Consider the following 55,790-nt stretch of genomic DNA (forward strand, 5'->3'; position numbering starts at 1 on the left):
CTGCCCAGTTACATCAAGGCATATCTGTCGATTTCATGCTGCGAAAGTTGAGTTACTTATACTATTTTTTATTTTCTCGACTTGCATATCATCATTTACTCTGCCTGAGATTGAGATGACCATTTCTTCGGTAGAAAAATGATCATCATAGTGGACTACTGGGAAGTACTTGCCGCCGAATCATTTCAATCCACGCATCCGCGTAGGATGCGACGATATCCTGTTCAACCACGGCCCGTCCGTTGTTATATTTCAATCCACGCATCCGCGTAGGATGCGACTTTCTATCAACTTTTTTTGTCCACTAGCATACTAATTTCAATCCACGCATCCGCGTAGGATGCGACTATTCTGCCGTTACTTTCTTTCCGACTAGACTGATTTCAATCCACGCATCCGCGTAGGATGCGACCGGAAATATTGCGATCAGGCTCCCGGAGAAAGGCATTTCAATCCACGCATCCGCGTAGGATGCGACATGTTCCGTCTTAAATTGGATGAAATATTAAAGCAATTTCAATCCACGCATCCGCGTAGGATGCGACAGCGAAATTTGATAGTAACTCTCAATTTACGCTATATAATCGAGCAAAATAATCAATTAAACGATTGAAAAAATCAAATCTAAAATTAATTACAAATACAGCAAGAAGAAACACCTATATTTTGGAAAAATGACGGTGCGAATCCCCCCGTAAATTCATGTGCACTATACATTCGCACTAGAGAATGAACCAATACTGCATCTATATCATCTATTTTTACATCCTACTATCTACAAATTACAAGTTACCACATTTTATAGGTTCATAATAGTACCCTTTATACGTGCGGACACGCCTTCTTTTTTCGTACCTGAGTTGTAAAATGGTGAGAGATCGATGTCCAGAGGAACATATTCCTGTTCTCCGGCTAAGTCCAGCATGGGTCGTTAAAAGTAATTCTTTGGATTTTACAAGTTGAATTATCATAAAAGCACCCCTCAGTTGAGAATAGAAACGAAACTTTTTCTTAAGATTTCTCCGCCCATGAGAAGATTTTTACATTTTACTATGGTAAAATGAGTAAAATGATTTTAAAATAATTGAGCGAACATATATGAAGATGGGAGGAATGGAAAAATTGAACGGTTGCATAACCTAACATTAGTAAAAAACAGATACGGAAAGACAAATCTGTCAGGACAATGGAAAGCGCTTACATAAAGGAGAGAGGTTATGAAACAATTAGCTTTATCAGCTTGGCGCAGCCTGTGGGCACAGCATAAGCGAACGAAAGACGTATTATATGTTTTCTCTTATCGGAAGCAAGCAAAAACCGGATTTATAAAAGCATCAGACAAGGGAGCCGTTCATCACAACGAAAAGCCTATAAAACCGTATTCAAACGCTCAGCTAGTTGGACTTATACTGGGACCTGTATTGTTTATCTTAACGATGCTATTTTTCCAACCAGACGGACTTTCTACAGAAGGGAAAGCTGTGCTCGCCGTTACGTTATGGATTGCCACATGGTGGATTACAGAGGCGATTCCTATACCGGCTACATCACTGCTGCCACTCATACTGCTTCCTATCACAGGAGCGATGCAAGGCAATGTGGTCGCATCATCATACGGCAACGATATTATTTTTCTATTCCTGGGCGGTTTTTTCATCGCCACAGCGATGGAAAAGTGGAATTTGCATAAGAGAATGGCTCTTTTTATTATCTCCATGATCGGTACTAGCACACAGCGCATCTTGCTTGGTTTTATGGCCGCAACTGGATTTTTGTCGATGTGGGTGTCCAATACAGCAGCTGTGATGATGATGGTCCCGATGGGACTGGCGATTACGGCTCAGATTGCCAGTGCCTTGAAAGGAAAGCCGGAAGAAGAGGATCTGCCGAAATTTGAGAAGTCCCTTATTTTTGGTATCGGCTATGCAGGTACGATCGGTGGACTCGGAACATTAATAGGTACTCCGCCCAATATTATTCTTGTGGCCCAAATGAATGAATTATTTGGCATTACCATTTCATTTGCCCAGTGGATGCTGTTTGCCGTCCCCGTCGTCATTTTAATGCTTTTCTTCACCTGGTTTTATTTGGGGAGACTGAAGTTCAATACATCGATCAAACAACTTCCAGGTGGACGAGATTTGATTCAAGGCGAGCGCAGAAAGCTTGGCAAGATATCTTTTGAAGAAGGTATGGTTGGTGGGGTCTTTGTATTCGCTGCTTTTATGTGGATCACTCGTGAGTTTTTATGGGTAGAAAACGGGTTGATCATACAAATACCAGGTATCTCAGATGGGATGATTGCTATTATGGCAACAGCCCTTTTGTTTATGATTCCAGCTAAAGCAAAAACAAGCTCTCGTATTTTAAATTGGAGTGATTCAAAGGAAATTCCGTGGGGAGTGCTCCTGCTTTTTGGAGGAGGCCTGGCGATTGCGGCCGGTTTCCGTTCCAGCGGCCTTTCTGCCTGGATGGGAGAACAGTTGACCATGCTCGATGGCTTTCATCTCATTGTCATTATTTCATGCGCTACACTTCTCATTATGATGTTGACAGAAATTACGTCGAATACAGCAACGGCAACGATGATATTGCCTGTTGTGGCAGCATTGGCGATGGCCCTCGGCATTCATCCGTTCGCTCTTATGATACCTTGTGCCATGGCGGCAAACTGTGCCTTCATGCTGCCTGTCGGCACACCGCCCAATGCAATCATATTCGGTACGGGGAAAATAAAGATTATTGACATGGTCCGAGCAGGTTTTTCCGTGAACGTGTTTGCCACCATCATTATTATCCTTTCCGTTTATTATTTGCTTCCCATCGTCTTTGGAATTGATCTCAACGTTGTTCCTGAAAGTTTATTGAATAAGGGACAAGGCTAAGTTTCTACCACCTTCAAATCGTTTTTCTGAACGATGTTTATGCAACGATTTGAAGGTGATTTTAGTTTCTGTAAACCCACGGGCTCTTGACCATTATTTTCAAATTCATTCTATAATTCTTCTAAATCATCCAATAGTCGTCCTATTAAGCTTGATGAAGAATGCTTTACCTCACAAGATTGTAAGAAATCTTCATTTGACGGCGACCCGCTTCAAGCTGTTGCGCATCCTCCCGGACATGTTACGGAAGAGAAAATCCTGATTCACTGGCGACCATATTACTCCTTCACATGGTCTTCATTGAATTGCGTATGGCGGTTTGCGGGCAAGGCAAGACCGAGATGGCCACGAAGCGTGCTGCTCTCGTATTCCGTGCGGAACAATCCCCGCTCCTGCAGAATCGGGATGGCCTGCTCTACGAAATCAGCCAGTCCGTTCGGTACAGTCTCGAACAGCAGGAACCCGTCTGTCGCTTCCCGCTTCACCCATTCCTCCATGCGATCGGCAATTTGCATCGCTGTTCCTGTAAACGGATCGCGAGGCGTCGCTACCTGCACAGCAACCTGCCGCAATGTCCAGCCGTTGTCTCTGGCATCCTGCTTGATTTTGAGCGCGTTGCTCTTGAAGCTGTCATTACCCATATCGCCAATTTCCGGAAACGGTTCGTCCAGCGCATATTGTGTAAAATCATGATGCTCGAAATACAGCCCCAAGTATTCCAGCGCCTTGTCAATGTCCAGCAATTCGGCCAACTGCTCGTATTTGCGCTCTGCCTCTCCTCCGTCCGTCCGATGATTGGCCCAATTCCATTAAATATGAGGATATGATCGCCAGAACGGTTATGAGCAACTGCACGCTCCTTAATTTCCTTCTTAAAGGCAATTCCATCCTCCATTGTTCTTTGGGTAGTGAATATGGCGTCAGCGTTTTTGGCAGAGAAGTTCTTGCCTGCCTCGGACGAACCCGCCTGGAAAATAACCGGCTGTCCTTGTGCCGAGCGGGACAGATTCAAGGGCCCTTCTACTAAAAAATACTCTCCTACATGATTGAGCGCATGCAGCTTATCCTTGCGAAAATACTCGCCTGTTTCCTTATTTCTGATGAATGCGCCATCTTCCCAGGAATCCCACAGTCCTTTCACCACTGCTAAATGCTCATCAGCCATCTTATAACGCAAGCTATGCTCCGGATGCGTCTGACCCGCTTTGCCATGATTGAGCGCGCTGCCTTCATAGGCAGAGGTAACAATGTTCCAGCCAGCCCGTCCACCGCTTATTTTGTCCAGTGTGCCGAGCTGCCGGGCAACGGTGTAAGGTTCACTGTACGTGGTGGAAACGGTCCCGATCAGACCGATATGCTCCGTAATCGCAGCAAGCGCGCTTAACAGCGACAATGGCTCCAACTGGTCCAAATACTGCGGAGCGTCTTGTCGGTAATATACAGCACATCTGCAATAAAGACTAAATCCAGCTTGCCAGCTTCCGCTTGCCGCGCCCATTCCTTGAATCTTCCAAACTCGGCACCGCCCTTTGTACCTGCATCTGGATGTCTCCAGCCACTGGCACTGCCGCCTTCTGCCAGAAGCAGCGCCCCCAGTTTCATTTGCTTTTGTTCAGCCATCTCCAGTCCTCCCGCGATATATTTAAAATAAGCTCGTTGACAATAAAGCCATCCGATCGGCAGATAGAGCCGCGCCCTGCAGCGGATAATGGCAGGCAGCCCCATGCCTTAATCGACCCGATTCTTAGAGATTCTGCGGAGCGCTTGTCTTTTCCAAAAGTATACTGCGGACACCAACAGGGCTCCATACCCGATTCGTCGTTTCATGTACCCAAAAAGAATTATTTTTAGCATCTAATATTGTGAATCAACTGGGGCGTCCTTTTCGCGTTCGACAGCGAAGCGACTCTGTCTAAATGATGATTGAACATCCATCCTGTGAGGCTTATACTGGGCTTAACATAAAATAGGAAATACATGGGATGATCAGAACGAAAATAGATACCCCGAGGAGGAAATGTCATGCTTGCTACCCAGCACCGTTTGCCCCGCAGCAATCCGGAAGAGCAAGGTATATCATCGAAGGCCATCCATTCTTTCATTGAACATATAGAACAACAGCAATTGGAACTGCATAGCTTCATGTTCCTGCGCCATGGTCATGTCGTCGCGGAAGGATGGTGGGCGCCTTACGCCGCGAATCACCCGCACGCCTTGTTCTCGTTAAGTAAAAGCTTCACTTCAACGGCAATTGGCTTCGCGGTGGAGGAGAGGCGGTTCTCCCTGGAGGATCCGGTTATTTCGTTTTTTCCGGAAGAAGCTACTCCTGAAGTGGAGGAGCATTTCGAAAAGCTCCAGGTGCGGCATTTGTTGACTATGTCTACGGGGCATGACGCAAATAATGCGCCCAATATAAGGGGTTCGAAAGACGGCAACTGGGTCAAAGCATATTTTGGCAGCACGTTACCTCATACGCCGGGCACTCAGTTCCTATATAGCAGCGATGCTACCTACATGTTATCCGCCATCGTGCAGAAGCGCACGGGCCAGACGTTGATCGACTATTTGCAGCCCCGCTTATTCGAACCGCTCGGGATTGCCGGCGTTGCGTGGGAGACTTGTCCGCTCGGCATCAACACAGGCGGTTGGGGCTTGAGCTTGACCACGGAGGACGTTGCCAAGTTCGGTCAATTGTATTTGCGGCAAGGGCAATGGAACGGGCGTCCGATCATTCCGGCAGCTTGGATTCAACAAGCCACTTCCCGCCACATTTCGAACGGTCAGAGCGCAGACAGTGACTGGACGCAAGGATACGGGTATCAATTCTGGCGCTGCCGGCATGATGCATATCGCGGGGATGGCGCATTCGGACAGTTCGTCATCGTCATGCCCGAGCAAGATGCCGTAATTGCCATTACAAGCGGTCTAAGTGATATGCAGGCCGTCTTGAATCAAGTCTGGGACCTCCTGCTTCCCGCATGCAGAGAAGGAGCGATGCAGGCTGACGTTAAGGAACAGCAGGCTTTGACTGCCAAGCTATCGACGCTCGCTATTCCTCCGCACACGTCGATCTGTAGGTCCGAACTGTCAACAACAGTGTCTGGTGCTCTCTACATCTTCAATGATAACGAGATGCAGTGGGATTCGATTCAGTTCGAATTTGAAGAGGATGCGGCAGAGATCACATGGCATGAACAGGGAGCAAAGAAGCAGTTGACATGCGGAATCGGCGCTTGGTTGGCAGGTGAAATAACGGATCAAGAAATCCGGCAACCTATCGCCGCCAGCGGCACATGGCAAGATGACGCTACCTTTGTAATAACCTGCAGATTGCTAGCGACTCCGTTCTGTCAAAAAATTGTCTGTCATTTTCATAAGGATACGTTAACGATAGACTTGTCACGAGGTATAGGTACCGACCTGAAGCCATTCCTGCAATTGAAAGCAACTAAGAACAAGGGATAAGGTGTAAGTTCCAATACACTTTGGGTAGTTGCAGCCTAGAATCCAACGCGGCCGATAATATGATCAGGAGTTGAGGAAGTGGCTAGAAAGAGCAAATCCAAACAGGAAGAAGAATTTTTAAAAGCAATGTTTGGATTAGTTGGCATTGGATCTTTTGTAGGAACCTATTATTATACGAAGTCTATAAATATCTCCACTGTCGTGGGTATCATTGCAATTGGCATGTTGGTCGCCATTCTCATTGAACGGCATGTGAACAAAACAGAACGATTAAAAAAGTCCGGAATTGCTGAGATTGATCAAATGGATGGACGGCAATTTGAACACTATCTCGGACTTCTATTTAAATCACAGGGATATTCGGTTAAGGTGACAAGAGCAGCTGGTGACTATGGAGCAGACCTTGTCATTGCGAGAGACGGCCGGAAAATTGTTGTTCAAGCAAAGCGATACAGCAAAAATGTAGGTATAGACGCTGTTCAACAAATACATAGTTCAATGAATTATTATGGCGCATCCGAGGCGTGGGTACTGTCTAATCGCAATTATACGGAAGCTGCCGTTAATTTAGCCAAAGCAAACGGAGTACGATTAATAAATCGCGAAGAGCTAGTAGCAATGATTCTTAAAATGAATCCCGGGGCTGTTCCTGAACCCAAACAGATCCTGCAAGAAATACCTCAGGCAACGAGAACATGTGATAGATGCGGCCACCCTATGGTCATTAGAAAGGGACCAAAAGGCGAGTTTTTTGGCTGCAGCACGTTTCCTAAATGCAGGAACATTAAACCGTTCCAATAAACATTTGAATGATTGAGGAGGCAGATAATGATTCACGTCTGATCTCCTCTTCGAGTATCAACATGGTATGACTGAATCTTACCCAAGTTACCCATTGTTAAAATAGAAGGAATTTCCACATCAGATGTTGAATAGGATATGCTGACCCTAACGTATTCATTTGGAAGAAGATCATTGTTTTTTTGAAAAAGGAGTGATGGAGCCTGCGATGAGCAAGGAACCGAAGCCTTCGATATGGCAATGGTTGAACACACTTGCACCTTATCTGTACGGAATCGGAATCACGCTAATATTAGGATGGGCATTCGTTTCGTTCGTCCAGCTCGGATTCCATGGTCCTCACCAAGATAGCAAACCGTTTTCCGCCCCCGAACCGTCCCAATCTGACAAAACATCTGCCGGGAGGTCTCCTTCCAAGCAGCCGATGGTAGCAACGGATAATGAGACATGGCTGAACATCGTCGTTACACCAATCGTGTCATCCGACATTAATCAGATCATATTTCGAACACTATTTTATTTAATGGTATGGATGATGCTATTTCTCATCATTCCGGTAGCCTTTTTAAGATTGAAGAAATTTAAGCTGTTCCAATTGGAATTCGAAGTCGAAAGGAAGGAAAACGCAGCTGTCGATTTGGCTGTCATCAACGCGACCAAAGCTAATCTGATGTCCTATCTTTGCAGTGATGACGCGAAAGCGAAAACATGGGGTTTCCTGCACAACAACACGATCAACTACTACGAGGTGCTCACTTATTTTCTTGAGGAAATTCAAGCGGGATATCTGAAAGTGTTCAACACCGGGTTTTCGTTCCAACTATATGTGCAGGACCTTCCTCATGAAATGAAAGAATTGGCGGAGCAATCCGCAGAGGAGAGGCAGGCCGCTATCCGCAACAAAACAGACAATGACAATTTACTCCGGAAAAACTACTTGGTATACTCCTATCCGTACAGGCAAGATCGCCTCGTCACCGTTATCAGCAGTCATTCCACCCAGTTTGATATTTTCGATCGGCATCTGCTCCAGCTTTTGCACAGCACGATCGATACATACGTGGAAAGCATCGAATTCATGGTGTTGGTAACGACACCCGCATCCCAGCCTCCGCAAGCGCATTGACCAGATTTTGTCATCTGATTATAATGGAGGTAAGGAGTGATGGATGATGATTCAACGAACAGCTTCTCCTATTAATAGACAGGATGTCTACAAGCGAGCATTAGAGAACTTGAATAAGGCCAAAGCGAACGCTGGAAACCATTCCGTAAGCGGCAATATCGTCCGAATGGTCGAAGTCCCGAAGGATGATCCGAGCGTGACTCGTATTTTAAAAGCCATTAGATAAGCAACCCGCCATTATTGGCGGGTTTTGTTTGCTTCTTTGCTGCCGGTCGTTTGAATTCGGTTCCACTGTTTGGCGATCACTTGCTGCATGACCGGGGAATTTGCAGCCAATTCAACAGGATTTTTAATGTTCAGACGAGCGAAGTCTAGATCCGATATCGTTTTAAATGTTTCTCCGCGCCGTATTTTTTTGTACACTTCCGCCATGCTCAACCCCAACACATCCCATATCTGTCGTGAATGTCAAATATACAAGTTGTTCTTTTCTATTGTATTCCCCTAATTATCCAAAATCTACACGGTACACTCCCTCGACCAGCCCGTTCTGCTCTCATCTGATGAATTTGCCCTCCAATTTATTTGTGTCATTTTGCGAAAAACAGGAACTTTCATTCGACGATATCCGTAAATCCGTTATACTGGTATCATACTGCATTCCATTTTGCACGATATAACCGGATAACTGGAGGGTTGATTGTGAAACATGCGCAACGCCTATTCCTGCTTATGATTGTGATGTGTCTCGCCTTTCCAAGCATCATCGCGGCAGCCAACATCCCCGCCAAAAAGGGGCTCATACAGGATACAGCCAAAATGCTTTCCAAAGAAGCGATACCCCAAATCGAAAAGGCGGCTCAAGGCAAGCTGTACACCTTCTATGTGCTGACAATTGCCAATCTGAGCGGAGCGGATCCCGCTTCATATGCGACAGACGTCTACACGAAATGGGACCTTGGCACGGACGACATCCTGCTTCTCTTGTCCAAGGAAGACCGCCGCATAGAAATGAACTTCAACAACGCCATGCTGCAAGAAAAGATCGATGCGCTTCCGAATGACTTGAATGGCGACGGAAAGACGGATCAGAAGCTGACAGAATTTGTCGATGCGAACTTCATCCCTCATGCCAAAGAAGGCAATTTCGCAAAAGCATCAATTCAGCTGATGAAGGCAACCCACGCGTTGAAGCCGGTGGAACCCGTTGCGAGCGAAACAGGAACAGAGGCCAAGCCAAGCGCGAACGAGCAGGCGCCGGCGGTACAGGACGAATCTTCGGTGCAGCAGCCTTCAACGGAGCATGCTTCGCCTTCATCAGATAAACAAGTGAAGCCCGAACTTACCGTTAGCGCCAAAATCAATTGGAGTTTGGTCATTGCAGTTGCCGTCACCCTGCTTCTGCTAGCGGCTCTCGCTGAAATCGGATTTCAGGCCCTGCGCCTGCGCGGGATACGCAAGAAGCTTCCGAAGCTAATGGTTCAAGCCAATCATGGAATGGAAGGCATTCAGCCTTTTGTCGGCCTGTCTCAAGGTGAAACGCTGCAAACAGCCAAGTCCATCGATCATCAACTGTCGAATATGCTGGTTCGGCTCAATGGATTGGAGCAATCGTTCCTGCGCATCCAAATGAGGGAATGGTTGCTGCCGCGCCTGCGCAAGCGGCTCAAGTCCGCTCTGACCGAGATTGCCGAAATGACAGGGCAGGCAACGGAGCTCGCCCAGCAGATCGCTCACATCGAAGAGGTGGATCGCACGTTGAAGCAGACGATTGCCGATGCGGACAGCCGCTTGGACACGCTAAAGACGGCGCTGGCCGCAGAACAAGCGAACCGCGGCTGGCCGCTCGGGGGGCTTGGAATCCGTCAGGATGCGATCGAAGCTGAGCTTGGAAAGAGCAAGCAGCTGGAAATCTTCGATCCGCTCGGCGCGGAGCATCGGGTCAACCATGCCAATGAAACGCTGCTGCGGCTGGAACAGGATGTCACCTCCATTTCTTCGTTTGCCGATTTATACCGGAGCTTTCCGAACGAAATGGGAGCATGCAGGCAGCACTTCGAACAAATTATACAGGAACATCGCCTCAAGCTCGTTCGAATCGATCCGTACGGCCATGTCGAGCAGGCGCGCCAAGCAAATGAACAAATGCTCGCCTGCCTGCAGCAGGGGGAAATGTCTGGAGCCGCGCAGCAGGTGGAACTCATGCGCCAGCTCTTGAGCGAAGCCGTGCAAATGACGCAACGGCAGGCGGATTTGAAAATCAAAAATGCGAGCGATATCGCTTTAATCGTATCGAAGCTTGCCGGCTATCCCCAGCAGGACGAACAGCTTCAAGGTCTGACCGAACGGGTCCGGCGGATGTACCGGACGAAGCATTGGGAACAGGCATGGCACGATTATCGGGATAAGGTGCCGTACACAGCAGATATCGCAGAGTCGCTGCGTCAAGTGCAGCACTGGTGCGATGAGGAAGTTCAAGAATATGAGATGGCACGGAAAGAGCTTGACCAGATGCTTCATACGCTAGTGGAACTGGATGAGCGGGCCGAGCATTACTCTCAGCTGGTACGCAAGCTCGATAGCATGCTGGAGGAAGCAAGACGGAAGCAGGCTGCGGCTGAAACCGCATATGCCAAAGGGCGGCAGGCGATATCCCGGCACAGACTTGTGCATGTCTGGAGCCGTCAGGAAAACAGCTTGGCGAAATTGCAATCCGGCTTGCAGCAGCTGTTCGCCGACGAGCCATACGATCTTGTTCTCTTGGCCGAAGTCAGCAATCAGTTCGTGGCCGAGGCGGAGCAATATTTAGGGGAAATCGAACGGGCAGTCGTTCAAAAGCGGAACGCCGAGCGCGAAATCGATAAATTGGAAAGCCGCTACCATTCCGTCCATTCGCGGGTCAGACGCAAAATAAACGTGTCTCCGTATCAGTCGCAATATTCCAGCGTGAACAACGAAATCAGTCATCTCATGCGGTTAGGCGCCTACGATCAAGCTGCCCGGAGCGCCGCTACATTGGCTGGCATCATCACGGCGATGGACCGGGCATACGATGAGGTCATCCGGGAGGAACGCCGACAGGAAGAGAGGCGCCGTGAAGCCGAACGACGGGAACGAGAACGGGAACGTCAAGCGCAACAACGCAACAACCAGTCTTCAAGCGGCTCCAGTTGGATCGGTGGCAGCAATTCTTCCGGCGGCTCCAGCTGGGGCGATAGCAGCAACTCATCCAGCGGCTCCAATTGGAGCAACAAGAACAACAATTCATCCGGCGGTTCGAACTGGTAGCATTGCTCCAAAACGGAATAATACCCACCAACATCCACTCAAGCATTGAGCTTAAGTGGATGTTGTCGCTTTTCGGCCGATCAGCACATAGAATTACAATATGCCTGCCACAATTCGCCCTCGGAACAGCACCGCCTTCCGAACCGCTCTTCTTGCCACCGCCTCGGCCGAGCAGCTTGCGTCTACCAATACGAGGTTTGCTTCATCTCCTGCTGCGGGCCAGACTCGCTTCCCTTCCTTATCAAGCGGGGTTATCCCTCCCGTAATAAAGCCTAGCGTCTCCGCAAGCTTCTGCTCCGTCACTCTGCCGAATCGTTCCGCCAGCCGCCCGGCACGCTCCAGAATGTCCCCGGTGCCGAATGGCGACCACGAATCATATATATTGTCGCAACCGACTGCGAGCGATACACCCTTCTCATGCAAGAAATTCACCGGTGGCATCGTGCGGGCGAGCGGAACACTTGTCACAATGGTAACCCCATACTCGGACAGCATCTGTGCGATGTCATCCGCTTCTTGACCAGCCGCATCCCCTAACGCAAAGGCGTGGCTAACCGCCACGCGGCCCTGCCAGCCTGCTTCCCCGGCAAGTTCGCACAGCCTCTTTATCGTCTGCAGGCCGACTGCTCCGCCATCATGCAGATGCAGATCAATGTCCGCATCACCCTGCACTGCAATGTCCATCATCGTCTGCAAGGACGTCTCCATGTCGCCATCAACCGTCGCTGGATCGACGCCGCCGACGAGACCCGCTCCGCGCCGCAGCGCCTCACGCAGCAATTCGCCGCAGTCCGTGCGCAGCAGTCCGTGCTGCGGGAACGCGACAATCTCGCAGGTCAACCTGTCATCGTACTCCGCCAACACTTCTTGCACCTCTTCCAGATGACGCAGGCCGACTTCCGGGTAAATGTCCACATGCGTGCGGATATGAGTGGATCCTGCATTGAGCAGCCTCTCAACAAGTATTCGCGCTCTATCCTTCATCGTGGTAGACAAGTGTGGCAGCACGTTCTTCTCAATCTCGAACCGTTCCAAAATGTTCGCTGCCGGTCGTACGGCTCTCCATTCATCACCCAATATCGTCTTATCTAAATGGCAGTGCTTCTCGACAAATGCAGGAAGCGCCAGCAGACCGCGGGCGCTCCGTCGCGGCAAGTCATCATCTAAGCGCATGCTGGCTGGAACAATTCTAGAGATGCGTCCTTGCTCAATAAGCAAATGGCTCGGTTCGATCATCGTACCCGCAATCACTCCAGCTTCATATCGAAAGCTGTGCTCTAACGATACATCAGTCAGCCAATATTTCGCTTCCATCCTCATTCATCCTCTCACTATTTATCATCAACTATTGCTTTGCTTGATTACATGCTACCACGCCCAAAAGTATATAAAAAATATTTATAATATCTATTTTGCATATGTATTGTATATACTTCATCAATGTAAAAACCCCTATCAAGGTCTTTCAAAGATGAAACAAACGTTCCGTATGTGCGGTGGCGCGTTCAGACTGACGGGGATTCGCTTCATCCAACCCTTTGCTTCAATCTCCCCGTCCTTCAGTAGGCTGCATGCCTACGGACGACTCTGGTTAACCGCCAACACAATCGGCCGCTTCATAGAATGATATACGAAACGGCAATGTGACTTATCCTCGTCGTTATCTCTTCTGACTGTATGGGAGAATGGAGATAAGGGCCATTGTACGGCAGCCCGACTTTTTATCATTTTTATAATGAAAGAAAAACCTGGCCAAGTGGCCAGGTTTGGCGGTATTCCTATTCAAGTTGAGCGATGACATGACATAATGAATCAAGCTACCTCACCGGAATATAGATCCAGATTACGGACTCCTCGTTCTCTGTTCCGCGGAAATCGTCCCCATACATCTCAAAATCATCACGATTATCCAGTTCGTATGACGTACTGTACAACCATGTTCCCCAAATGTATTCGTAACTGTCCCTTAGCAAGGCAGTCGGCCCTCGGTGCCGGAACACCGCGTATTTTCCACATTGAATCGTATATACCAACATGCCGGAAGGGATATCGCCGCATTCAGCGCATTCAAAGCCGACGAATTGCGTAAACTCCGTATCTTCCGTCAAATCGTGCACCGGCATCGCGTCCATCGCCTGACATATGCCGTAGGCGGTACCGCCTGCGCCTGCATTCGTCAACTCCTGCCGCCGCCGAACGAGCTCGGACCACATCAGCGGAATGCGGTTGTCGCGTAAATTCGTGCGTCCCTGCAGGCCGACAAGGGAAATCGCGGTTGTCAGCTCAGTAAGTTCCGGTTCAATGCTGATGTTATCGAAACGGTGCTGCAGCCGCCGACCGACAAGCGCCCCCTTCTCATTGACGACAGGACGAGCGCTTTTGCGGCGAAATCCGTTCGGGGTGAAACCGAACACTTTCTTGAATGCCCTGCCGAACGCCTCCTGCGATTCGAATTGATAATCAAGCGCGATGTCCAGAATCGGCCGCTGTCCAGCCAATAGTTCCAGTGCCGCTTCCGTCAGCCGCCGCCTGCGAATATAGTCCCCGATCGTCTCTCCGGTCATCGCATGAAAGATACGGTGAAAATGATAGTAAGAGACATGTACGGATCGCGACACATCTTCTGCAAGAAGCGGCTGCTTCAGATTAGTCTCAATGTACTGAACAGCACTTTCTATCAAGGACAGATCCATGCCGGCGCCTCCTTTTTTTCGTTATACTAGCTTCCAGAAGTCGGGACCTGCCTCCCGATGCTCCACCTGTACATTCACCTTCGTAAAAGGAAGCTGTTCCCCCATCCGTAAAGTATACCACGGGTTCATGAGCGGCGAACCGAAGCAAACGTCCAGCGAACGTTCCTCAAGATCAAAGAGGACGGAATGCAGCGTGCCGAACCATTGGCGGTAATTGTGCACGGTCAGGCCGTGCGGATACTCAGTCTCTACCATCGCTTTCAAGTCTTGCTTGCCAACCGAATCCTGCTTCTCGAGCATGTCATTCAACAGTCTGTGACGGATGACGGAATGGTTCAACTTGCGCGGTTCGAGCCGTTCCACTTCCGCAAACAGAGGATGGTTCGTCGCAGTAACATACGGCTGACTGGAGCTCCCGTCCGTGTCATGCACCGCCAGCTTGCCATCGAACGTCTCGATGAGCGCAGCCGCCCCTGACGGATCTGCTATAATCAGGTTCATGTTCGAGGCGATTGGCATGTCCCGAATCGCATCCACCGCTTCTGCCGTGCTCCGGCACTGCTCCAGCACCGTGCGCACGACTGCCCAGAACTGCAATCCGCGCACCTTCGCAGGCCGCATGCCCTGCACTTCACCTACTGGCTGCCCGCAAGCCGAGAACGTGACGCATAGACCATGCTCGTTCATGCCTTCGGTGCGCCCGAACAACGATGCGGAGAATCCTGTATGCCGATATAGACCTTGAATGTCCGTATAGCAAAGCCGCATATCCGTAAGCTCCGGCGATAAATCATAATTGCGCAGCACGTAAGTCCGGCCGTCCGCCGATTTGCCCGGCAGCACGGCGCAATGACTGCAGCCCGCTTGTATGTCTGTGCCCGCATAGTAGGCCATCCGCCCGGGTTCCACGCCAATCGCTTCAGCTGCACCGTGAATTTCGTCATTAATGCCTGGGCAATACTGGTCCAGTAGCTTAATCGTCTCACGCAGCCGCGGCTCCGGCAGGCGCTCCGGCAATACCGCCATGCGCATGAAGGCCGATTGTTCCACAGCGAACACTCCTTGCTGCCTGCCTGCTTCCTCACTTGTGCCTTTCAGCTGCGTAAAATAACCGGTTATCTCTTTCATCCTATCTCCTCCTATTTCCTACTCAACAAGATATCTTCATTGTATAAAAACAGGCTGAGACTGTTTGGACAGTTTTTGCTATTTTGCCGATGCGAGTTGTTATATAGGAAAAACATATATTATATTAAAAATACGAATGAAGAGGATATGAAAATACATGAAATAGGTCAGTATGGCGCGGTTCATGCGCCAAAGGGAGGCATCAGCACAATGGACATTAGACAATTGCGCTATTTTATTGCGATTGCCGAGGAGCGGCAGATTACGGCTGCGGCGAACCGGCTTCATATAGCCCAGCCCCCGCTCAGCCAGCAGTTGAAGCAAATGGAGACCGAGCTCGGCGTAACGCTCGTGCTGCGAAACGGAAGGGCTCTGGAGTTGACGGAAGCGGGGCGGTCACTGTATCGTCATGCGCTGCACATTACGAAACGGATGGATGAATCAGCGGCAGAAGTGAAGGAAATCGGCAACGGTCTGCGCGGTCAGCTGACGATCGGCGTAAACACGCTATCGAATGTCCGGCTGCCGGCGCTCCTGCGCGCCTTCAGGGCGACCTGCCCGAACATCACGTACTCGATCCGGCAGAACGAATCGGCCCAGTTGTGCAGCATGGTCAAGGATCGGACGCTCGAGCTCGCCATCGTCTGGCTCCCGCTTGAGCTGAGCGATTTCACCGTCCTGCACTTGCCGGCCGAGCCGTTCTATTACCTTACTTCGACACCGCCCGCATCCGGCTCTGCATCCGTGACGTTCGAGGATATCGCGTGCCAGCCGCTTATTCTGCCGAGCACGCAGGGACTTGGGGTATATTACACGATAATGGAACAGTTTGCACGCCGACAGCTGACGCCAGACATCGTCTGCGAATGCTCTGATATTGCGATGTTAATGACGTTGGTGTCATCCGGCTTCGGAGCAGCCGTCGTACCCGCATCCGTGTTGCGCCTGCAGCCATTCTCCGGCATTCATTCGCTGGAGATCGAAGGATCACAGCCTGCATCCTCCGCGCTCATCTGGCTTAAGGATCATTATGTCTCGAAGAGCGCGCGCAGCTTCATCGAACTGTTGAAGAACACGCAGGAATAAGGAGTAACAGCTTTCTTTCGGAACTCGCCATAGACGGTTGATGCAGCGCCATATCCTTCACTTGTCCGTCTGTATCTGCCGCTCTAACTGCAGGCTGGAAACCAAGCGGCAGCAGTTGGCTTAGCATAAGCAGCACCGCCAACCTTGCTCCAATTCTTCGTGGAACCCTCCCTCGCCTTTCATGCCACTCACCTTTCCCATGTGGAGTAGTAAAGCGCATTGTAAGCGCTCGCGGTTAAAGATAAAATGGTATTGCCGAAAGGTAAATTTGTTATTTTCAGATGGGTTGTGTTTATTTGTGATTTGGGACAAAATCGGAAACGACGAGCACATCCATATGGCGGGCTGAACGAAGAATCGCACCCACTACGGATCGGCGCAGCAGCGTATGCAGCAATCCGCGTTGCGACTGGCCGATAATGATTTGCGTGCTCTTTTTTTCGTTGGCCTTATTCAGCAGCAGCAGCGGAATGTTCCGCGGAGAATGGGTCACATGCGCTTCGAATGTTCCGCCCAGACGCTCAGTCAATGCTCTCAAGCTGTCCAGGCGCGCATGCAGCGATTCGGGAATGCTCATCTCGTCATGGACATATGTGACGATCCATTCCGCCTTCAAGCGATAGGCAATGCGGAACCCTCTCCGGATAAGCCGTTCCGCATTCGGGCTGGCTGTCACGCCGACGAAGATGACCTCTCGTCTTCGCCATGGACCGCGCAAGGAGTCGTTGCGATCCCAAGACTCCAGCTTCTCATCGACGTCGTCCGCGATTTCCCGCAGCGCCAGCTCGCGCAGTGCGATGAGATTGCCGGTCTTGAAAAAGTGGTTCAACGCTTGATCCACCTTGTTCAGCGCATAAATCTTCCCTTCCCTCATGCGCTGCTGCAGTGATTTCGGCGCTACGTCAATCAGCTCCACCTCGTCTGCCATATTCAAAATATTATCCGGCACCGTTTCCCGAACCCGGACCCCGGTAATTTGTTCGATCGCGTCGTTCAAGCTTTCCAAATGCTGCACATTGACCGTAGAGATGACCGAAATGCCTGCGTCCAGGATGGCTGATACGTCTTCGTACCGTTTTTTGCGCTTGCTTCCCGGCACATTCGTATGGGCCAGCTCATCGACCAGCACAACTTCGGGATTGCGCCGGATTATCGCTTCTGTATCCATCTCTTCGAGCTCAAATTCGCGATAACGCACCTGTTGACGCGGAATCGCGCACAGATCTCCCACCTGCTCCATCGTCTCTTGACGTTCATGCGTTTCCAGAAGACCGATGACGACATCGATCCCTTTGCGCAGCAAATCGTTCCCTTCGCGCAGCATTGTGTACGTCTTTCCAACACCTGGGGCCGCGCCAATATATACTTTAAACGTCCCTCGCTTCATCTGTTTAATTTTTTGCTCCATTTCTTTATTGCTCAGCCTGCGGTACCAATCGCGTTCCGACTCCTGATCATTGCGCTTCGTGGGAAGAATCCGCTCACCTTCCTTATTCGAGCGGTCAGCTACGAAAAAAACGTCGATGTTGTGGATTCGTGTCAATACATTGTTGACGATCGAACCCCGCCAGAACTCTTGCCAAGGCGTCTGCTTCGAATGGCCGATAACGATACGCGTGGCGTTATGCTCCATCGCGTACCGGACCAGCACCTTCGGAATGGCTCTGCGTGAAGGCACATGCAGTTCTTCGAATGAGGCCCCGATTTTGTCGGTCAGCTTCAATATAGAGCGCTTGAATGCTGCCGCGTCCTTCGTGAGCGGCCGCTGCGGATTCACAAGGGATACAACCCATAGGTCGCCATTCAATCGCTTGGCAATCTGTTGTCCGCGGCGGACATGAATGGAGCCGTTCCAATAGTACTGGGCAGATACCAAAATTCGTTCAGCCGTGCCGGAAGGCCCTGCCAAGCCTAACTGTTCCCTGTGCTTCTGCAGAGACTCATTCACATCTTCAGCTACAAGTCTGAGTGCCAATTCCCGCAATTTACCCAAGTTCCCGCGCTGGAACAGCGAGGCATCGGAATGATATCCTAGATTGCCTTCAGACACCCTCGTCAAAATCGTCTCCGGCGTGACGTCAATCAATCTCACTTCGTCCGCGAGATTGAGCACATCCGCCGACACCGTCTCCTCCACCGCAATGCCGGTCAAGCGGCGGGCGATCTCTGTCGCCCCTTCCAATTCATACACGTTAACTGTAGTGATGACGCTGATTCCGTGCTGCAACAAATAGCGAATGTCTTCTTCACGTGTCGCAAACGGGGCACCTTTGCGGTTGCGGTGAGCCAGGCCATCGGTCAGCACGACTTCCGGATTCCGTTCGATGAGCGCATCCACGTTCAAATCTTTGCGTTCCACGCCGCCTTTGTGCCAGTGCATGCTCGGTATCCGTTCCAAGTCGCCGATTTGCTCGATCGTTTCCGGTCTTTGATTCGTAGATACAGCGCAAATGACGATATCAATACCTTGCTTCTTCAACATCTGTCCTTCGCGCAGCATATGATACGTCTTCCCCGAGCCGCTGACTGGACCGATATATACTTTTAATTTCCCGCGCCGGATGTCAGAGATGGATGCAAGAATTTCCTCTGGAGTTCTACGGCGAAAGCTGTCCATTGAAGTTTCCCCTTTCCAGCAATTGTCCAAGTCGCAACTTTACAAATATTAATAAAAAAATCGACTGCGGTGCCCGCTCTTTATGCAGCGCCCTGCTCCACAGATGTGAAGCAGGGCGCTCAACCAAGTAATGGAAGCGGCTTTATTTTTTCATCATCTCATCTACAGCCAAGTTCAGCTTCAGCACATTGACCCGCGGTTCGCCAAAGAGGCCAAGCGAGCGCCCTTCGGTATGCTGCGCAACGATCTTGTCGAGCTCGGCTGCTGGAATTCCCGTCAGCTTGCTTATTCGTGGAATTTGCACTTCCGCCGAATCCGGAGTGATGTGAGGATCCAATCCTGAGCCCGAATTCGTAATCAAATCTGCCGGCAGCTCGCTTACCGGCACATCAGGATTGCTCTTCTGCCAATCCGCAACCGATTGCTGCACCCGCTTCACCAGTTCAGGATTAGACGGACCGTAGTTGTTCGATCCCGATGCATCCGCCGCATATTCAATGCTTGATACGCGTCCTTGGAAATAATGCGGGTCCGTAAATTTCTGCCCAATTAACTCCGATCCGATAATGCCGCCTTCCGTATTCTTGATGAAGCTTCCTTCCGCATAGCTGGGCATGAGGAGCTGCGCCAGACCGGTGCATACTAATGGATAAATAATTCCGCACATAATAATAAACAAAATGCCGATTCTGACAATCGAAAATAGATAAGAGCTTCCGGAAACGTCCGCTGCCGTTTCATTTGTCATTGGTTTCATCCTTTTTCATTCCTCTCTATATCCATAGATTTACGGCCATATCGATAAGCTTGATGCCAATGAACGGAACGATAATTCCGCCCAGACCGTAAATGATGATGTTGCGGCTCAACAGCTGCGACGAGCTCATCGGTTTATACGTTACACCTTTCATCGCCAACGGAATGAGCAGCGGAATAATAATCGCATTGAAGATTAACGCTGACAAAATCGCCGAAGTCGGGGAACCTAGTCCCATGATGTTCAAAGCCTCCATATGCGGAATTGCAAGTGTAAACATCGCCGGGATAATGGCAAAATACTTCGCCACGTCGTTCGCAATACTGAAGGTTGTCAGTGCGCCGCGCGTCATAAGCAACTGCTTGCCGATTGCGACCACTTCGATAATTTTGGACGGGTCGGAGTCTAGATCGACCATGTTCGCCGCTTCCTTCGCCGCCACGGTGCCGCTGTTCATCGCAAGTCCCACATCCGCTTGCGCCAAGGCTGGCGCATCATTCGTCCCGTCACCGGTCATAGCGACCAGCTTTCCTTCAGCTTGTTCGCGGCGAATGACCGCAATTTTGTCTTCCGGCTTGCTCTCCGCAATGAAATCATCCACGCCTGCTTCCCGTGCAATCGTGGCAGCGGTAAGCGGATTGTCGCCCGTGCACATAATCGTCTTGATCCCCATTTTGCGCAGCTGGTCGAACCGTTCCTTCATGCCCGGCTTCACCGTATCCTTCAAATAAATGATGCCGTACATGACATTGTCGACAGCGACTGCCAGCGGCGTGCCGCCCTCCCGCGCAACCGCGTTCGCTTTGTCATCCAAGTCGGCGGGAATGACACCGCCTTGCGCAGCCACCCATGTCTTCACGGCGTCAACCGCCCCTTTGCGCACTTGGCGTCCATCCAGCAAATCGATGCCGCTCATCCGAGTTTCCGCTTTAAATTCGATAAATTCGCCGCCTTCCGCAAGAGAGGCTTCATACGAAAGCTGCTGTTTCTTCATCAGCTCGATGACCGATCGCCCCTCCGGCGTTTCATCCTTCACCGAGCTGATCGCTGCCCATTCTGCTACTGCAGCGAGCGATTGGTCGCTGACAGGAATGAATTCGCTTGCCATCCGGTTCCCGAACGTAATCGTGCCGGTCTTATCGAGAATCATCGTATTAATATCTCCAGCCGCTTCCACCGCTTTACCGGACATCGCCAGTACGTTGAATTGGGTCACGCGGTCCATCCCGGCGATCCCGATAGCGGACAACAGCCCGCCAATCGTCGTCGGAATGAGGCAGACAAGCAGGGAAATGAGCACTGGAATTTCCAATTCGATTCCTAAATAATTCGCTATCGGGGCAAGCGTCACGACAACGATGAGGAAAATGAGCGTCAAGCTGATAAGCAACGTGTTCAATGCGATTTCGTTCGGCGTTTTCTGCCGCTTCGCCCCTTCGACGAGCGATATCATCCGATCCATGAACGATTCGCCCGGGTCACTCGTAATCTTCACCGTAATCTTGTCGCTGACGACCCGAGTGCCGCCGGTGACGGAACTGAAATCTCCGCCCGCTTCCTTGATGACCGGGGCCGATTCACCGGTAATCGCGGATTCATCAACCGAAGCCAGACCTTTAATAACTTCACCGTCACCCGGAATCATTTCGCCTTGCGCTACGATGACGATATCCCCTTTACGCAGTTCGGCCGACGATACAACCTTGATTCCATTGCCGACTACTTTGTTCGCGACGATATCTTTCTTCGCCTTCTTCAACGAATCCGCCTGCGCCTTGCCCCGCCCTTCGGCGAGGGCCTCTGCGAAGTTGGCGAACAGCACGGTAAACAACAAAATAAAGAACACGGTCACGTTAAAACCGATACGCTCCTCCGCGCCAAAAACTTCTGGCAAAAGCACCATGAGAAGAACGACGAGCGTTCCCAATTCAACCACGAACATGACCGGATTTTTCATCATGATTACGGGATTGAGCTTCTTAATACTATCTATCGCAGCTTGCTTGATCAATTCGCCGGTTAACAACGATTTTTTGTTGGCTGAGTTCATTTCCGTTTCACCTCATCTACTAGTTCCTGATCAAAAGGGATATTATTGAACAACCTCTACTATCGGAGTGTCAGATGTTCCGCAATGGGTCCCAATACAAGCACGGGCAAGAAGGTCAGTGCGCCGATAATGAACACGGTTCCGACGAGGATGGCCGTATACAGCGCATTGTCCGTACGAAACGTTCCGATCGTTTCTGGTATCCACTGCTTCTTAACCATCGAGCCTGCTACACCGAGCAGCGCAATAATCGAGATATACCGTCCGAACAGCATAACCAGGCCCGTAGAAATATTCCAAAATGGCGTGTTGTCTGCCAGCCCCTCGAATCCAGATCCATTGTTTGCTGCCGACGACGTAAACTCATACAGCACTTGAGAGATGCCGTGATAACCCGGATTGGTTATGGACCCCCTGCCCAAATCGGTCAGGAAAGCGATCGCCGTTGGAACTAAAATAATGAACGGATGGGCCAAAATAGCAATCGCCACCAGCTTCATTTCCCTGGCCTCAATCTTGCGCCCCAGAAATTCCGGCGTTCTCCCGACCATAAGACCGCACAAGAACACGCCCAGTATGGCATACATCAACATATTGACCAAGCCGACACCGTCTCCGCCGAACACGCAGTTCAGCATCATTTGCCCCAGCGGCACTAAGCCGCCGAGCGGCGTTAATGTATCATGCATATTGTTGACTGTGCCGGTCGTAGCTGCCGTCGTTACGGTCGTGAATAGGGCGGATTGGGCAATGCCGAAGCGCACCTCCTTCCCCTCCATGCTGCCTTGCGCAGCATCGATGCCAAGTGCGTTTATCGCCGGATTGCCTTGGCTTTCCGCATAATAGGCCAGCGACAAAAACATGAGAAACAGCATGCTCATCGCACCGAAGATGACCCACCCTTGCTTCTGATTGCGGGCAAATTTGCCGAAGGTGTAAGTCAATGCAGCCGGGATGCACCACATCGATAATATCTCAATCACATTCGTAAGCGGGTTCGGGTTCTCGAACGGATGAGAAGAGTTCACCCCGAAAAATCCGCCGCCGTTCGTACCCAAGTGCTTAATCGACACCAGCGAGGCAACCGGGCCCCGCGCAATTGATTGCACGTCTCCTTGCAGCGTTGTCGCCTGCACCGTAGCCCCGAAGGTTTGCGGAACTTGCAATGCAACAAGAATAAGCGTCACAACAACTGCGAGTGGCAGCAGTAAGCGCGTATGCGCCTTGACAAAGTCAACGAAAAAGTTGCCAAGCGTATTTCCTTTGGACGTAATCCCGCGAATAAAGGCGATGGCCACGACGATACCGGTGGCCGCTGACGTGAACATCATCATCATAATGACCGCCATTTGCGAGAAATAGGTCAGCCCGGATTCACCGCTGTAATGCTGTAAATTCGTGTTTGTCATAAAGCTGATAATCGTATTGAACGAGAGTGTCGGCTCCATATTGTCGATGCCGTTCGGATTCAGCGGCAGCAACTTCTGCACTCGCAAAATGATATATCCTAGCACGACCAGCACAATGTTGGTCAAAATCAAACTGAGCGTATATTTCTTCCACGACATGCCGGAGCGGTTCTTCAGACCCGCAATGCCATAAATGACATTCTCGAACGGTGTAAACAGCTTGTCGGTCCGGTTCGGTTGATTAGAGAACACATGGTACATATAGCTCCCTAATGGTTTGACAAGTAGAAGCAGCAGAATAAGAACCGCCGCAATTTGCAAAATCCCCATGGATAGGCTCCCCCTCTAATGTATAAGTCCGTCGTTCGGTTAAAATTTTTCCGGATGAATCAGCGCGTAAATTAAGTACAGGAACAGAAACACGATACAAATAGTGAGGAACATCATCGTTCGTTTCCTCCCGTTTGTTCGACAACTTTGCCGCACCATGCCAAAAATCCGCAGAACATGGAAAAGACAAGGGCTAGAGCAGCAATCATATATAGATCAGACATGTGACGACCTCTCTTCATTAGCATTGTTTTTAACACGCAATCGTGCTCTCACGCCCAAAAAAGGCAATAAAAAAGAAACCTGCGAGAAAAGGAACTTTCTCGTGGTTTCCGGGCACAGTCTATTAAACCGTGTCACACACGACGATCGTTGCCTCTCTCCGTACGCTTACGAGGTTAGCTGACGGATTCGGGCGCGAGAGTCGCCCTACCGACAGTGAACTGTCGGATTCACCCCGTGAGCTCGGTCAACTATGCGCCCAAGCTCGTTGGTTCCCCCGCTTTCTGCTTTACAGAAATTAAGCGATAAATTTGAAAAGGTACAAGCTATGATTTTCATTATTTTCATGGGAAGACAATAAAAAGCCACAGAGGCATAAACCCTGTGGCCGATTAATCGATCACGAGTCCTCATCCTCTCTCCTACGCTTACGAGGTTAGCTGACGGATTCGGGCAGTGAGAGTTGCCCTACCCCGGAATTAGACCCATGGAATCCAATTCCGCAGGATTCACCCCATGACCGTTCTCCGACTCTCACATCGGAATTCGATCAGATGTTGGTTCCCCCGCTTTCTGCTGTGCAGAAATTAAGCGATTCAGAATGCTGAACGGATAATTTAATTCATGAACGTATATTACGTCTCGGCAGTTACTTTGTAAAGCAGCCAAATTTCCAAAAATGACTAGAAAACGGCAGCTTTTGGTCTGCCAAAATCGATTTACACTTCTAAATCCATTTATCGCGTTCATTATCTCGTTCTTGCTCGGTATTTCAGAATACTTCCTCTATAGGGCGCATCATATGAGCACAGTCTCCCTTCACCCATTTTGCGCAGAAATCGTGATGCGGTTTCTGCATTTTCAGAAAACATTAGCTTTTCGAAGAAACAACCGTAAAATCGCGAAATAAACAGTTCCTATTTGTAAACAAAACCAATTTCCCAGCCGATTCGATGAAAATACACGGTTTTTTAACTGTTTTCACATTGTACAAAGCATAAAGGAAAGGAGTAAGATACGTGTCGTACACCATCATTCTTTCGATCGCTGAATTCTTGAAGCAAGGAGCGGGGGACCCATCAGGACCTTTTCTGACTTGGTTTAATCATTAGCAATTTGGAATTGTATCAAATATCTGTGTCGTCCGGACACGGATTGGAAGGCGGCTCAAGGCCGCTAACGTTGGTATTGAAAATTTCCTGCGCAAACGGCGCCGTTGGTTGGGGCAAGTTACTGTTTTATCATACTGCTCCGCACTTTGATCTCATTCACTGGTCGCGGCGGCTGGATCAGGTAAAAGGGAAAACTGTAGTGGAAGCATTCGAGCTTTTGGAGGAGATGAAGGGAACGTGGTGCTTTGAGAAAGTTCAGCTTGCAAAGCTCGCCTTAAGGGATTTACTTCCTCTGTCCAGACACCGTTTCTGTCCAAAGGAACGCCTCTTAATGGAGAGATCGCAAGCCTATTATTGCATTATCTGAATGAGCTGCGGATAAACAGCGAAAGCCCCCAAAATTGGGGGCCGTATGTATATTTGAACTCAATGAATAAGTCAGGCTGCTTGCTCCGCAAAAGAAGAGGCCGAGTATTTAAATGCGAGATAACCGAGGTAAGCATATACAGCTACAGAGATCAGGGAATTAACACTAATGGCCATAAAGGGAAACAAAATCAGAACGGCTTTCGCCCAAAGGCCATACGGCAAATACTTGATATCGCTGGATATAAGCGTCAGCCATACTCCTAGCAGAAAGGAATAACCGGCAACCGCGCTTAACGGAATCGTATAAAACATAAAGTCCAAGACACCATAGCTGGAATAGGGCAGCACCTTGAACAGTAAAGCTTGAAGAAACCCGACTCCTATCCCGCCAAATAATAAATACAGCCTAAAAGGCGAAAGAACTTGAATAAATGAAAAGGACAACAACCAGGTTCTCAATTCACGAATTGCATTGGAAAATTGCTGCATCGACAAAGACCTCCTTATGATTGCATATCGGCCGGTACCGGCGCTGCTTCTTCGGGAAATTGATGTCCGCATCCCGAACAGAACCGGGTATCTAACGGTACGACTTGGCCGCAAACGCAATCTTTTTCATCGGACGACTCTTGTGTATCCACGACCTGCATTTGTATTGCGCTTTTCGTCATACACTCAAATAATTCAACAGGACTTAAAGCACAAAAAAAAGGATAAATGACAGGTATTGAAGCCGAAGTGAATTACCTCATTTATCCTTATGCATGAATTTATAGAGAAGCGCCCTTATCGCGAGCCGGACGGACAGGCGTATTTCCCGAATTGACGACAATCATGACGATTGTCAACTCCGCCGCCACTCCTAGCGATTGGGCAAGCGCACCGATCGTGCCGTTCCATCCAGGCGTCATCCAGACACATAAGATGAGAGTCGCAATCGTAAGAACGACGTTCCCCATTTGAGATCTCATCATCATTTTCGTCTGTCCGCGCATCATGATGATTCCGTTGCCATAGTCGATCCACGGAAAAATGAAGCTGTACAGCATGAGGACCCGCAGCGTATCTAGGCTCGCACGCATCAATTCCTCGTTCGCCCCCATCACCTGCGTCAATATCCATGATCCAATCGGTGTGAAGCTGAGCAGAGCCGTCAGCAACCCGGGAAGAAAGGCGAGTGTAAACGCAAAGCGTTTGACTTTCCTGCTATCCTTCGCATAGAAATTGAGCACGATCTGATGCAAATACGTAAAAAAACTGAGCACAAGCAGGTTAATGCTGCTCGCAAGCGCAAACGAAGCAACCGCAAGCTGCTGTTCCTCCGTTTTCCCCAGCATGGCATTGATAGATGGTCCGATCAGAACGGCAATAAAGGATGAATATAATAGCGGCTTATAGAATTTGAAAATATGGGATCGGTTCGTAATGGCGTGACCTTCCACCTTATCGGGAATGCTATGTCTCAACAAGTTGCGTCCCTCCAACCAAGCGACCAGACATTCTATAGCCATCCCCGACAAAAAAATGATAGCTCCAGCCTTGCCGCTGTTCACACCCGTCCGAATAAAATACAGCGACAGACCATACATGGCAGCCAAACGGATTATCATCCCGATGGTCAGCCACTTCGTCCGCATATTATAAATAATGATGCCATGATATAAGCAGCGGATTCCCGAAAATATACTGACGAACATTAATATCCGGTATACACCAAGCGTCGGCTCTAAGGCTGCCTCCTCCACGCCGAAGAAGTGGCGAAATACGACCGTACCGAGCGGAGTGTATGCAATAATCGTGTTGAGCAGCATAATGCAGGCCAACACATAGTTGCTGATTGAGGTCATCGCCCGGAAAGAATTCCGATCCCGAACCAAGGTTGAGCAGGTCTGCCTAAGCAGAATGCCCGGCCGCTCCGTCAAGCTGTACAGGCTCAATGCGATGGCATAGGTAGAAATAATAAATTCCGGATTCGGTGACCTTGCAAGCGTACTGTTAATAATAACGTGGGATACCGTAACAAGAGTAGAAGAGAATCCTAAGGGCAGGAAAAAGGCAAGCATCTGCTTATACGTTACGGGATGTTCAGATATCGAGCTGTCATTCATGTTGTGTCCTCATTCAATATGATCGATTTGTAAAGCCTGAGTTCTAGTATACTGAACGCGGCCAGAAGTACCAATGAGCAATTTCCCGTCAATTCGCGAAAAAAGCCCCTGCTCGTTAATGGAGCAGGGACTTTCATCACTACAAAGTAAACTTGCGCAGCTCTTCTTGCAATTCCTTCATTTTCCGATTCAACACGACTGCAGAATCCGAAATCTCTTCGACGATTGCCAATTGTTCTTCGGACGAAGCGGCCACGCTCTGCGAACTTTCTGATGAGCTTCTTGCAATTTCCGCCAGATTCTCAAGGGAAGCCGCCACCTCTTCACTGCCAGCGGACATTTCTTGAGCTGCGGCAGACACTTCTTGAACCTGTTCAGTAACATCTTGCACAGATGTCCATAACAGTTGAAAGTTATCGCCTGCAACCTGAACGATTTTCGCCCCTTCCTGCACCTCAATCGCGCTGTTTTCCATCGCTTCCGCCAACTGTCTCGTATACTTCACGACGGAATGGAGCATTTCGGCGATTTGCTCTGTCGAAGCCTTCGTTTGTTCGGCTAGCTGCCGCACTTCTTGCGCAACCACACCGAAGCCCCGTCCGTGCTCGCCCGCTCGCGCCGCCTCTATGGAAGCATTGAGCGCCAACAGATTCGTCTGCGTCGCTACATTGCCGATAATGCCAACAACCTGTTCAATCTGCTTCGATTGTTCGGTTAACGACTTCGTAATCTCCACGGAACGGTGGACAGAGTTGTTGATATGATTCATCTGCTTCATCGTCTGCTGCACGACTTCATTACCTTGCTGCGCCGCACCTGCTGCCTCAAGGCTGAGCTCTGACACCGTCGCAGTTGATTCGGCGATCCGTTGAATGCCGATCGCGATTTCCGACATCGCCGCTTTGCTCTCTTCCGCACCCTGCAGCTGTGTCTCCGAGCCGGAGGCGACTTCCTGAATGGAGCCGGATATTTCATGACTCGACTGAGCCGTTTGCTCCGCGATAATCGATAGTTGATCTGACGATTCAGCCACATGGTCCGCTGTAGACTTTACATTCGCAACAAGCTGCTTAATGTGGGTCATCATCACATTGAAGTTGTCTGACAGAACGCCAATCTCATCTTTGGACGTGACCGGGATCGTCACGGTCAAATCGCCGTTCGCCGCCCGCTTCGACAGCTCGGACAATTGCTTCAACGGCAGGATAAGGCGGCGGATCAGCAAGACAATAATAGCAATAAACACGGCACCGGTAGCCGCTCCGACTCCAACCGTTTTCCACAGCATCACGTTCAGGTCGTCATTAATTGTTTCATTATTGAAATCGACGGCAAAAATCGCTACGGTTTGATTCTGTTTGTTCTGGATTGGTTTAAAGACGGTAATCCATTCCCCATCCTCATCCTCGTACATGTCGCTAAGCCCGGTGCCCGTCTCCTTCATGTCCTGAACCGCTTGAATAAGCTCGGGCGGAAGCTCGTAGTTGTCACCAGGCTTTATGCCCGTGTCAATGAAAGACTGGCTCCCCTGCAGCAATTTCAAATACGATTTCCCATCCTGTTCGATCATTTCGGGAAAGAGCAAATACGTATTGCTGATGAAATTGTCCCGAATCATGCCATTCAAGCTATTATGTATCCATGCAATACTCTGATCCTTGACATATTGCAATGCGTCCAACGATTTTAGCTTCTCGGCCGCTCCGGCGATGCCCTCCCATTCGAGTTCGATTTGTTTGGTAAGGGTCGTATGGAGAGAAGATAGTTCTCCATTGTAAATGCTCCGTTCCATCATGTAAGAGAAGGTCGTGAACACACCTGACATGACAGCGAGAAGCACCGTCATAGCGACGACAGACTTGAATACCAGACTTTTGTTTCTCATAGATTAGCCCCCTTTTGACTGATGAGCAGGTTGAATACGGGCTGTTCCTTGCGTTGTCGCCGGTGTACACGTACCGTATGTCTGCTGTAGTAGCAATTTTACCAGCTATATATCGTCAATATTCGACAAAAATGAATAGCGATAATTTAAACTTTAAATAAATTTTATGTGAATCTTTCTTTACAAAAAAAAAAAGCGCGCCCCTCTTTAGAAGATGACACGCTTACCCATACCGCTTCCGATTCGGGACATGAAGCCAGTTCATGATTGCAGCGCCTTGCGGACGCTTAATATATATTTGGATTGATCGAGCGGATTGACTCCTCGCCGCGGGCAAGTAACCGAGATGTCCGGCGGACATTGTTCATATCCGTCAAAAAAGGTTGCGATCGTGCCGCACCCTTTCGTCATGGAGCCAAGCTTGATCGGATAGTCTAACGAGGTGGCCGCCGGCATCCTCCCTTCCAGCGTCATCCGCCCGCCATGCGGAACCGGGGCTTCGAATACACCGCGCATTTGCACAAGATCATTCATTATTTTTCCCCCGAACTCTTCGGGCACTGTAATGCGGAATTGCAGCATCGGCTCCAGCAGCCTCGTTTCCGTATTGACAAGCCCGTCCATAATGCCCATCGGCGTCGCTACGGCAAAATCGAGCGGGTGCGTATGCCATACATGGTGTTCCCCTTCGATAAGAGTCACCTTCAGGTCGACGACTTCCCAGCCGTGCAGCCCTTGCTGCAAAGCCTGAGGAACGCGGCGCGCCACTTCATTCTGATATTGCGGCAGTAAGTTCTCGGCACGAACCTGCGAGTCGTACTGCAGACCGCTTCCGCATGGGCCCGGTTCGATTTTGAAGCGGAGCACAGCCCAGCATGGCTTCGGCATCGTGTATGCGATAAAGCCTTCTCCCTCATGCTTCGGCGTTTCCTTATAGATGACTGAAGGTTGTCCGAAAGTCACGTCCAGATCGAACCGCGTATGCAGCAGGCTGGACATAATTTCAAGCTGGATTGGCCCCATCACTTTGAGATGCAGCTCACGCTCATCCTGCAGCCATTGCAGGTCCAATAGCGGATCTTCGTCTGCCAGCTCCTGAAGCGCTGCCACTGTTCTCGGATAATCCTGCTCGTTCGCCCAGTGAACCTGTACCGTCAGAAGAGGCACGGCAAGCCGCATAGCCTGCTTCACCCCTGCGCGGCAGCCGAGCACATCACCGATGCGGACGCGATGCATTCCGCAGACGGCGGCGATATCTCCCGCTTCCAGCATACCGGTATCCTTGACCTTGTGTCCGTCGACTTTGCGAATCTGCGTCACTTTCTCCTCAACGCCAAGCGTATCATTGAAGACGACATCCCGATTGTGAATAATCCCATTAAACAGCCGCACATAGGCCATGCGTCCCATCGTCTTGTCACGTTCAATCTTGAACACGATACCTGACAGCGGAGCATCTAGCGTTCCCGACGGGTCTGGTAAATAATCGACGATGGCGTCCATCAGCGCGCTCACGCCGATGCCTTTGCTGGAAGCGCCGAACAGCACCGGAAACAACTCGCATCTGTGCGTAAGCGCCGTCAAATGCAGTTTCCACTCGTCAACGTTCACATTTTCTCCGTTTAAATAGCGTTCCAATAGCCCCTCATCGCATTCCGCGATAGCTTCGATCAGCTGCTTTCGTTCCTCTTCGGGCACGAAAGGGTCCGCTCCCCATAAATCCTGTCCGCCCAAGAAGCTGTCTTCCCGGCCGGCCGGTGACTGGATCGGAACGGCATGCGCAGTTAAGTATTTGCGGATGCCAAGAAGAACCGTGTCGGCGTCAGCTCCAATGCGATCCATTTTGTTTACATAAATGATTGTCGGAATGTTCAAGCTGCGAAGCGCTTGCCAGATGATTTCCGTCTGCGCCTGCACCCCTTCCACCGCCGACACGATAAGCACCGCGCCATCCATGACATGCAGCGAGCGCTCGACTTCCGACAGAAAGTCGACATGTCCCGGCGTATCAACCATATTGATAGCTGCATTCCGCCAATGGAACGTCGTAGTCGCCGCCCGGACCGATATGCCTCGCTCCCGTTCCACGTCAAGCCAATCGGTCTGCGCCGTTCCCGCATCCACACTTCCCAACGCGCGAATTTGCCCGCTTTCATATAACATATGCTCTGTCGTCGTCGTCTTCCCGGCATCCACATGGGCGAACACGCCCACATTGCGCCGGACTACTGTTGTTTTAGCCATGCTGCTTCCCCTCGCCGCTCTATGTCTTCATTCGTTGTTCACTTGTTGAATCAAGTCCTGTTGTTGAATATAATGCAACTTCTGCCCAAGTTCAACCACAGCTGATGATACTTCGCGATCTAACAGCACAAAAAAACGCACAAGCATCATCGTCAATCATTGACAGATATATGCCTGTGCGCTATATGCAATTGCTTAAAATTCAAAGCACAAGTAGCTGAGCGTTCCTACATCATAGCTGCGATGCAGCACTTTGGCCTTGCTGTCCGGATTAGAGCTTCCCAATGCGATCAGCAGCGGGACAAAATGCTCCGCTCTTGGAACCGCTAATGAAGCATGCGGCGCCAGGTCTTGGTAAGCAAATAAATCGTTCATTTTCTTACTCTCCACCTTATCGATGAGCCAATCATCGAATTGAAGAGCCCATGTCTCCGCTGTCTTTTGTCCCCATTTCAACGTGCGCAAATTGTGAACGGAAGCTCCGCTGCCGATGATAAGCACATCTTCATGCTGGAGTTCACGTAAAGCTGCTCCAATCTTCACCTGCTCCTCAGCTGACAAATACGCATTGACCGATACTTGGACGACCGGTATATTCGCTTGCGGATACATGTGCTTTAACAGCGACCATGAGCCGTGATCAAGTCCTCGCGATGTATCCCGCTGGACTTGTATCCCACTGGCGGTAAAAAGCTCCTCCAACCGAGCGGACGCTTGCTCAGATCCGGGGGCCGGATATTGAACGCGATACAGCTCATCTGGGAATCCATAGAAATCATATATCGTCTCGTATGTCTCATTTGTGTAGGAGATCGTCAAGTCGTCACTTTCCCAATGGGCACTAAATATGACGATAAATTCGGGAGTCCAGCTTGCACCCAGTTCCGCCAAAAAGCGGGTATATTCATTATTCTCCACCGCAATCATCGGTGATCCGTGGCTTAGAAAAATCGACTTGCCCATCATTTCCTCTCCTTTTTGCTCATGTGCTCGTCTCGTTATAATGCAGATAAAACAGCCACAACAACTTCAACTAGTTGTAACCAAATCAATTACAACTACATTAAAAAAATTAGCACATTTTCTCGTCTATTTTATGCTTCAACTCGGCTGAAAGTTGGTCGAGCGTTATTTCCCCCAGCACTTGCTCCATCGCAGTCTGCGCACGCAGCATTACGAGCTGCAGCACCGATTCAATATTGGCGCCGACTGGACATTGCGGATTCGGATGCTCATGGAAGCCGAACAATTCGCCTTCCTCCACTGCTTCCACCGCCCGGTACACGTCGAGGAGTGAGATCTGCTCTGCCGGCTTCATCAGCGTGGCACCACCTGTTCCCGAACGAACTGCCACCAAGCCTGCCTTCTTCAGCTGGCTCGTGACGCGCCGGATAATGACTGGATTCGTGTTAACACTGCCCGCCATCCATTCCGATGTATGATGTGCGTTCGGCTCGAGTGACAACAATGACAGAATGTGAACGGCTACACTAAAGCGGCTGCTAATTTTCATGCTGCTCACCCTTTCTTGTAACAATTATAGTTACAGCGCAGGTGGATGTCAAGACGTGTCGGATCGTTCCGTCCGGGCAATCAAAACAAAAGCGGCATCGTGCTTGAACTACTCAAGCCCGCTGCCGCTTCGAACCTCATCAATATTCATATGAAGGTTTGCGCCGGTACATCAGCGCAATGCCGGCTACAATCAACAGCAAGGCGAGCGTACCGCTGCCGGCGCCAGAGCTCGTAAATACGCCGAAGGAAAAGATAGCGAAAAAAAGCAAGGACATGCTTCCTAAAATGTAAACCGGAATAAGCAGCCATTTGTTGCGTATGCCGAGCAAATAAAATTCGAACAGTCCAAATGCGACGGCCAAAGGAAATCCAGGCCACATATACTCCCAGGCGTCGAACAGCATTGAAATCTGACATACGACGCCGCTGACGAGCAAGATGCCTCCCGGAATTAACAGCCCTGGTGCCCGTCTATGCAAAAAGACGAAATACATAACATGAAACAAAATTCCCAGCGGAATTACAAATAGAATCGGCCAGAAATAGCCGAAAATAAATCCGGGGTCGCTCAGCCGCAAATTCCCCCAGCCGCTCCATGAAAATAAGACGAGAAGCAGCCCTAATCCGATAAATACGCTTGCTTCCGCATTTCTTCTTGTTATCATACGATTCACCCTTTTCTTTCTTTCAAATTCTTTTTTCTATTTTCTTTAATTAAATGACATTATTCCATTCTGTCCCTGATAAGACGTTTCAACCTATGAGCATTCCTTCAATGTAGGGACAAAAAAATTGGCATTCTGGGTGAATTTATTGGGTCAACTTTTATTGGTTCAACTTATTGAACAAACGTAATTTCCTGCTCCAGCCACGAAGCTGCGTGATACGCTTTATCGATACCTAGCTTGTGGATGTTCTCTTTTGCTACCGTCTTGTATTTCAATATCGTTGTAAACGGCACCGTGAACGGGAATGGAGCGACTCGAATTTCTTTCTCGCTCACCCACTCCGCAACGAGAGGCTTGCCTGTATCTCGGTTGAACGGTTCCGTCCGTTCGAAGCCTTCCTGATACCACGGGAACTCGTCTTCCTTGCTCACCCCAGGCTTATTAAGACACACGAACAGCGACAAATCGTCGCAAAATTGCAGCAGCCTGAAGTGACTATGAATAAGCTCTTCGGGCAATTCACCAAGCTGTTCTCGCACTCGCTTCTGCCGTTCACGTTCTTTGCGCAGGAACCCAACCACTTCCTGCTGCTCCTCCAGATGGAAGAAGGACGCAAAGTGCATACTGCACAGCAGGCTTGCATACGGGTTCATCGCTTCGATCTCATCGAGCCCGATCCGGTAGAAGGCCAGCTTCAGCGCGAGTGGAAAATCCATGAACGTATATGGCACCTGCTCTGCATCGTACCAGATCGGAGTCTTGTCAAGTCCAATCCAACTGCGATCATGCTCATAAGCCGCTAATACGACATCTTCGAAGCGCTCCGTGCGTCCCAACAGCTGTGGATTAAAGTGGCGCGCCATTTCACCAGAAAGAAAACCATGGTCATGCTGCTGAATAAATATGATTTCTTGCTCATTTGTGCGAATGATCATATTTGTCTCCTCCTTATGTTTACGATAAGAGAATCAGTTCCTATGTCTATTGAAATAACTGCTTTCTTACTATATTAACCGAATCAGGACCAAATGGCCTTGATTTATTCCACATTGTAATTTACGCTGTGAAGAGACAAGTATATAGGGGGAAGATCATTATGAGCAAAGCGAAACGATCGCGCCAAAAGGCCGAACGCGCCGGACACATGAATCCGGAATTGATCCGCAATTGCTGGACGCGCAAACCGCGTACCCAAATCGTACCGAATAAGAGAGCCGAGCAGCGCCGGAAGCTATGCCGCAAAGGGATAGACGACGGTGCTGTTTTTATTTTTCCTGGTCCGCATTTAATTGCTCGATAACCCGCTTATTGTTGCACCTAATTCTCTCTTCACGCTCCTTTCTAGCTGCGGCTCGCTCAAGCTTTGCACTTTCTGACACATTCATTACGATTACGCTCTGCAACGCGACAATAATGCTTATTCCGATCAAAAATGCCAATTCCTCCACGAACAAATAGCAAACAAATAGAACGACCAGAGTAAAACAGCCAATAATTACACCCAGTACGGATTTGTGCATAGGAAACACTCCTCTCATTTGCAGGACACTTTATACTCTTATACAATAAGGATAAAGAATGGCTCGGAAAGAAAGGAAGAACACAATGGCCAACACGCATACCTATTCTCGCGGCGAAGAAATCGCCAATGCGATCACCCATGGCGTCGGCGTCGTGCTCAGTGTCGCAGCCTTGACACTGCTCATCGTATTTGCTGCGTTATATGGTGACGCAATTCATGTCGTCAGCTTTATCATTTACGGAATTTCCATGCTGCTCCTATACACATCCTCCACCTTAGTACACAGCTTTCCTGAAGGCAAAGTCAAGGATCTGTTCGAAACGTTCGATCATGCGTCCATCTATTTATTTATAGCGGGAACGTACACGCCGCTCGTTCTCATTGCATTGCCGAAGATGCTCGGCTGGACGCTCTTTGCCGTCGTATGGACGCTCGCCGCTGGCGGGGTCGTGTTCAAGGCGTTCTTTACGAAGCGCTTTCTCTTTATGTCGACGCTTCTCTATATCGGAATGGGCTGGCTCATCGTGTGGGCATGGGGACCGCTCTCGGCGGCGATGCCGCCAGCTGGGCTGACGCTGCTAGTGACGGGAGGTATACTATATACGGTAGGTACGATATTTTATGTGTGGCGCGGATTCCCGTTTCATCATATGATTTGGCATCTATTCGTGCTAGGGGGTTCAGCGGCTCACTTCTTCGCTGTGCTGTCGCTTGTGCAGATTTAATAACGATGATATGTAATCGCCAATCCCCGCTTCGGCAGAGGTTGGCGATTGTTGTATATACCTGAACGGCTATGTTTCTTGAAATGGTACTGTAGAGCGGCGGACAACCAGTTCCGGTTCAAGCACTACCTTCTGGTAAGTCGAGTCTCGGCTTCCGTCCTCTTGCGCGCCCTGTTCCATAATATCGGCCAAAATGGTGGCGGCGCGGCGACCGATTTCCGCTTCATTCTGATACACATGGGTGAAGAACGTCTCCCGTTCTTCAAAATGTTCCGGATCGTCAAACGTTACAATCGAAATATCTTCTGGTACGCGAAGTCCCATACGTGTCGCAATCTGAGCCATGCGCATGCCCAGCTTGCCATGCAGCGCGATATATGCACTTGCCATCCGGCTCCGCATGTAGCGGGCAAGCACCGATTCATCCGCCTCTGTGCCCACCGGGATCGAGAAGTCCGTCAAAATAAGTGCCGGATTAATCATCGCCCCGCGGCGTTCGAACTCATTCATATATCCTGTAATGCGATCCTGCACACTCACACATTCCCGATATGCATCCGTACAAATCGCAATATCGCGATGTCCAAGCTCCCATAAATGCTCCACCGCCATCTGCGCGCCCTTCCGGTTATTAGAGCAGACGTAATGTGTCTCCACCCCAGGCAAATAGCGATCGATAAGCACAAACGGAAAGCCGCTCACCTTCAAAGAAAGAATTTCTTCATTATACGTGTCCTCATCGACCGGGAAGAGAAGCAGACCGTTGACGCCCATTCGAATGAATTCACGAATTTGCTGCTCTTCGCGGCTTTTAGACCCGCCACTGAACGCGACGATAATCGAATAGCCTCGTTCTTGCAGCGTGTTCTGAATGGAATTAATTAAACGAATTGCAAAATAATCATCAAGCGTCGGCATAAGAAAACCAACCAGCCGTCTGTCTGCCGCATCTCTTGGCACGATACCCGTTGTACGTGAAGCAGAAGCCATCTTCGGAACATTCTGTTCCTCCTCTTCACGAAGGCCCGCACTCTGCGGGAGATTAGTCGCCACGAAGCTGCCGCGACCAGGAACGCGATAAATCCACCCTTCCTTTACAAGAGCTGCAAGCGCATTCACTACGGTAATGCGGCTGACTTGAAATTGCTCCATGAGCTCTTTTTCCGTTGGAATACGGTCATTGCTTTGCAGCTTCCCGCTTTGAATCATCTCTTCAATATAGCGATGAACCTGCATGTAGAGCGGGGAACGAGAATCATAACTCATCCGAATCATCCTTAATTATAATTTAATATATATAATATATCATTTACGAACAAGATACAATATTAAAGCGGTTAAAACATAAGAAAAATCTCTATCGACCCTTTCGAAAATGAGCGACCGCGTTTAAAGTTTCGTTATATCGTCTCATGCAGAAGGGCCTTGTTCAGACAGTCCATTTAAGATATTTGCTTGAAACCGCTCGCGCTTCTAGAGAAGGTTTGCCATAAAGACCTTTCAGCCACTATCCCAATTATTCAGAAAATTGCGAACAATACCGAATCTGCCATCCTCATAAGCATTCGAGCTCAAGATTGCAACGGTAGCAGTACTCGTCCGAATAAGCTTGCAAATATGTACCGCCCAAGCCGTTAGTACTTGCAGTGGAGACCAACATAAGTGGTGTTCGATGATATTCGTCTGGCCTACCTCCTGCTCAATTCGAAAAAAGCAAGAAGGATAGTTTGGGGTACCCCTTGTCTCATCCATTGGATTTGATCCAATAAAACAGCGACGTAGAGCTCTTTACGGTTGGTTTCATTGGAGTTCATCCAATCGATTGACACTCCCTCCGCTCCGATGGCTGGAAAACAACCCGATCCATTGGACAAATTACAGTCCACACGCCGTTTAGCCGCCGAGTCCGTACATTTGATTGTATATTTTCCAACGGCGTTTACTTCAACTTGCCTGACCTCAGACCACGAAAAAAAACGCGTTCTGCGTCGCCCGCTCCAAAAGAACCTTTAGTCATCCACTTTCCATCCAATAACCCGTTAGATCAATAAGTACCGAAACAAACTACGCAATCTGATTCATTGGGAGAGTGGACAAAAGAGCAATTCGAAACAGGAAAAGTGTATAGGAGTGATAGCTTAGAGATGCTCAAACGTAAAAGGGGGAATTATACATTTCAAATAATTATAAAAAAAGAGCGGAATTATCCGCTCCAACCTTTCTATTCCGCAGTCTTCGGTACAAAATCAAAAATCTGTCCGGTTTCAAACGTCTCGATTAACCGCTCCAACCAATGATAATAAGCTTCAGCCTCGTGCATCTTCGTTAAATCCCGTCTGACGATGACAGCCAGCGTGTCATCATCCGGATGTTCGTTCATAAGCCCTTCAAGCTCTCTCATCGAACGGCGTATCGCCAACAGATTCATTTCAACCGCTTTTCTCCACTCTAAACTGAAATAGTCGGCAAATGTCTGATACCAATCCGCTTCGACTTCATACAAATCTTTGCGTTTTCCTTTTTCCCATACTTTGTGCACCATTTTCATATCGACAAGCGTTCGAACACCGGTGCTCATGCTTGTTTTGCTCATTTCCATTTCTTTTCCCATCTCATCCAAAGTCATGGGATGGTCGCTAAAAAACAGCAATCCGTATAAATGACCTGTCGAATGCGTCATTCCGTACAAATCCATATTTTGTCCGATCGCTTCAATGACACGATTGCGAGCCTTCTCCACCATATTCTGCTGGTACTCCGTCAACTGTGCGAACGTTGCCATATGCCAATCCTCCTGTGCCGAATCGTAAAAGATGCAACCCGCTCCTATCGATTCGAAACCGCTGTCTGCTCACTTTATATTTCTTGCGTATTTCTATTGTAAATCCTTGATAAAAAGTCTTCTCCAAGGTTCCAACAAACATTGTATGGGAGGCCGAACGAAAAGTAAAGCACCAAATGAGGTAGGAATATTCAGGATACGGGAGGATATGGACGGATAAGTTTGTACAGTTTTTTCTGAACGTATTATACAAACTGTTTCAAAGGTTGTTCTCTAAAATTTCCAAGGGATACAATAGAAGCAGTGATTACTCTCACTATTCAAACACGCAAGAGAGGTGAAGCGAGTGTCCATCATTAACGTCAATGGAGTGACGAAAATATTTGGCACACAAGAACAAAGAGCGTTCACTCTGCTGCAGCAAGGGTGGTCAAGGGAACGGCTTGCGAAAGAAAAACAAGCGACCGTAGCTGTCAATCAAGTGTCCTTCTCGGTAGAAGAAGGCGAAATATTCGTCATTATGGGACTGTCGGGCAGCGGGAAGTCCACGCTCGTACGTATGCTGAATCGGCTGATTGAGCCGACCGCAGGTGAAATTTGGTTGAAGGATCGCGATATTTCCAAGCTAAATGATGTGGATTTACGACAGGTCCGACGCAAAACGATCGGAATGGTATTTCAGAAATTCGCCCTCTTTCCCCATCGTACCGTGCTCGAAAACGCGGCCTACGGCTTGGAAATTCAAGGCATGCCGAAAGATGAGCGTTACAAGAAAGCAAGCGAAGCGCTCGGTCTGGTCGGTCTGAACGGATGGGAAGACAAATATCCCGACGAATTGAGCGGCGGGATGCAGCAGCGTGTCGGACTCGCAAGGGCCTTGGCCAACGATCCGGACGTATTGCTCATGGACGAGGCATTCAGTGCACTCGATCCGCTCATACGCCGCGACATGCAGGATGAGCTGATTGCCCTGCAGCAAAAGATGCATAAGACAATTATTTTTATTACGCATGATTTGGATGAAGCGCTTCGCATCGGAGACCGCATTGCCTTATTGAAAGATGGCAATCTCGTGCAGATCGGAACGCCGGAGCAAATGCTGATGGAACCGGCGGACGAATATGTGGAGCGATTCGTTGAAGGCGTGGACTTATCTAAAGTGTTAACGGCTGCTCATATTATGCGCAGACCGGAGACGGTATCCCTCGACCGCGGTCCGCGTGTCGCTCTGCAATTGATGCGGGATATCGGAATTTCCACGTTGTTCGTCGTTGGAAAGGATAAGTCTCTTCAAGGAGTCGTTACGGCCGAGCAGGCGAGCGAAGCGGCACGCAGTGGACAATCGCTGCAGGATGTTATGACGACTGACATTCCGGTAGTCTCGCCAGACATCGTACTAAATGATTTATTTGCTTTGTCTGGAGAAGTGAAGCTGCCGATTGCAGTTGTCGATCCGGATGGCAAGCTGCTTGGAGCGATTGTGCGCGGAGCCATACTTGGCGCACTGGCAGGCAATGTGCCGAACGGCGCCATCGCGGAAGAGACGGAAGGAGTGAAGCCTGATGCGGCTCAACATCGGTGAATGGGTCGAGCAGGGCGTAGATTGGCTGGCAACGTATGCGGACGGTTTTTTCCAGGTGATGTCGACCGGGATTGAAGGCAGCGTAGACGGAATATCCGGCTTATTTTTATGGCCTCCTGCTTATGTATTTATTATCATATTAACTTTACTGGCGTTCTGGGTAGGACGGTGGTCCCTATCCTTGTTGACGCTCATTGGTCTCTTTATTATTGAAGCGCTAGGTTACTGGGAGCCTACGATGAACACGTTGGCGCTCGTTATTATATCGACGCTGTTGTCCGTTATCATCGGCATCCCATTAGGAATCGCATGCGGCAAAATGGACCGATTATCAAGCATCGTCCGCCCGCTGCTTGACTTCATGCAGACGATGCCAGCATTTGTATATTTGCTGCCTGCGGTAACATTCTTCGGTTTAGGTATTGTACCCGGTGTTATTGCCTCTGTTATCTTTGCAGTTCCTCCTACAATTCGACTGACCGAGCTAGGGATTAGGCAAGTTCCCCATGACATGATGGAAGCCGCCTCCGCCTTTGGATCCACTTCGATGCAGACACTGTGGAAAGTCCAGCTGCCCGTAGCTATGCCAACCTTGATGGCCGGTGTCAATCAGACGATTATGTTGTCTTTGTCCATGGTCGTAATCGCATCGATGATCGGCGCTCAAGGCATCGGGGCTGAAGTATACCGGGCTGTGACGCAGCTCAAGATCGGCCAAGGATTTGAAGCCGGGCTCGCAGTCGTATTGCTGGCCATTATTATTGACCGTTTCTCCCAACATAGCTTGAAGAAACGCAATACTCAAAAACAAGGAGCGTGATTGTGCATGAAGCATAACTCAATGAAACGTTGGATGGTATTGGGACTTATCGTCGTCATCGGATGGACATTAGCCGCCTGCTCTAATTCATCGGGTTCGTCAGACTCCAAAAAGAATGAAGACACGAAGACGGGCAGCGTAGGCGCTCAAGTCGATTACAAAATTATCGGCATTGATGCTGGCGCAGGCATTATGCAAGCGACCGAACAAGCGATCGAGCAATACGGCTTGAAGGATTGGAAGCTTATTGAAGGCTCGGGAGCAGCGATGACCGCCGCTTTGGCTAAAGCGATGAAGAAAGAAGAGCCTATCATTATAACCGGTTGGACACCCCACTGGAAATTTGCCAAATATGATTTGAAATATTTAGAGGATCCAAAAGGCGTATACGGCGGAGACGAGCAAATCCATACGATCGCCCGCACAGGTCTGAAGGAAGATCAGCCTGAGGCTTATAAGGTGTTGGACCAATTTGAATGGACCCCAGATGATATGGCAAAAGTGATGGTTGCCGTTCATGACGGACAGGATCCAAAAGAAGCAGCTAAGGAATGGGTTAGCGCAAACGGAGACAAGGTTGAAGCGTGGGTGTCCGGCGCACAGCCTGCCGAAGGCCAGAAGATAAAACTCGGATATGTCGCATGGGATTCGGAAATCGCAAGCACGCATGTTGTCGCGCATGTGCTGGAAGAGAAACTCGGATATAAGGTAAATCTCGTGCAGGTGGAAGCCGGACCGATGTGGACCGGTGTCGCCAACGGCGATGTAGACGCCATCGTCGCGGCATGGCTGCCGACAACGCACAAAGATTACTATGACAAATTTAAAGACAAGATCGACGACTTGGGACCGAATCTGGACGGAACGAAGATTGGTCTCGTTGTACCGAAGTATATGGATATCAATTCGATCGAGGATTTATTAAAATAGAATAAACAACGTATCGGGGGCATGCCGCCCCCGATTTTTCATGTTGTGCTAGGCTTTCATCCACGCACAGCTGCGGAACAGGGCATATGCTATCCATGTCATAATCCCATTCCAAAAGGAGCGATTTCCACCGATGACACACTATGTCCGTTCGTCCAACTATGGACCCCAAGCCGTGAGCGGCTACCCTTATCCTGATCATGGTTGTTGTCCCAAGCCGATGCCCATGACCATGCCGATGGTGAAGCCAGCTGCCATGAAAAAACCGAAGCCATGCCTTCCTCCGATGCCATCCGCCAACGTGACGAATGTAAGACCGAAATTCATGGAACACCTTATGGAACATCTGGGCGAGCACATTACGGTAGTAACCAAATGCGGAAAGCTTGAAGGCAAGCTATGCGACGTCTGTATCGATCACCTGGCCCTCATGACTCACGGATCACACAGCAAGAAAGCACACGTGCTGTACGATCAGATCTGCTATTTCATGTAAAGTAATCCGGGGGCGTTGCGGAAAGCAAGCCGGACTTCCCCTGCTGCCATCCTGCAACCTCTCGCCTGAATAGGAAAAGCGCCTGTCAACATGGGCTGAATGTAATGCTTTACGTTGACGAGGCGCTTCTTATCATTTTATAGCAGATAACCAATTATTCAGGAACGAGGTCGGCTGGCCGACCACGAGGAACGTCAGCCGGTGCAATGCGCGCGTACATACCGTATAGAACAGCTTCCGATCCGATTCGTGTCCATAGGTCTGTTCCTCTGCGTCGTAGACGATGACGGCGTCAAATTCAAGGCCTTTTGCCAAGTAAGACGGCACTACCCATTGCCCGGATACGAACTGCTTCGTATGCTTCGATACGCGCTTCAGCTGCGGATGGAGAGCATGCAGCTGCGCGTGCACGCGTTCTGCCGCCGCTTCATCCTTCGTAATTATCGCAGTCGATTGCAGCTTGTCCGCCTTCATCCTTTGCAAGCAGGAATCCAAGAATTGCAGCCGTTCCGCCTCATCGGACAGCAGATGAAGCTCGGGCTTCTCGCCCTCGCGATTGAATGGCTCCGCCTCTTCACCATATGGCAGAACAGTACGGGCCAACTCCATAATATCAAGCGTTGAACGATAGCTCTTCGTCAAGCGGATGACTCCAACCTGCTTATCCGCAAACATCTCCTCCACCGAAGCGACGGAGCTCATGCGGTTCGCTTCATAGATCGCTTGGTTCCAATCCCCCAATATCGTAAAGCGGCTGCGCGGGAACAAACGCTTCAGCAGCGCATACTGGAACGGCGAATAGTCCTGCGCTTCGTCCATAACCACATGCCGGATATGGTTAAATGTGTCGAAGCCCTCCACGCTCTCTATTAAATATAAGAGCGGTGAAGCATCTTCAAACGGGATCACACCTGCTTCGAAACGTTCCACCGTGCGCTTGCCGATATCATTGGCATATCGCTCCGATGCCATCGGATTCGTGGCCGCTCCCGGCTCCTGAACAGTTACGCCGGCTTGCTCTGTCCAGGTTGGCAGCCCTCGCATCAGGTCCAAGTACATTTCTTCCCATTCGACAAACCGCAGCTTCTTGGCTTGCACGCGCATGAGCTTAAGCCATTTATTGACCTGCTTCCTGCTCATGCTCCGCAGTTCATCATCCGTTCCCAAATAATTAGGCTGGGCTGCCAGCTTGCGATATACGCGCTTCACCTCTCGTTCCGCCCAAGCCTTCAGCTCGGTCAGCACCCAATCCTTCAGCTTATCCATGCGCGCCGGCAGGGACCAATCCGCAAACGGCCCGTAAAATTGATCCGCCAGCTGCTCCGCCGAGATAATCGTCCGTTTCGGTGTGCCGAACCGGATGAATCGCATTCCCTCTCGCTTGAGCGAATCCATGTACGTATCCAGCACCAGCTTGTAAGAGGCAGACGCTTTCCAGCATGCAGCTACCGATTCTATGTCGGCGATGTCTTCACCCACTAATTGCGCAGCAGTGCTCATGAGCCGCTCCTTCTGGTCATAAATATCCTCAATACGGCGTTCCGTCACAAGGCGATGCTCGATATAGGACTGGTAAGTTGTCTGGGTCATATTGGACTCGCCCAGCTCTGGCAAAATGTTAGATACATAGTCGTTAAACAAATCATTGGGTGAGAACAGCACAATTTGCTCCGACCGCATACTGTCGCGATATTTATAAAGTAAATAGGCAATACGCTGCATCGCGGCCGACGTCTTTCCGCTGCCTGCCGCACCTTGCACGACGAGCACATCATGCGCATCATCGCGAATGATCGTATTCTGCTCGCGCTGGATTGTGCTGACTATGCTCTTCATCTTCGTATCTGCGCTACGCTTCAGCATTTCTTGCAGCATATCGTCGCCGATCTGAATACCGGTATCGAACACGGCTTCCAATCGTCCGCCTCGAATCAAATATTGCCGCTTCAACGTCATCTCGCCTTCAATCATGTCTGCCGGAGTTCGATAGCGGACTGGCCCAGGGGCATAATCATAGAAGAGGCTCGCAATTGGCGTGCGCCAATCGTAGACGAGATGCTCTCCGCTCGCTTCATCCGTTACGGACATAAGGCCGATATAGACTGGCAGCACTTCTGGGTCCGTCGTTTCCACAAAGTCGACACGTCCGAAATAGGGCGCATCAATATGTTTGCGCAGTTTGTTCATCCACTTGGCAGCGTGCGCTTGAACGCGCTCATGACTCGCTAAGTCCTTCGCCTGCTGCATGATGCTGACATACGTTTCGAACATCTCGTCTTTATCGACGGTCACCTCATCCCAGAAATGGCGTTTCATTTCTACAATTTCGGATTGACGGTCGTCAACGGTCGCTTCCAATTCGGCGATCTGTCGGTCCATCAACTGCAGCACGCGCGTTAAATAGAGCTGCTCGTCATCTATGTTAGAAGGTTTACCGTGCACGTCGGCACTCCTTTCTGCCCGTTGGGCAACACGAAATCAATTTTCAAAATATATAAAGGCTGTTCAAAAAGTCTTTTTTGAACACGCACTATTATAGCCTACTTTAGGCCCCATGTAACGTCCCGGCGCTACAGTTCGTATCTTCAACGTCATCCAGATGTAAAATGATGGTTTCCAAGCCATGGGTGATGGAGCTTAATGACATGCTTGCGGCATTGGGATGGACGGCCGCTTGCTCGGGCAAATACGGAATATGGATGAAGCCGCCGCGCTTTCCTGAACCGTCAGGCTCAATATGAAGCTCATGCATTAATGTATAGAAGATTGCGTTGCAGACAAATGTCCCCGCTGTATATGAGATCGAGCATGGTATGCCGGCAGCATGCAATGCTTGGCGCAGCGCTTTTACGGGCAGACGCGACCAATACGCGGCAGGTCCGCCCCGTATGACCTCGTCATCTGTCGGCTGTGCTCCGTCGTTATCCGGTATGCGCGCATCCATCAGATTGATGGCTACCCGTTCCAATGTAATATCCGGTCTTCCTCCCGCTTGTCCGATGCAGAGCATGGCATCTGGCGCGAACGTATTCATCGCTTCACGCAGCGCAGTTCCTGCACGCGCGAACGAAGTCGGCAGCTGCACCGCGTGTACTTGGTAACTGCCAATAGTACGTCCATGGAGGGAGCGTACCGCTTCCCATGAAGGGTTGATGCTGTCTGCTCCGAAGGGGTCAAAGCCCGTTAGTAATAAGTTTTTGCTCATATTGATGCACCTCTTATGTATAGTATGGTTCATTTCAATCTGGCGGAAAATATGATATCCTTGTCAACGTGTGAAAGGAGCAGCGAACTATGTCACAGCTTGATATCTCATCACTTCTATTACTCGGAATGGCGGGTTTGGGCATTGTTAGCGGCAATTCCACCATTACGATCGCCATGATCGTGCTGCTGCTGCTGCGCGTAACCAACCTGAACAGCCTGTTCCCTTGGATAGAAAAATACGGGCTCACCGTCGGAATTATTATTTTAACGATCGGGGTCATGTCGCCGATTGCAAGCGGAAAAATGTCCGTCGAGACGATTTTGGCTTCCTTTGTGAACTGGAAATCGCTCTTGGCTGTCGTTATCGGAATGCTCGTCGCTTACCTAGGTGGACGGGGTGCTCAGCTAATGGGCCAATCCCCGACGATCGTCGCCGGATTATTGGTCGGCACGGTGCTCGGCGTCGCCTTGTTCCGCGGCGTGCCAGTCGGACCGCTCATTGCCGCTGGGATTCTATCGTTATTCATTGGCAAATCGTAATCATTGCAATATAGGAATCGTAAAACAGTACGCACAAGACGCTTCGGACGTTTCGATCGGGGCGTCTTTTTCTTTCCATGAACCGCTTTTCGCCCTCACACATCATACGACGAATCCGGTTTGCCAGCAAATGAATGGAAGCGTTACAATCGGGATAAAGGATTCAAAAGGAGCGAAATAATCAATGTACACCTTCCCTATCGTTACGGTAGAACAAATGCGGACATGGATCGCTGCACGATCGACGAGATTGGCATTCCGGCACTTGTATTGATGGAAAATGCGCGACGCGCAGTTGCCGAGGAAGCGCTCCGGCGGCTCTCGCATGGGCGCGGACATTGGGTCGTACTCGTCGGTAAAGGCAATAACGGCGGCGACGGTCTTGGCGCGGCATCTCGCTGCTGCGGGACAGGACGTCACCGTCATTAATGCGGTGCGGCCAGAGCAGCTTGGCGGCGATGCCACCGTGGAACGCGAGCGATATCATCGAATTTTTGTAGAGCGGCGACTTTTTATTTACTGATGGAATGAGGCTGAACGCGCCGTCATATGCTAGGCTAATGCCGTCTTCACCTCGTTTCGATAAGGTGCGAAGGCAGACAAGATTACGTGGAATATAACGCACAAGGTGTAAAAATGATGCAAAAATTAGTTGACAATGCTTGAAGAACGATGCTAGAATCAACAAACAGAAGCGACTTTTTCGTACAATTTATTGAGCGGAAACATCGTCGCAGTGAACATTACTTCAGAAAGGCGGGTGAACTCCATGCGCAAATTATTTGATACCAATCAACGGAATCAAGTATTCCATCAACTAATTTCATATGTTTGGAGCCCTGCCGGAAGAAACGATCATTCGTAAGCATAATGCACCAGCAATGAACCGGATCGTGATTCTCTCATGAAGTGTACCTTTGCGCGCAGCATACGCTGGCGTGCCTCGCAAGCCCTGTTCGGACACAGTCCATGGCGAAGCGATGCGATCACTTCATATGAACAAGACGGGCGCTAATATCGCTCGAACATACACCTTGCGTAACCCAGAGGTATATCGTCTACGAACGATATACCTTTTTTATTTTTACATATTATCCTCTACAGAGACAAAGGAAGTGAAATTTCATGCTGTCTGTACTAGGCAAGCTCGGTTGGTTCTTTAAAGAACATAAGACGAGATACATCATCGGAGTGACGATGCTAATAGTGGTTGGCGTAATCGAACTGATACCGCCTCGGCTGCTGGGGCAAGCCATCGACGACATCGTATATGGAGTCATTACGGCGGAATCGCTATTGCGTTACCTATCCTACATCCTTATCTCCATGGTCGTTATTTATGGAATCACATACGTATGGATGTATCAAATTTTTGGGGGCGCGAACTTGGTCGAGCGCAAGCTTCGTTCCAAGCTGATGCGTCATCTTCTCAAGATGACTCCTCCATTTTTCGAAAAACACCGTACCGGTGATTTGATGGCACGCGCCACGAACGATCTGCGCTCGGTATCGCAAACGACGGGATTTGGCATGCTTACTTTGACAGACTCGACCGCATTTTTGGTCGTCGTGCTGTTCGCCATGTTCCTGCTCCAGTGGAAGCTGACACTGGCGGCCTTGCTGCCGCTTCCCTTCATTGCCGTGGCCATGAACGTGTTCGGCAAAAAGATTCATGAACGCTATACGGTTGCTCAGAATGCGTTCGGAGATATGAACGATCAGGTACTCGAATCCGTCGGCGGCGTGCGGGTGCTCCGTGCGTATGTGCAGGAGAAATCCGATGAAGCGCGCTTCCGCGGCATTACCCAGGACGTATATGAAAAAAATATTGAAGTCGCCAAAGTCGACGCCTTGTTCGATCCGACAATTCGGCTGTGTATCGGCTTGAGCTACATGATTGGATTGGGTTACGGAGCTTATCTCATCATTCATAACGAGCTGTCGCTCGGAGAACTGCTCGCGTTCAATATGTATCTCGGGATGATGATATGGCCGATGTTCGCCATCGGTAATTTGATTAACGTCATGCAGCGCGGCAACGCCTCGCTCGACCGGGTCAATGAAGTGCTGTTCTATACTCCAGACGTTCAAGATGCTGCACAGACCAAAGATGTCGCTGTTCCGGAAATGCTCACCTGGAGCAATTACCGATTCCGGTATCCGGCTTCGACGGCAGACAACTTGGCTCATGTGTCATTGACTTTGCGTAAAGGACAGACGCTTGGCATCGTCGGCCGGACCGGCAGCGGGAAGTCCACCTTCGTCAAGCAACTGCTACGCGAATATCCGATGGGCGACGGCGAGTTTCGAATTAACGGCGTTCCGGTCGAGCAGATTCCGATCGATCGCATTCATAGCTGGATCGGCTACGTGCCGCAGGAGCAGATATTATTCTCCAAGACAGTCAAGCAAAATATATTATTCGGCCGCTCGGGCGGCAGCGATGACGATGTCATGAACGCCATCGACACCGCCTCCTTCACCCATGACGTCCCGACTCTCTTAAACGGAGTGGAGACCCTTGTCGGCGAGAGAGGCGTCGCATTGTCCGGAGGCCAGAAGCAGCGTGTTTCGCTGGCGCGCGCCTTCATTAAAGAGCCGGAAATCTTGATTCTCGATGATGCGCTCTCGGCGGTAGATGCCCGCACGGAAGCCAATATTATCGCCAACATCCGCGAGCAGCGCTCCGGCAAGACGACGCTTATTACGACGCATCGGCTGTCCGCCGTGGAGCATGCTGATAGGATTATCGTGCTCGATGACGGCAAAATCATTGAAGAAGGCACACATGAAGAGCTGTTGAAGCAAGACGGTTGGTATAAAGAACAATACGAACGTCAGCAGCTGGAATCCGGATTATAATTATAGGAGGACTTCGTATATGGAAGTGGAACAACAGACGACCGATCCGAAACATGTCGGCAAGCGCCTGTGGCAATACGCTTTGCAGTACAAAGCGAGCTTCATCATCGCTTTGCTCATGCTGATTTTAACCGTTGCTGCACAGCTCTCTGGTCCGTTTATTGCAAAAAATATAATTGATAAACATATACTGGGCATCGAAAAGCCTTACTATGAAACGTCTGCTGATGTGAAGGGCGCAATTGCTTATGAAGGACGCCACTTCAAGCGAGAGGATCGCTTTGCAGAAGCGGATCCGAAAGGCAAAGAAGTCCGTATTTTACAAGTTGGCAAGCAATTCATCTTCGTGGACGGCTCTGTCCCTGCTATTGCGGGAGAGCGTCGCTACGAAGGGGGTACATTAACGATTGGCACGGGAGCTGCCACATGGTCGTCCCCTGCAAGAGCAATGACCTTGCAGCAGCTTTTAACGTTTTATCAGCCTGAAATTATCGGCATCATTCAAAATATGGCTTTATATGTCGGTCTCCTGCTCGTTAGCGTCATAATGAGCTTCGGCCAGATACTGGGGCTGCAGACGGCGGCGAACCGGGTCATCCGCAAGCTGCGGGGCGATGTATATGCGCACGTGCAGCGTCTGCCAATCCCGTATTTCGATAATTTACCTGCGGGTAAAGTCGTCTCCCGGGTAACGAATGACACGGAGGCAGTGAAGGATCTGTTCGTCTCGGTGTTGGAGAGCTTCACCTCAGGTATCATTACGATTACAGGTATTTATGTGGCACTGTTCATTCTGGATGTGAAGCTGGCATTGATTTGCACGTTCGTGCTGCCGCTTATCATTATTTGGATTGTGCTCTACCGTAAATTTGCAACAAAATATAACAAAGTGATACGCTCGCGTTTGAGCTCCATCAATGCAATGATTAACGAATCCATTCAAGGGATCCCGGTCATTCGCTCGTTCCGCCGTCAGAAAGAAACGATGGAGGAATTCGAAAATTGGAATGAAGAATATTTGGCGAATCAGAACAAGATGTTGAATTTGAACGCATTAACGTCTCATAATTTGGTTACCGTATTGCGAAATATTTCTTTTGCGGTAGTGCTGTGGTATTTCGGAGGAGCGTCGCTGAGTGGTTCTGGGGTGATTACACTCGGTGTGCTGTATGCATTTTCCGACCTGTTGAATCGCTTGTTCCAACCGATTACAGGCATGGTCAACCAGTTGGCCAACTTGGATTCATCACTCGTCTCGGCGGGCCGCGTGTTCGAGTTGATGGATGAACCGGGCGAAGAGCTCTCCGAAGGCTCTATGCCTCGTTACCAAGGCCATGTTGAGTTCGATCAAGTTTCCTTCGCCTATAAAGAAGACTTTGTATTGAAACAAATTTCGTTCGAAGCAAAGCCGGGTCAGACGGTGGCGCTTGTCGGGCATACTGGATCGGGAAAAAGCTCGATTATGAACCTGCTATTCCGCTTCTATGATCCGCAAAAAGGCGAGGTCCGCATTGACGGCACACCGATAACGAGCGTGCCAAAGCAGTGGATACGCGAGCATATGGGCATCGTGCTGCAGGACCCGTATCTGTTCACCGGGACGATTGCGAGCAACGTCAGCTTGAATGACCCGCGAATTTCGCGTCAACAAGTAGAGGACGCATTGCGGGCTGTCGGGGCTGATCGTGTACTGAAAGGGCTGCCTAACGGGTTCGATGAACCCGTCGTTGAGAAAGGAAGCACACTGTCTGCCGGACAGCGGCAGTTAATCTCGTTCGCACGGGCGCTCGCCTTTCAACCGGCCATTCTTATTCTGGATGAAGCAACGGCCAATATCGATACGGAGACGGAGTCTATCATTCAAGAGGCGCTAGACGTGCTGAAGCGCGGACGCACCACATTCATCATTGCTCACCGTCTGTCCACAATTCGCAGCGCCGACGTCATTCTCGTTCTACATCGGGGTGAAATCGCCGAACGCGGATCTCACGATGAGCTGATGGCGCTAAAAGATCGTTATTACAAAATGTATCAATTGCAGCAAGGCGCGGGCAATACAGCTACAAATACGGATGTGTACGATGTGCAGCACACCGCCGCGGCACAGTCTGCCGCCACCATCGTGCCCTCCCTGTAGGCGTTAGGGCGAACTGTTAAATTACATTTTAAAAAACGAAAGGGGCTGTCCACAAGGTTTGAATGACCTTAAGGCCAGTCCCTCTTACTTTGATCATTGTAAAAACGTCATGAGTAGAATCAACAGCTAAGTATGACAAGGTTAGAGGATTGAGGATACATGTTCTCTGTGCGGTCTGTCCACTCAAACCATTAAATAAAAGGTAAGTTTTGTCCTTCAATTATTTCAAACAAGGAAAAGCTTTCTTCCCATTATTTACGCATAAGCCGTATAAAAACGCAAAATGGTGGAGCAGAATAGAACCTGCCCCACCATTTTTTTGTTTTAATAAACTGAGCTGTCCCTCAAGAGATTTAACTACTTTTGGGATAGCTCCTTTCTCCTTACCTACGCGGATCGTGCTAGTGTAAAGAGCATTTGTTTTTTATAAAATGAATTTGGTTTTCCACGCGATTCATTTCCTGCTCGATCTCATCGGACATGCCGCCGATGGCTTTTGTGCGTAACGACTCGAGCTCCGCTATAAGCTGGGGCAGATCGTCGTTTACTCGCGCACAGTTGTAATCACTTTCAATATTGTCGAGCATCGTAATCCCTCCAGACTAAAGCCTGCTGCTATTTGCTTTTGTTTTTTCCTTTTGCGTTGTTGGCGTCCGAAGTGCGTGTCGTCGTGTTTTGTCTGGAATGCCCTTGCTGTTTGTGTGCCATTGTTATACACATCCTTTGTCATGGTTTAGTATGCTGCGAATGAATGAATTCAAATGAATTCCCATCAACTAGCCTTCCTGCTTAGGAATGCGGTTGAGGCTTGGTGGTCGGGCGCCCGCTTTCTCAGGCTTAAGCGTGATGCTTTCTTCTTTTTGGCTTGATTTGTTCTGCTGTTGATGAATGCGTTCCGCTTTATTGTGCGGCATGCCGCTCACCTCCACCCTTATCCTTCCCACAGCACACTCTTTTATGACGAAGGACATGATGCAATTACTGCTTGTTGCTGTCGTTCGAGTTGACCTTGAATTGCGTCAGCATCGATTCCATATCCCGGCTCAATGACAATAAGCTGTCAGCAGAGGCGGCAATCTGTTCCGTGAGCGCCGACTGTTCTTCCGTCGTAGCAGCGACGCGGGACGTATGATCGTGGGAGCTCTCGGCGACGCTGGACAACTGCTCGACGAGCAGCGAGACATCTTCGCAGGATTGCGCAATCTGCTTAGCGATCGTTCGATACTGCTCCACCTGCTCATTCGTCTGAGCAATGGCTGAGGATATGCTGCTGAAGGCGTTATCTGCCTCTTGGACCGCCGTCAGACCATGCATAACCGCATCCTGCTGCCGCAGCGCGGCTTGCTCGGTCATCATTTGCTTTGCATGAACTTCATGAATCAACTCCATAATAGTATGGAGTGAACGCTTCGAATGCTCTGCCAATTGGCGCACTTCCAACGCGACTACCTGGAAGCCCCGTCCGTGCTCACCGGCGCGAGCAGCTTCAATCGAGGCATTCAACGCGAGCAGCTCCGTCTGCTTGACGCTATTCTGGATTAAGCTGGCGGCCCCGTTAATCTGGTTGACCACTTCAGACAAGCTTGAAAAAGCGTGGTGCGTCTCTTCGGATGCGGATTGGATGACATTCATCTGCTCGACCGCTCGTTCCACGACATTACGCCCAGTATTTGCCTGTGTTGAAGATTGCTGCATCCATAGCGCTACTTGATCAGATGATGCCGCGATCTGCTGAACGCCTGTTGCAATTTCACCCATCGCTGCTTTCGTCTCTTTCGCGTTATGCTGCTGCTCCAACGCTCCGTTCGTCACTTCCATCATCGCGCTTGCCGCTTCTTGCGCCGCGATGGCTGTTTCTTCCGCGCCGCGCTTCAGCTCTTGCGACGATATCGACACATTGTTCGCAGCTTGCTGTACGCTCTGCAACAAATTCCCCAGTCGGCCAATCATATGATTGAATACGGTCGACAGCCGCCCAATTTCATCTTGCGTCTTCACATCCAGCTTCACCGTAAGATCGCCTTCCGCCGCTTGCTCACTAAGACGATGGATGACGTTAAGCGGCTTGAGTTGGCGGTAAATATACCAAGTGAGAATAAGCATGCCGACGAATCCCAACGCCAAACCGGTAATGAGCGCCTGCTTCAAGTAGTTCATGAACTCTTGCTTGACCGGTGTGTAGTCAAAATCAAGCACAAAGTAAGCAAGCGTCTTGCCGCGATCATCCTTGACCGGCGCAATCGCGCTAATCAGCGTATCATCACCGATAAGGAACTCGTCGGACAAGGCTTGTCCCTTCTTCATCATCTCTTTATATGCCTCTTCAATGGATGGCGGCATTTCGTAGGTCTTGTTCGCGGTCACCCCTTGCTGTTCAAGGCCGCTATTCGCTTGCAAAATACGAAATGCGGCGCGTTCCGCCCCTTCTTGCTTCCCTTCGGGCACAATAAGGAAGGCGTTTACAATGTCATCCTTGGCAATGACATTAAGACGTCCGCGTATGAGCCTGAAGATCGAATCTTCCATCGGCGCATTGGCTTCTTTGCTCTGAAGCATGTTGGATGCTTGCCGGATCGCGCCCTTTACATCGGTTAATTCCATCTTCACGAACAATTCATGCTTTTGTTGTAAAAAGTCCAGGTATAACGCTTTTTCACGAGAATACTCCCGCATGATGAAAAAGCCGCTAATCGCCATCACAATGATGTACGAAACCAAAATAAGCTTCGGAATGATGCTGCGCTTAAACCAATCCATGAGCGTCCCCCTTTTCAATCTTGCTTACAATAAAGTAATCTTCATGGATTTTATCATATTTTTGGCAGCGCGTATGCATCTTTTTAGATCATTTATCCCCCCAATACGACACGATCATCGACGAATTGCTCTCCGCGAACCCGTTCGAACTCACGCAGCAGTTTCTCGACCGTCAGTGAGCCTTTGTCAGCTGCCGCAATATCTAGCACGATTCTGCCTTTATCCATCATTATCAGCCGGTTGCCGAGCCGAATTGCCTGCTCCATATTGTGCGTCACCATCAATGTCGTTAGCGAGGACCTGCGGACGATTTCTTCCGTCAAACGTATAATCAGTTCGGCACGAGCCGGATCAAGGGCCGCCGTATGCTCATCTAACAGCAAAATGCTAGGATTCGTAAATGTCGCCATCAGCAAGCTAAGCGCTTGGCGCTCCCCACCGGATAACAGGCCGACCTTCGCACTCAAGCGATCCTCAAGGCCCAGCCGCAAGCTGGCCAGCTGTTCCTTGAACCACGTACGGCGATGACGGTTCACTCCTGGGCCTAGTCCACGCCTTCCTATGCGTGCTGCCGCGATAGCCAAGTTCTCCTCGATCGTCATCGCATGCGCCGTACCTGCCATCGGATCTTGAAATACTCTGCCAATCCAGCGGCTCCGCCGATGCTCGGGCATCGATGTCACATCGCGGTCATCTGATTACATTTCCGATGTCCGGAAGGATTGCACCAGATATAATATTCATCAACGTCGATTTGCCTGCCCCGTTGCTGCCGATAATCGTCACGAAATCACCTGGATTCAGATGCAAATGAATATGCGTCAGTGCCAACTTCTCGTCCGCTGTGTTCGGATTAAAAAATTTACTGACCTGTTCCATTTTCAGCATTTTACTCACCGCCCTCTTTTGTATATTGAATAGCTCGCTGACGGCTTATGTTGCGCTGATTCACCGAGCGGCGAATCATAGGCAGCGTCAAGGCAACGATGACGATGACGGCTGTAAGCAGCTTCATATCAGTCGCGTTCATCTGCAAACGCAGCGCGATCGCGACGATAACACGATATAATACAGCGCCCAGAAGAACGGCAAATGTCGCCCGTGCGATGGTACGATGTCCAAAGATGGCTTCGCCGATAATAACCGAAGCTAATCCGACTACGATCATGCCCACGCCTGATTGAATGTCGACAAAGCCTTGTGACTGTGCGACCAAGGCGCCTGAGAGAGCGACAAGTGCATTGGAGAGACTGACGCCGAGAATAAGCGTACTGTCGGTATGAACGCCGAAGCTGCGTATCATGCGCGGGTTGTTGCCGGTCGCCCGCAGTGAAAGTCCAATTTCCGTGCGCAAGAACCAATCCAATCCGAACTTAACAAGCAATGCAAATACTCCCATAACGATGAGCATCGTGTATCCTTGCGACAATGGGGTCAATACCGTATCCGTGTTCACTATCCCGATGTTGGCCTTCCCCATAATGCGCAAGTTGATGGAATAAAGGGCGATCATCATCAAAATACCGGACAAAAGCGCATTGATTTTACCTTTCGTATGGATAAGCCCCGTAATCTCCTTTATAATCTTATAAAATAAAGAACGGCCTGCAATGATGCGAGGCCACTGAAAAACACGGCTTTTGTACGTAACCGAAAGTGAACACATCAAAAA

42 protein-coding genes, 2 pseudogenes, 1 CRISPR repeat array and 2 riboswitches are annotated in these 55,790 nt (G+C 49.8%); of the genes and pseudogenes, 17 read left to right on the forward strand and 27 right to left on the reverse strand.

The features are described 5' to 3' along the window. Positions 1–182 precede the first annotated feature (182 nt). Positions 183–545: direct repeats of the CRISPR family, unit length 32 nt; unit sequence ATTTCAATCCACGCATCCGCGTAGGATGCGAC. 672 nt (positions 546–1,217) lie between these two features. Beyond that, positions 1,218–2,885: an SLC13 family permease gene (locus tag LQV63_RS26655; RefSeq protein WP_233698952.1), complete on the forward strand. Its 1,668-nt coding sequence runs from the start codon at positions 1,218–1,220 to the stop codon at positions 2,883–2,885. Between the two features lie 278 nt (positions 2,886–3,163). Here LQV63_RS26655 and LQV63_RS26660 read toward each other — a convergent pair. Then, positions 3,164–4,505 (reverse strand): annotated as a pseudogene (locus tag LQV63_RS26660) (LLM class flavin-dependent oxidoreductase). 402 nt (positions 4,506–4,907) lie between these two features. On the opposite strand from LQV63_RS26660, the gene LQV63_RS26665 reads away from it, so the two are divergent. The 4 genes from LQV63_RS26665 to LQV63_RS26680 all read left to right on the forward strand — a co-directional run bounded on the left by LQV63_RS26665 (position 4,908) and on the right by LQV63_RS26680 (position 8,503). Beyond that, the gene (locus LQV63_RS26665; RefSeq protein ID WP_233698953.1) at positions 4,908–6,350 is read left to right on the forward strand and encodes a serine hydrolase domain-containing protein; all 1,443 of its coding nucleotides are present in this window, start codon (positions 4,908–4,910) and stop codon (positions 6,348–6,350) included. 78 nt (positions 6,351–6,428) lie between these two features. Further along, the gene (locus tag LQV63_RS26670; protein WP_233698954.1) at positions 6,429–7,151 is read left to right on the forward strand and encodes a restriction endonuclease; all 723 of its coding nucleotides are present in this window, start codon (positions 6,429–6,431) and stop codon (positions 7,149–7,151) included. 208 nt (positions 7,152–7,359) lie between these two features. After that, positions 7,360–8,277 carry a hypothetical protein gene (locus tag LQV63_RS26675; protein ID WP_233698955.1) on the forward strand — a complete coding sequence of 306 codons (918 nt, stop codon included), beginning with the start codon at positions 7,360–7,362 and terminating at the stop codon, positions 8,275–8,277. A gap of 43 nt (positions 8,278–8,320) precedes the next feature. Then, positions 8,321–8,503, forward strand: a complete 183-nt coding sequence (locus LQV63_RS26680; RefSeq protein ID WP_157259619.1) for a hypothetical protein — start codon at positions 8,321–8,323, stop codon at positions 8,501–8,503. Positions 8,504–8,514: 11 nt separating this feature from the next. Here the strand turns inward: LQV63_RS26680 and LQV63_RS26685 are convergent, their stop codons facing one another. Beyond that, positions 8,515–8,715: a hypothetical protein gene (locus LQV63_RS26685; RefSeq protein WP_233698956.1), complete on the reverse strand. Its 201-nt coding sequence runs from the start codon at positions 8,713–8,715 to the stop codon at positions 8,515–8,517. A 264-nt stretch (positions 8,716–8,979) separates the two neighbouring features. On the opposite strand from LQV63_RS26685, the gene LQV63_RS26690 reads away from it, so the two are divergent. After that, a complete protein-coding gene (locus tag LQV63_RS26690; protein WP_233698957.1) occupies positions 8,980–11,565 on the forward strand; it encodes a TPM domain-containing protein in 2,586 nt (861 codons plus the stop codon). 93 nt (positions 11,566–11,658) lie between these two features. Here LQV63_RS26690 and LQV63_RS26695 read toward each other — a convergent pair whose 3' ends face one another. The 3 genes from LQV63_RS26695 to LQV63_RS26705 all read right to left on the reverse strand — a co-directional run bounded on the left by LQV63_RS26695 (position 11,659) and on the right by LQV63_RS26705 (position 15,386). After that, positions 11,659–12,879, reverse strand: a complete 1,221-nt coding sequence (locus LQV63_RS26695) for an amidohydrolase (protein WP_233698958.1) — start codon at positions 12,877–12,879, stop codon at positions 11,659–11,661. Between the two features lie 503 nt (positions 12,880–13,382). After that, positions 13,383–14,258 carry an AraC family transcriptional regulator gene (locus LQV63_RS26700; RefSeq protein ID WP_233698959.1) on the reverse strand — a complete coding sequence of 292 codons (876 nt, stop codon included), beginning with the start codon at positions 14,256–14,258 and terminating at the stop codon, positions 13,383–13,385. A 21-nt stretch (positions 14,259–14,279) separates the two neighbouring features. Beyond that, the gene (locus tag LQV63_RS26705; RefSeq protein WP_233698960.1) at positions 14,280–15,386 is read right to left on the reverse strand and encodes a C45 family autoproteolytic acyltransferase/hydolase; all 1,107 of its coding nucleotides are present in this window, start codon (positions 15,384–15,386) and stop codon (positions 14,280–14,282) included. Positions 15,387–15,596: 210 nt separating this feature from the next. Between LQV63_RS26705 and LQV63_RS26710 the strand changes: the two genes are divergently transcribed. Beyond that, positions 15,597–16,472 (forward strand): LysR family transcriptional regulator, encoded by an 876-nt coding sequence (locus tag LQV63_RS26710; RefSeq protein WP_233698961.1) that lies wholly within the window; start codon positions 15,597–15,599, stop codon positions 16,470–16,472. Between the two features lie 292 nt (positions 16,473–16,764). On the opposite strand, the gene LQV63_RS26715 is transcribed toward LQV63_RS26710, so the two are convergent. The 13 genes from LQV63_RS26715 to LQV63_RS26770 all read right to left on the reverse strand — a co-directional run bounded on the left by LQV63_RS26715 (position 16,765) and on the right by LQV63_RS26770 (position 34,693). After that, positions 16,765–19,089, reverse strand: coding sequence for a universal stress protein (locus tag LQV63_RS26715; RefSeq protein ID WP_233698962.1), 2,325 nt, complete (start codon positions 19,087–19,089; stop codon positions 16,765–16,767). 142 nt (positions 19,090–19,231) lie between these two features. Beyond that, entirely contained in the window at positions 19,232–19,837 is a 606-nt protein-coding gene (gene kdpC / locus LQV63_RS26720; RefSeq protein ID WP_233698980.1) for a potassium-transporting ATPase subunit KdpC, read from the reverse strand. A 25-nt stretch (positions 19,838–19,862) separates the two neighbouring features. Continuing rightward, on the reverse strand, positions 19,863–21,896 hold the full coding sequence (kdpB, locus tag LQV63_RS26725; protein ID WP_233698963.1) for a potassium-transporting ATPase subunit KdpB: 2,034 nt from the start codon (positions 21,894–21,896) through the stop codon (positions 19,863–19,865). Between the two features lie 59 nt (positions 21,897–21,955). Next, a complete protein-coding gene (gene kdpA / locus LQV63_RS26730; protein ID WP_267934210.1) occupies positions 21,956–23,635 on the reverse strand; it encodes a potassium-transporting ATPase subunit KdpA in 1,680 nt (559 codons plus the stop codon). A gap of 39 nt (positions 23,636–23,674) precedes the next feature. Continuing rightward, on the reverse strand, positions 23,675–23,794 hold the full coding sequence (gene kdpF, locus LQV63_RS32185; RefSeq protein ID WP_407672970.1) for a K(+)-transporting ATPase subunit F: 120 nt from the start codon (positions 23,792–23,794) through the stop codon (positions 23,675–23,677). 212 nt (positions 23,795–24,006) lie between these two features. Beyond that, positions 24,007–24,172, reverse strand: a riboswitch (cyclic di-AMP (ydaO/yuaA leader). 95 nt (positions 24,173–24,267) lie between these two features. After that, a riboswitch (cyclic di-AMP (ydaO/yuaA leader) is annotated at positions 24,268–24,461 on the reverse strand. Positions 24,462–25,407: 946 nt separating this feature from the next. Beyond that, the gene (locus LQV63_RS26735) at positions 25,408–25,827 is read right to left on the reverse strand and encodes a hypothetical protein (protein WP_233698964.1); all 420 of its coding nucleotides are present in this window, start codon (positions 25,825–25,827) and stop codon (positions 25,408–25,410) included. Positions 25,828–26,108: 281 nt separating this feature from the next. Continuing rightward, positions 26,109–27,446, reverse strand: coding sequence for an MATE family efflux transporter (locus LQV63_RS26740; RefSeq protein WP_233698965.1), 1,338 nt, complete (start codon positions 27,444–27,446; stop codon positions 26,109–26,111). Between the two features lie 139 nt (positions 27,447–27,585). After that, positions 27,586–29,331, reverse strand: coding sequence for a methyl-accepting chemotaxis protein (locus tag LQV63_RS26745; protein ID WP_233698966.1), 1,746 nt, complete (start codon positions 29,329–29,331; stop codon positions 27,586–27,588). A gap of 261 nt (positions 29,332–29,592) precedes the next feature. Continuing rightward, positions 29,593–31,575 carry a GTP-binding protein gene (locus LQV63_RS26750; RefSeq protein ID WP_233698967.1) on the reverse strand — a complete coding sequence of 661 codons (1,983 nt, stop codon included), beginning with the start codon at positions 31,573–31,575 and terminating at the stop codon, positions 29,593–29,595. A 195-nt stretch (positions 31,576–31,770) separates the two neighbouring features. Further along, positions 31,771–32,538 (reverse strand): dioxygenase family protein, encoded by a 768-nt coding sequence (locus LQV63_RS26755; protein WP_233698982.1) that lies wholly within the window; start codon positions 32,536–32,538, stop codon positions 31,771–31,773. Between the two features lie 109 nt (positions 32,539–32,647). Then, the gene (locus LQV63_RS26760) at positions 32,648–33,088 is read right to left on the reverse strand and encodes an Rrf2 family transcriptional regulator (RefSeq protein ID WP_019423549.1); all 441 of its coding nucleotides are present in this window, start codon (positions 33,086–33,088) and stop codon (positions 32,648–32,650) included. Positions 33,089–33,227: 139 nt separating this feature from the next. Further along, positions 33,228–33,755, reverse strand: a complete 528-nt coding sequence (locus LQV63_RS26765; protein WP_019423550.1) for a hypothetical protein — start codon at positions 33,753–33,755, stop codon at positions 33,228–33,230. Positions 33,756–33,928: 173 nt separating this feature from the next. Next, on the reverse strand, positions 33,929–34,693 hold the full coding sequence (locus tag LQV63_RS26770) for a DUF3891 family protein (protein WP_233698968.1): 765 nt from the start codon (positions 34,691–34,693) through the stop codon (positions 33,929–33,931). Positions 34,694–34,854: 161 nt separating this feature from the next. On the opposite strand from LQV63_RS26770, the gene LQV63_RS26775 reads away from it, so the two are divergent. Continuing rightward, complete coding sequence (locus LQV63_RS26775; RefSeq protein ID WP_083858936.1) at positions 34,855–35,058, forward strand: hypothetical protein; 204 nt, start codon at positions 34,855–34,857, stop codon at positions 35,056–35,058. A 305-nt stretch (positions 35,059–35,363) separates the two neighbouring features. Next, positions 35,364–36,005 carry a PAQR family membrane homeostasis protein TrhA gene (trhA, locus tag LQV63_RS26780; RefSeq protein WP_019423553.1) on the forward strand — a complete coding sequence of 214 codons (642 nt, stop codon included), beginning with the start codon at positions 35,364–35,366 and terminating at the stop codon, positions 36,003–36,005. A gap of 69 nt (positions 36,006–36,074) precedes the next feature. Here trhA and LQV63_RS26785 read toward each other — a convergent pair whose 3' ends face one another. Continuing rightward, the gene (locus LQV63_RS26785) at positions 36,075–37,271 is read right to left on the reverse strand and encodes a GntR family transcriptional regulator (protein WP_233698969.1); all 1,197 of its coding nucleotides are present in this window, start codon (positions 37,269–37,271) and stop codon (positions 36,075–36,077) included. Between the two features lie 955 nt (positions 37,272–38,226). Then, positions 38,227–38,787 (reverse strand): GbsR/MarR family transcriptional regulator, encoded by a 561-nt coding sequence (locus LQV63_RS26790; RefSeq protein WP_019423556.1) that lies wholly within the window; start codon positions 38,785–38,787, stop codon positions 38,227–38,229. Between the two features lie 346 nt (positions 38,788–39,133). Here LQV63_RS26790 and LQV63_RS26795 point away from each other — a divergent pair, with 346 nt between their 5' ends. The 4 genes from LQV63_RS26795 (at position 39,134) to LQV63_RS26810 (ending at position 42,615) form a co-directional block, all read left to right on the forward strand. Then, positions 39,134–40,369, forward strand: coding sequence for a quaternary amine ABC transporter ATP-binding protein (locus LQV63_RS26795; protein ID WP_233698970.1), 1,236 nt, complete (start codon positions 39,134–39,136; stop codon positions 40,367–40,369). Then, the gene (locus LQV63_RS26800) at positions 40,350–41,189 is read left to right on the forward strand and encodes an ABC transporter permease (RefSeq protein ID WP_019423558.1); all 840 of its coding nucleotides are present in this window, start codon (positions 40,350–40,352) and stop codon (positions 41,187–41,189) included. Before LQV63_RS26795 ends, LQV63_RS26800 begins: the two co-directional genes overlap by 20 nt. Before the next feature lie 6 nt (positions 41,190–41,195). After that, a complete protein-coding gene (locus LQV63_RS26805; protein ID WP_233698971.1) occupies positions 41,196–42,119 on the forward strand; it encodes a glycine betaine ABC transporter substrate-binding protein in 924 nt (307 codons plus the stop codon). A 133-nt stretch (positions 42,120–42,252) separates the two neighbouring features. Then, the gene (locus LQV63_RS26810; protein ID WP_233698972.1) at positions 42,253–42,615 is read left to right on the forward strand and encodes a DUF2642 domain-containing protein; all 363 of its coding nucleotides are present in this window, start codon (positions 42,253–42,255) and stop codon (positions 42,613–42,615) included. Between the two features lie 132 nt (positions 42,616–42,747). Here LQV63_RS26810 and helD read toward each other — a convergent pair whose 3' ends face one another. Together helD and pcp are read right to left on the reverse strand one after the other, a co-directional pair. Further along, positions 42,748–45,057, reverse strand: coding sequence for an RNA polymerase recycling motor HelD (gene helD / locus LQV63_RS26815; protein ID WP_233698973.1), 2,310 nt, complete (start codon positions 45,055–45,057; stop codon positions 42,748–42,750). A 103-nt stretch (positions 45,058–45,160) separates the two neighbouring features. Next, positions 45,161–45,820 (reverse strand): pyroglutamyl-peptidase I, encoded by a 660-nt coding sequence (gene pcp / locus LQV63_RS26820; RefSeq protein ID WP_233698974.1) that lies wholly within the window; start codon positions 45,818–45,820, stop codon positions 45,161–45,163. 89 nt (positions 45,821–45,909) lie between these two features. Here pcp and LQV63_RS26825 point away from each other — a divergent pair, with 89 nt between their 5' ends. From LQV63_RS26825 to LQV63_RS26840, 4 genes are all read left to right on the forward strand, one after another. After that, complete coding sequence (locus LQV63_RS26825) at positions 45,910–46,362, forward strand: DUF441 domain-containing protein (protein WP_019423563.1); 453 nt, start codon at positions 45,910–45,912, stop codon at positions 46,360–46,362. Between the two features lie 120 nt (positions 46,363–46,482). Beyond that, positions 46,483–46,791, forward strand: a complete 309-nt coding sequence (locus LQV63_RS26830) for an NAD(P)H-hydrate epimerase (RefSeq protein WP_233698975.1) — start codon at positions 46,483–46,485, stop codon at positions 46,789–46,791. A 696-nt stretch (positions 46,792–47,487) separates the two neighbouring features. After that, positions 47,488–49,224, forward strand: coding sequence for an ABC transporter ATP-binding protein (locus tag LQV63_RS26835; RefSeq protein ID WP_233698976.1), 1,737 nt, complete (start codon positions 47,488–47,490; stop codon positions 49,222–49,224). Between the two features lie 19 nt (positions 49,225–49,243). Continuing rightward, positions 49,244–51,361: an ABC transporter ATP-binding protein gene (locus LQV63_RS26840; protein WP_233698977.1), complete on the forward strand. Its 2,118-nt coding sequence runs from the start codon at positions 49,244–49,246 to the stop codon at positions 51,359–51,361. A gap of 401 nt (positions 51,362–51,762) precedes the next feature. Here the strand turns inward: LQV63_RS26840 and LQV63_RS26845 are convergent, their stop codons facing one another. The 5 genes and pseudogenes from LQV63_RS26845 to LQV63_RS26865 all read right to left on the reverse strand — a co-directional run. Continuing rightward, positions 51,763–51,948, reverse strand: a complete 186-nt coding sequence (locus LQV63_RS26845; protein WP_019423568.1) for a hypothetical protein — start codon at positions 51,946–51,948, stop codon at positions 51,763–51,765. A 189-nt stretch (positions 51,949–52,137) separates the two neighbouring features. Next, positions 52,138–52,275 (reverse strand): hypothetical protein, encoded by a 138-nt coding sequence (locus tag LQV63_RS26850; protein ID WP_019423569.1) that lies wholly within the window; start codon positions 52,273–52,275, stop codon positions 52,138–52,140. A gap of 64 nt (positions 52,276–52,339) precedes the next feature. Further along, complete coding sequence (locus LQV63_RS26855) at positions 52,340–54,118, reverse strand: methyl-accepting chemotaxis protein (RefSeq protein ID WP_233698978.1); 1,779 nt, start codon at positions 54,116–54,118, stop codon at positions 52,340–52,342. Positions 54,119–54,210: 92 nt separating this feature from the next. Further along, a pseudogene (locus LQV63_RS26860) lies at positions 54,211–55,006 on the reverse strand (ABC transporter ATP-binding protein). A 1-nt stretch (position 55,007) separates the two neighbouring features. Continuing rightward, on the reverse strand, positions 55,008–55,790 hold a 783-nt coding region (locus LQV63_RS26865), incomplete at its 5' end, for an ABC transporter permease (RefSeq protein WP_233698979.1).

This window comes from Paenibacillus profundus (assembly GCF_021369635.1).
Lineage (GTDB): Bacteria > Bacillota > Bacilli > Paenibacillales > Paenibacillaceae > Paenibacillus_B > Paenibacillus_B profundus.

Coding starts and splice junctions, on each gene's coding strand:
- LQV63_RS26655 (WP_233698952.1), top strand. CDS start 1,218: ATGAAACAATTAGCTTTATCAGCTTGGCGCAGCCTGTGGGCACAGCAT.
- LQV63_RS26665 (WP_233698953.1), top strand. CDS start 4,908: ATGCTTGCTACCCAGCACCGTTTGCCCCGCAGCAATCCGGAAGAGCAA.
- LQV63_RS26675 (WP_233698955.1), top strand. CDS start 7,360: ATGAGCAAGGAACCGAAGCCTTCGATATGGCAATGGTTGAACACACTT.
- LQV63_RS26680 (WP_157259619.1), top strand. CDS start 8,321: ATGATGATTCAACGAACAGCTTCTCCTATTAATAGACAGGATGTCTAC.
- LQV63_RS26695 (WP_233698958.1), bottom strand. CDS start 12,879: ATGGAAGCGAAATATTGGCTGACTGATGTATCGTTAGAGCACAGCTTT.
- LQV63_RS26700 (WP_233698959.1), bottom strand. CDS start 14,258: ATGGATCTGTCCTTGATAGAAAGTGCTGTTCAGTACATTGAGACTAAT.
- LQV63_RS26705 (WP_233698960.1), bottom strand. CDS start 15,386: ATGAAAGAGATAACCGGTTATTTTACGCAGCTGAAAGGCACAAGTGAG.
- LQV63_RS26710 (WP_233698961.1), top strand. CDS start 15,597: ATGGACATTAGACAATTGCGCTATTTTATTGCGATTGCCGAGGAGCGG.
- LQV63_RS26715 (WP_233698962.1), bottom strand. CDS start 19,089: ATGGACAGCTTTCGCCGTAGAACTCCAGAGGAAATTCTTGCATCCATC.
- kdpC (WP_233698980.1), bottom strand. CDS start 19,837: ATGACAAATGAAACGGCAGCGGACGTTTCCGGAAGCTCTTATCTATTT.
- kdpB (WP_233698963.1), bottom strand. CDS start 21,896: ATGAACTCAGCCAACAAAAAATCGTTGTTAACCGGCGAATTGATCAAG.
- kdpA (WP_267934210.1), bottom strand. CDS start 23,635: ATGGGGATTTTGCAAATTGCGGCGGTTCTTATTCTGCTGCTTCTACTT.
- kdpF (WP_407672970.1), bottom strand. CDS start 23,794: ATGGTGCGGCAAAGTTGTCGAACAAACGGGAGGAAACGAACGATGATG.
- LQV63_RS26735 (WP_233698964.1), bottom strand. CDS start 25,827: ATGCAGCAATTTTCCAATGCAATTCGTGAATTGAGAACCTGGTTGTTG.
- LQV63_RS26740 (WP_233698965.1), bottom strand. CDS start 27,446: ATGAATGACAGCTCGATATCTGAACATCCCGTAACGTATAAGCAGATG.
- LQV63_RS26745 (WP_233698966.1), bottom strand. CDS start 29,331: ATGAGAAACAAAAGTCTGGTATTCAAGTCTGTCGTCGCTATGACGGTG.
- LQV63_RS26750 (WP_233698967.1), bottom strand. CDS start 31,575: ATGGCTAAAACAACAGTAGTCCGGCGCAATGTGGGCGTGTTCGCCCAT.
- LQV63_RS26755 (WP_233698982.1), bottom strand. CDS start 32,538: ATGGGCAAGTCGATTTTTCTAAGCCACGGATCACCGATGATTGCGGTG.
- LQV63_RS26760 (WP_019423549.1), bottom strand. CDS start 33,088: ATGAAAATTAGCAGCCGCTTTAGTGTAGCCGTTCACATTCTGTCATTG.
- LQV63_RS26765 (WP_019423550.1), bottom strand. CDS start 33,755: ATGATAACAAGAAGAAATGCGGAAGCAAGCGTATTTATCGGATTAGGG.
- LQV63_RS26770 (WP_233698968.1), bottom strand. CDS start 34,693: ATGATCATTCGCACAAATGAGCAAGAAATCATATTTATTCAGCAGCAT.
- LQV63_RS26775 (WP_083858936.1), top strand. CDS start 34,855: ATGAGCAAAGCGAAACGATCGCGCCAAAAGGCCGAACGCGCCGGACAC.
- trhA (WP_019423553.1), top strand. CDS start 35,364: ATGGCCAACACGCATACCTATTCTCGCGGCGAAGAAATCGCCAATGCG.
- LQV63_RS26785 (WP_233698969.1), bottom strand. CDS start 37,271: ATGAGTTATGATTCTCGTTCCCCGCTCTACATGCAGGTTCATCGCTAT.
- LQV63_RS26790 (WP_019423556.1), bottom strand. CDS start 38,787: ATGGCAACGTTCGCACAGTTGACGGAGTACCAGCAGAATATGGTGGAG.
- LQV63_RS26800 (WP_019423558.1), top strand. CDS start 40,350: ATGCGGCTCAACATCGGTGAATGGGTCGAGCAGGGCGTAGATTGGCTG.
- LQV63_RS26805 (WP_233698971.1), top strand. CDS start 41,196: ATGAAGCATAACTCAATGAAACGTTGGATGGTATTGGGACTTATCGTC.
- LQV63_RS26810 (WP_233698972.1), top strand. CDS start 42,253: ATGACACACTATGTCCGTTCGTCCAACTATGGACCCCAAGCCGTGAGC.
- pcp (WP_233698974.1), bottom strand. CDS start 45,820: ATGAGCAAAAACTTATTACTAACGGGCTTTGACCCCTTCGGAGCAGAC.
- LQV63_RS26825 (WP_019423563.1), top strand. CDS start 45,910: ATGTCACAGCTTGATATCTCATCACTTCTATTACTCGGAATGGCGGGT.
- LQV63_RS26835 (WP_233698976.1), top strand. CDS start 47,488: ATGCTGTCTGTACTAGGCAAGCTCGGTTGGTTCTTTAAAGAACATAAG.
- LQV63_RS26840 (WP_233698977.1), top strand. CDS start 49,244: ATGGAAGTGGAACAACAGACGACCGATCCGAAACATGTCGGCAAGCGC.
- LQV63_RS26845 (WP_019423568.1), bottom strand. CDS start 51,948: ATGCTCGACAATATTGAAAGTGATTACAACTGTGCGCGAGTAAACGAC.
- LQV63_RS26850 (WP_019423569.1), bottom strand. CDS start 52,275: ATGCCGCACAATAAAGCGGAACGCATTCATCAACAGCAGAACAAATCA.
- LQV63_RS26855 (WP_233698978.1), bottom strand. CDS start 54,118: ATGGATTGGTTTAAGCGCAGCATCATTCCGAAGCTTATTTTGGTTTCG.